The sequence below is a fragment of the Burkholderia sp. 8Y genome (assembly GCF_902506145.1).
Classification (GTDB): domain Bacteria; phylum Pseudomonadota; class Gammaproteobacteria; order Burkholderiales; family Burkholderiaceae; genus Caballeronia.
Genome location: NZ_LR733520.1, coordinates 2,691,044 through 2,747,031 on the forward strand (window position 1 = coordinate 2,691,044; position 55,988 = coordinate 2,747,031).

Here is a 55,988-nt window from a genome sequence, read left to right on the forward strand (position 1 = left end):
GCACCAAAAACCCCCTCTGTTCGACCCATCACTCAGACGCTCGATAGCGAACAATTCAACCTATCGAAAGAGGCACGCATTCATGGCTACCACTACCGCAAACCAGCAATCCATCGTTCCCGCGAAGAGCGGCAAGCTCAAGCGCATTCTGATCATCGCCATCGGGGCGATCGTGCTGCTCGGCGCAGGCGCCGGCGGAGGCTATTTCGTGCTCGGCAAAACCGCGCACAGCCCCGCGAAGCCCGCGCCGCTGCCGCCGCCCGTGTTCTTCCCGCTCGACTCGCTGACGGTCAACCTTCAGGCCGACGACGGCATCATGCATTACCTGCGCGTCGGCCTCACGCTCAAGCTCAAGGACGAGAAAGCGCAAGCCGCGCTCACCGAACGCATGCCGGAAATCCGCAGCCGCGTGCTGCTGCTGCTCTCGGCCAAGCATCCGGAAGATCTCGCCGGCATCGACGGCAAACGCAAGCTCGCAGACGAACTGCGCGCCGCGGTCGAAGCCGCCGGCAGCACGCCCGACCAACCGGCGCACGTGCAAGAAGTGCTCTTCACTGAATTCGTCGTTCAGTAAGCGCCCGCATCCATCCAAGGAACGAGAGAGTCATGGGCCACGAAGAGTTCATGTCGCAAGAGGAGGTCGATGCCCTCCTCAAGGGCGTCACCGGCGAGATCGATCAGGTCTCCGACGAAAACAAGCCCGCCGGCGTGCGTCCGTACAACATCGCGACGCAGGAACGCATCGTCCGCGGCCGGATGCCCGGCCTCGAAATCATCAACGACCGCTTCGCGCGACTCATGCGCGTGGGCATCTTCAACTTCATGCGGCGCTCGGCGGAAATCTCCGTCGGCCCGGTGAAGGTGCAGAAGTACAGCGAATTCACGCGCAATCTGCCGATCCCGACCAACCTGAACCTGGTCCATGTGAAGCCTCTGCGCGGCACGTCGCTGTTCGTGTTCGACCCGAACCTCGTGTTCTTCGTCGTCGATAACCTCTTCGGCGGCGACGGGCGGTTTCATACGCGCGTCGAAGGCCGCGAGTTCACGCAGACGGAACAGCGCATCATCCACAAGCTGCTGAACCTCGTGTTTGAACACTACGCGGCGTCGTGGCGCAGCGTGCGCCCGCTGCAATTCGAGTACATGCGCTCGGAGATGCACACGCAGTTCGCCAACGTCGCGACGCCGAACGAAATCGTCATCGTGACGCAGTTCACGATCGAGTTCGGCTCGACCGGCGGCACGCTGCACATCTGCTTCCCGTACTCGATGATCGAGCCGATCCGCGACGTGCTCTCCTCGCCGATTCAGGGCGAGGCGCTCGAAGTGGACCGCCGCTGGGTGCGCGTGCTGTCGCAGCAAGTGCAGTCGGCGGAGGTGGAACTGACAGTCGATCTCGCGGAGATTCGCTCGTCGTTCGAGAAGCTGCTCAACATGCGCGTTGGCGATGTCTTGCCGATCGACATTCCCGAGCACGTCGTCGCGAAGGTGGATGGCGTGCCGGTGATGGAATGCGGTTACGGAATTTTCAATGGTCAATACGCGCTGCGCGTCCAGAACATGATCAGCGCAAGCGATTCGACGAAGGAAGGTAGTTATGAGTGATCTGATGCAGGAAGGCACCCAGCCCAGCGCGACCGATATGAAAGACGAAGAACTCTCGATGGACGACTGGGCGAGCGCGCTCGCCGAGCAGAACGGCAACGAAGCGCCGGTGGCATCGGCGGGCGTGTTTCAGCCGCTGTCGAAGGCGGCGACGCCCTCGACGCGCAACGACATCGACATGATTCTCGATATCCCCGTGCAGATGACGGTGGAACTCGGGCGCACGAAGATCGCGATCCGCAACCTGCTGCAACTGGCGCAGGGTTCGGTCGTGGAACTGGACGGCCTCGCGGGCGAGCCGATGGACGTGCTCGTGAACGGCTGTCTGATCGCGCAAGGCGAAGTCGTCGTGGTGAACGACAAGTTCGGCATTCGCCTGACGGACATCATCACGCCGTCCGAACGTATCCGGAAGCTGAATCGATGAAACGCATTGCCGCCGCCGTCCTGTTCGCCGCGTCGGGTCTCTCGCCCGTTCTTGCGCGTGCCGCCGACATGAACGCCGTGAATCACGCCGCGCAGATCGCCTCGGGCGTCGGCGCGGGCAGCGCGGTGCCGTCGCTCGGCTTCGGCGCGGTGCTGCAAACGCTGTTGGGACTGGCCGTCGTCATCGGCTTCGTGTTCGGCTGCGCGTGGCTCGCCCGCAAGTTCGGCTATCAAGGCGGCAAGCGCAGCGGCATCGTCAAGGTGGTCGGCGGCGCATCGCTCGGCCACAAGGAGCGCGTCGCGGTCGTCGAGATTGGCGATACGTGGCTCGTGCTCGGCGCAGGCCCCGGCAACGTGCGGCTGCTTCACACGATGCCCGCCGGTTCTGCCGAAGCGGAAGCGCACACCGCTCAAACGGGCTCGCCCGCGCAAACGTTGCCCGGCTCGTTCGGTCAGCGGTTTCGCGATGCGCTCGCTGGCGAAGCGAACAAGCGGCTTCAGAAGTTCGTCGGTTCGGGCAAGTAGAGCCGATCGTTCCAGCCGATTCATCGGGCGTGCTCCGCGAGGGCCACGCCCGATTTTCTTTGGGCGACGCGCGCTTTTGCAATAGAACGAGTTAGCGCCGAATCTCCCTTCTGTTCGCGCCATCGTTTGCGAGCGGGATAGTCAACAATTCATGCTATCGAAAGAGGCAGAAACTCATGGCTATTACATTCGTCATTTTTCAGAGTCAGCGGCTTGGCGACGCGCTCAAGCGTCTGTTGCGGTTCGTCGGCGGGAGCAAGTAATGCAGGTCGGTCGTCACATCGCGCGCGGCGTGAAGCTCGCGCTTCCGGTTGTCATCGCGCTGTCGCCGCTCGCGGCACTCGCGCAAAGCACGGCGGGTTTGCCCGCCTTCAATACCAGCCCCGGCCCCAACGGCGGCACGACGTACTCGCTCAGCGTGCAGACGATGCTGCTGCTGACGATGCTCTCGTTCCTCCCCGCGATGGTCCTGATGATGACGAGCTTCACGCGCATCATCATCGTGTTGTCGCTGTTGCGTCAGGCGCTCGGCACGTCGAGCACGCCGCCGAATCAGGTGCTTGTCGGCCTCGCGCTCTTCCTCTCGTTCTTCGTGATGTCGCCGGTGCTCGACAAAGCCTACAGCGACGCATACAAGCCCTTCTCCGAAGGCCAGATCGCGATGGATCAGGCCGTGACGCGCGGCGTCGCGCCGTTCAAGCAGTTCATGCTGAAGCAGACGCGCGAATCGGATCTCGCGCTTTTCGCCCGCATTTCGAAGGCCCCGCCGATGAACGGCCCGGAAGACGTGCCGCTTTCGCTGCTGGTGCCGTCGTTCATCACGAGCGAGCTGAAGACGGGGTTTCAGATCGGCTTCACGATCTTCATTCCGTTTCTCATCATCGACATGGTGGTGGCGAGCGTGCTGATGTCGATGGGCATGATGATGGTCTCGCCCACGACGATCGCGCTGCCGTTCAAGCTGATGCTGTTCGTGCTCGTCGATGGCTGGCAGTTGCTGATCGGCTCGCTGGCTCAAAGTTTCGTATCGTAAGGAGACGCGCATGACACCCGAATCCGTCATGACGATGGCGCACCAGGCGATGGTCGTCGCACTGATGCTCGCCGCGCCGTTGTTGCTGGTCGCGCTTGTCGTCGGTCTGGTCGTGAGCCTGTTTCAGGCCGCCACGCAGATCAACGAATCGACGCTGTCGTTCATTCCGAAGCTGATCGCGGTTGCCGTGACGCTCGTGATCGCCGGGCCGTGGATGCTGGCGACGCTGCTCGACTACATGCGCCAGGTCTTCACGATCACGCCTGCGATCACCGGCTGAGCGTCCGATGTTCTCCGTCACTTACGCGCAACTGAACGGCTGGCTCACCGCGTTCCTGTGGCCGTTCGTGCGCGTCCTCGCGCTCATCGCCACCGCGCCCGTGCTGAGCCACATGGCCATTCCGACGCGCGTGAAGATTGCGCTCGCTGCGTTCATCACGCTGATCGTCGCGCCGACCTTGCCCGCGATGCCGCAAGCGACGGTGTTTTCGGCGGCGGGCATCTGGATCATCGTCAATCAGTTTCTGATTGGCGCGGCCATCGGCATGACGATGCAGATTGCGTTCGCCGCCGTCGATGCTGCGGGCGAGTTCATCGGCCAGCAAATGGGCCTCGGTTTCGCGATGCTCTACGATCCGCGCGAGGGCGGCAACGCGGTGGTCATCTCTCGCTATCTCAACACGCTGGCGATGCTCGCGTTTCTTGTCTTCGACGGCCACTTGCAACTAATCAGCGCGCTCGTCACGACGTTTCAGAACGTGCCCATCGAGGCGAACGTCGTGGCGGCGGCATCGCATGCGCAGGGCTGGCGCGCGTTGGTGGGCTACGGCGCGAGTATCTTCGGCACGGGCTTGCTGCTTTCGCTGCCGATCGTGGCGGCGCTGCTCATCGCGAATCTGGCGCTCGGCATTCTGAACCGGGCCGCGCCGCAGATCGGCATTTTTCAGGTGGGTTTTCCGGTCACGATGCTCATCGGCTTGCTGCTCTTGCAGCTCATGCTGCCGAATCTGATGCCGTTCTTTTTGCGCATATTCGATGCGGGGATTGCGCAAGTGGGGCGGGTGGCGGGGGCGCTGCATTGAGGGTTGTGGGCGGTGCCATGAGCCGTATGTTTTCGGCGATGGATGGGTAGTCTCGGCACGACGCTGCCTCTCTCGAATCAGGCGCCCACTATTCAGACATAGTCACTCGCCCATATCGGGTCGTTCGTCTACTATCGCGACATCGTTCGTTTGGGTAGTTAATGACCGGACATGAAAGCAGTGGCAGCCGAAAACTTCTTTTACCTCGGCACGATCGTCACGGATAGCATCGAAGGCTCGACGCACGAGTTCTTCATCGACCTGGATCGAATCTGCGAGAACATGACTAATGCGGAGTTCCGCAACGTTCTCAACGATGCGCGAGGCGAAGCGATAAGGCTCGTCGACGCACGCGTTGCTGCATTGATAACGTGGGACGATGCGGAAAAAGCGCGTGTCTTTCAATGGTTCGGCTGCAGTGACGATGCGATTCGCGAGAAGCTCCGGGAAGGCTTGGCCAGAGTCGCATCGATCCTGCGCAATCTGAGCCCAGCGAATGTTGTACGGACGGGAAGCGGCGCCGATAGAGCGACCGGCTGCACGCCCAACCCGCTTGGTCAATCGCAAGAGGCCGCGCACGTGTGCGCGCCCGACACCGCAACGCATACGATCAGCATTAGTCCACGGTTTTGTACGATGCGACAATCAAGCGGCTCGGGTGATTCTCGGGTATCGACCCTGATCCACGAAGCGAGTCACTTTCTGGACACGATGGCGACGACCGACGAAAAGTACACGGTCACGCGGTTCTTACGCGACTGGGGGCAACAGAACCCGGCTTTGGCAGTGAGAAATGCGGACAGCATCGCGGGGTATTGCGTGTATGGCGACTAAATTTATCGGATTGCTACTCAGCGCCTTTTGTAGTTCGGCACTGGCGGCGTGCCAAGGCCCGCAAAATCTGCCGGGTCAATATATTGACGTCACCTTCGAGAAAAACTCGAGCGCGATTAGCAACAGCCAACTCGTCGCACTTGCAAGCTGGTCGTTGGACATTCGTGCCAGGTTTCCTATCTCCGATAGCCTCTCGGTCATCGGCTTGGCGGAACGCTTCGAACACAATCCCCAACAGTTGGGGAAAGCGCGGGCGGATCAGGTCCATGCGACACTGCATCGGCTGGGCATTAAGAGTGAGAAAGAGGACGTCGTTGGCCGCATCTACATTCCTCGTGATCCGCCTAGCTTATACGACGAGCACGGGCAGCGCGTGGAGGTGACTTTCAGCCCCGGATGCCCGAGCGATTGCTGTAAGGACAGTCGTTGATTGCAGCTGAGATGTGGCGGCGTGCGACAACGTCCACCAACCGGTCACGCACAGCAGCAACAAGCGGCTGCTTCAAGCAAAAAACAAACGGGGCACCACTCTCCCGAGCAATGCCCCGCTTAACCAACCGCCACGTCCCGCAAAACCGCCCTTAGCTGCCCAGATAGTCGAACAACGACATCTTCTGAATCTGCGTGAACGCCATCTGTGCCGCCTGAAGCGAGTTCTGCGTCAGTTCATACGAACTGATCGACGATACCAGATCGATCTGCGTCAGATTAGCCAGATCAGATGCGGTCTGCGTCTGCGTCGTCTGCATCGCAGTCTGCGTCGATTGCACCTGCTGCTCGCGTCCACCGACCACCGTCTGCGCCGCCAGCACGTTGTTGAACGTGTTGCCGATCTTCGTGCCCGCCGTCGTCAGCGCGTTGGTCAACGCAGCCTGCGCGCCGGGCGATCCCGTCGGCTGTTTGAGCGCGCTCACGAGGTTGTCGAGCGTCGCAAAGATGTCGTTGTTGCCCGCCGTCGCCGGCTGCACGGAGAAGCTGTCGCCATCGCCGGGTGCGCCGCTGATCGTCACCTTCTGCCCGCCCAGCGTGATGTCCGCGCTGCCGCTGTACGCGGTCGGCGTCGTCGGCAGCGATGAATCCGCCGGCACGGCCGTGACCGTGTAGCTCGTCGCGCCCGAAGTGGCATCGACTGCGAACTGGACCTTGTAGGTGCTCGCGTTGTTCGGGTTGCTGGAATCGGACACGCTTACCTTGCTGATCGTGCCCGTGCCCTGGTTCGTCGCGGACGCGCTCGAAACAGGCGTGCTTTCCGTCGGCGATACGCTGCCGAAAATCGACTGGCCCGGGTCGCCCACGGGAATCGAGCGGCCCGCGTTGATCTGCACGGAGCGCTGTCCGGCATCGCCCGAGTACGTCACGCCGACGCCCGACGCGTTGTTCGAGTACGGCTGCGTGCCGCCCTTGAGTCCGGAGAAGATGTAGTTGCCGTCGCTGTCCGTGGTGTTCGCGATGTTCAGGAGCTGATCGCGATAACCCTGAATCGCGTTCGCAACGGACGTGCGGTCCGCATCCGACAGCGAGCCGTCGCCGGCCTGCACGAGCTTCGTCTGAATGCTTTGCAGCACGCCGCTCGCGTTGCTCAGCGTGGAATCTTCTTGTTGCAGCGAGGAAAGCGCCGTCGTCTGATTCGTGCCGTATTGCGTGAGCGCGTTGCTCTGCATCGTGAGCTGCACGGCCTGCGCCGCGCCGAGCGGGTCGTCGGAGGCGGTCATGATGCGCTTGCCCGACGATATCTGCTGATACATGGACGCCAGCGTGCTTTGCTGGTTGCTCATGGAAGCAACGTTCAGGTTGAAGTACTGGGAACTGGAAATACGCATCGCGAGTTGCCTCAGTTGAAGATGCCGAGCAGCGTCTGGAACAGCGTCGATGCGGTCTGGATCACCTTGCTGTTCGCCTGATAAAGCTGCTGATACTGGATGAGGTTGGCCGCTTCCTCGTTCAGGTTCACGCCTTGCACGGATTGCTGTGCCGATGTCGCCTGATTGAGCAGCGCGGTCTGCGACGAACTCGTCGCCTTGAGCTGGTTGGTCTGGTTGCCGATGTCGTCCACGTAGCCCGCGTACGCGCTCGTGAGCGTCTCGGTGCCGCCATTGAGCGATTTCGCCGACACGAGGTTCGCCATCGCGAGCGCGTTGCTGCCGTCGCTCGTGCCGCCCTTGTTGGCGGCGATGTTGAACACGTCCTTGTCGGCGGGCGCGCCGCTCACCGTCGCGCTCACGCCGTTCGACGTGATCGTGAGGCCCTTGGACGCATCGTAGGGAATCGTCGCGTTCGCGGCATACGCGGTGCCGTTCACCGTGACACCGACATTGGATGTAAAGCCGCCCGCGGCCTTGTCATACGTGAGCGAGATGTTCGACGGCATGCTGTAGCCCGCCGCCACCGTCGCCGACGAGATCGACCCCGTGCCCGTGTTCGAAGTGGGCGCCGATGTCACGGCCGGCGACGCCGCCGCGATCGCGGTGGGGCTCGTCGTCGTGAGCGAGAAGTTGTCGAGGGCGCCGCGCGTCGGCTGAATGGTGAAGGAATCACCCTTCTGCATCGTGCCGGACACCGTGACGTTGAGGCCGTCGAACGTGCCGCTGTTGGCGGGCGGCGAAATGCTGCCGAGCGATTTACCCGACGCGCGGTCCGTTACTTCGTAGTCCGTACCGTTGTATGTCAGGGCGTAATCGCCCGTTGAAGGCTGTGATCCGTCGGCGAATGAAACGCCGACGCTGCCCGTGCCCTTGTTGCGCGCGTCGGAATAGACGGTAGGCTGGCCGCTCGAAAAGAGCGCGCCGCCCGCATTGCCGCTGAGATCGAGGCCGAGCGCGTTCTGGCTATTCAGTTGCGAGGCGAAGCTCGTCGCGATGGCGCCGAGTTGCGCCTGCGCGGGATCGAGCGTCTGATTGCGAAAGTCGATGAGGCCGCCGACGACGCCGCCCGTGAGCGCGGAATTGTCGATGTACTGCGTATTCGCGGCGGTCTGCGTGGCGCCGTTGGTCGGCTTGAACGCGACGGTCATCTCGCTCGGATCGGACGGCGACGTCACCGCCTGCAACCCGTACTGCGTATTGCCGACGACGAGCGGCTGCCCGTTGCCGATGAACACGTTGTAGTTGCCGTCCTGCTGCACCACTTGTACGCCGATCATCGAACTGAGGTTCGTCACGGCCTGATCGCGTTGATCGAGCAACTGGTTCGGCTGCTGACCTGAGCCGCTGGCGGCGTTGATCTGCTTGTTGAGATCGGCGATCTGCTGCGCGTACGTGTTGATCGACGACACGGCGCTCGTCAATTGCGTGTTGACATTCTGGCGAAGCTGATCGTATTGCTGGCCGGCGGACGTGATCTGATCGGCGAGCGTCTGCGCGCTGCTGACGAGCGACTGGCGCGAGGCGGTACTGCTCGGCGAGTTCGCCACCGACTGCAGGCCGGAGAAGTAATTGCTGATGCCTGTCGCGATGCCCGACGTCGGATCGCCGACGAGGTTGTTGAGCTGCGAGAGCATCGTGTAATACGTGTTGGCCGCGCTGCTCGACGACTGCGTGTTGTTGACTTGCGTCGTCAGATACTGGCTGTACTGTCGCGTGACGGTGACGGTCTGCACGCCATTGCCGAGATAGCCCGAGCCGGTGAATTGCCCGGACGCTTCCTGGTAGCCCACTTTTTCAAGCGTATAGCCGGGCGTGGCGGCATTGCTGATGTTCTGACCGGTCGTCGTCAGGCCCCATTGGGCCGCATTCAGGCCCGACAGGCCGATGTTGATGATGTTGTTGGACATGCACGAATCCTTTTTGGCGCTGCCGCCTGACAGCACGTTATATCGGCTGTTCGCCGGGGAAATTTAGTGGTTTCCTTTTCTGCTGCTTTGGGTGGGTTTGCCGTGCGGTGGGCGTTGGTTGGGTTCTTGCATTCTGCTTTGATGCCCGGTCGCGCTATTTGCGGATGTGCGGGGCGTTCTTGGGCTAATTCGTCGGTTTGTTTTTCGGCTTTTGTCGTGCGGGGCGCACTTGGGGCTGCTTTCTTCGTTGAACTTGTTCTCGCGTCGGTGGATTAGCATTGCCGCCGCCCGGGGCAGGGAGGCTCTTTCCAGTACGCTGTGTTCTTTGTGGAACTCGTATTCGTGTCGGTCTATTGCGTTGCCCCTGCCCGGGGCGGGGGCTCTTTCCAGTACGCTGCGTTCTTCGTGAAACTGTTATTGGTGTCGGTCTATTAGTGTTGCCCCGCCCCGGGGAAGCGCAACGCCAATAGACCGACACCAATACAAGTTCAACGAAGAAAGCTGCACACCGGACGGTGAGAGAGAAATCACGCCCCGCCACGCCGCCAGCACCAGCGATACCAAGAGCCCTACTCCGCCCCGCGCAAAACCCGCCCAACCGCCTCAACCCGCGCCTCATGCACCGCATCCTTGATGCGCGAAGGCTCATGCGCGAACCGCTGCGCCACCGCACCCGCATCGACCGATCTCGCCGCAACCAGCGTCTCCCGCAGCCGCTCCGCCTGCGGATAATCCTTCTGCTCGAGCCCGAGCCGCCCGCGGGCATCCGCGAGACAAGCCTGTAGCGCCTCGGCAAAGCGCGCCGGCTTGCGCAACGCATCCGCGCGTTCGAAAAGCCGCACGAGCGCCGCCGCGCCCATGTCCATCACGCGATGAATATTGCCGTGCTCCCGCGCAACCAGCATCGCCAGATCGCGGCATTCGTTCGGCACGCGCAAGCGTTCGCACAAAGGCTTCAGCAAATCGACGCTGCGCCCCTCATGCCCCAAGTGCCGCGGCAAGATATTGTCGGGCGTCGTGGCCTTGCCAAGATCGTGCGTGAGCGCGGCAAATCGCACCGGCAGCGCATAGCCCTGCGAGGCCGCATAGTCAACGACCATCATCACATGCACGCCCGTGTCCACTTCCGGGTGATAGTCGGCGCGCTGCGGCACGCCCCACAGCGCATCCACTTCCGGCAAGATCCGCGCAAGCGCGCCGCAGCCGCGCAGCACCTCGAACATGCGCGATGGCCGCTTTTCCATCAGCCCGCGCGAGATTTCCTGCCACACGCGCTCTGGCACGAGCGCATCGACTTCGCCGGCTTCGACCATCTTCTTCATCAACGCTTCTGTTTCCGGCGCGACGGTGAAGTCCGCGAAGCGCGCCGCAAAACGCGCGAGCCGAAGAATCCGCACGGGATCTTCGATGAACGCATCGCCCACATGCCGGAATCGCTTCGCGCTCAGATCACGCTGTCCATCGAACGGGTCGATCACCGGGCCGGTCAGTTCGCCCGCCGCGTTCACCTCGCGCGCCATCGCGTTGATGGTGAGATCGCGTCGCGCCAAATCCTCTTCGAGCGTCACGTCCGGCGAATAGTAAAACTGGAAGCCGTGATAGCCCGCCGCCGTCTTGCGCTCGGTCCGGGCGAGCGCGTATTCCTCGTGCGTCACCGGATGCAGGAAGACCGGAAAGTCCTTGCCGACGGGCTTGTATCCTTGCGCGACCATCTGCTCCGGCGTCGCGCCGACGACCACGTAATCGCGATCCATCACCGGCACGCCCAGCAACGCGTCGCGGATCGCGCCGCCTACCGCGTAAATGTTCATCGCGCGCTGTCCTTCCTTGCGTCGCCGATCCAGTCCGCCACGGCCGGAAATTCGGTCACGCGAGCCGCGTACTCGCGCGCGCATTCGCTGATGGCGGGCGCATACGAGTTGAAGCGCATGACGACGGGCGCGAACATCGCGTCCGCAATGCAGAAGTCGCCGAACAGGAACGGCCCGCCCGACTGCGCGATACAGCCGCTCCAGATCCCGTCGATGCGCGCGATGTCCGCGAGCGTCGCGGGCGTCGCGCCGATGCCGGGCTCGTGCGCAGTGATCTGCATCGGCATGTTCTGGCGCAGATCGACGAAGCCCGCATGCATCTCCGCGCTGATGCTGCGGGCGTGCGCGCGCGCGGCGGCATCGCGCGGCCAGAGCGGATGTTGCGGAACCCGCTCCGCGAGCGTTTCCATGATGGCGAGCGATTCCCACACGGTCTCGCCCGTATCCGTGATAAGGCACGGCACCTTCCCGGACGGCGTCACATCGAGAATCTTCGCCTTGGTGCCGGGCTGGCCGAGGCGAATCAGCACTTCATCGAACGGAATGCCGAAGTGCCTGAGCAAGACCCAGGGACGCATCGACCAGGAAGACAGATTCTTGTCGCCGATAACGAGTTTCATGCGGTCGAAAGGTCAACGGTGCGCCGTGGCGCGGAAAGTATTGAAGCGCGAGCGCGGCGACATGCCGGTGAGATACAGCGGCGCTATCGCCTCGATGCTCGCCGGTTCGCCGATGCCGAGTTCCGGCGCAAGCGGCCCGCTCGCGACGCTCGGCGTCTTCATGGAATCGAGATTGTCGCGCGACATCAGCGGTTCGCCGGGCGCCATTTCGAGCGTCATCGCCTGAAGGCGGCCGAGGCTCTCGGGCAGCTTGACGATGCGCGCATGCTTGCCGATGGTCGCGCCCGCGAAGCGCACGAGTTCCGCAAGCGTGTAGACGGCCGGGCCCGCGAGTTCGTAGACCATGCGGTTCGCGGCATCGAGGTCGAGCACGTTGACGATGGCCTTCGCGACATCGCCGACGAAAACCGGCTGGAATTCGGCGTCCGCGCACGCGAGCGGAATCACCGGAAAGAGCCGCTCGAGAAACGCAAACTGGTTGAGCAGATTGTCCTCGGGACCGAAGACGACCGAACTGCGGAAAATGGTCCAGTCGAGGCCCGACTCGCGGACCTGCTTTTCGCCGTCGCCTTTCGAGCGCAGATACATGCTCGGGCCTTCGGCGTCAGCGCCGATCGCGCTCATATGGATCAGCCTGCGCACGCCCTTCGCCGCGCACGCCGCGACGATCTTGCGCGGCAGTTCGACATGCGCGCGGGCGAACTCCGGCCCGTACGGATCGCCGCGCCGGCCCTGCAACACGCCGACGAGGTTGATGACCGCATCGGCCTCCGCGACGAACGCGGCGAGCTTGATGGGATCGTGGACATCGGTTTCGATGACGTCCACCGGCAGCAGCGTCAGATGCGCGGCGTTCGCGCGCCGCCGTGTCGCGATGCGGACGTTCTTGCCGAGATCGACCAGCGCGTTGACGAGATGGCTGCCGATGAAACCGGAGCCGCCGATGATCGCCACGTTCTGATGTTGCATGTTCGCCTCTTGGGTCGCGGCTGTCCGGTTGCGCTGACGAATGCGGGGCTACGACTGAGAACGAGCCGCCGCGCGTGTTTCCGTGATACGGATGCCCGAACGCGCGGCGTGGCGTGAAGTGCGCTTACGGCGCGATATAACCCAGCCGCGCCTTCAGCGATTGCGGACGGCCTTCGAACAGCGCCGCATAGTACACGGTGTTCGACAGCACGTTCTTCACGTAATCGCGCGTCTCCGAAAACGGAATGGTTTCAGCAAAAACCGCGCCCTCGACCGGCGCGCGCAAATCCTGCCGCCATTGGCGCGGCCTGCCCGGACCGGCGTTGTAGCCGGCGGTGGCGAGCACCGGCGAGTTGTCGAACTGATTGTAGATCATCGACAGGTAATTCGTGCCGAGCAGAATGTTCGTGTCGATGTCGTTCATCTGCGCGCGCGACAGCGCGCCGAGACCGATTTTCTTCGCCACAAGCTGCGCCGTGCCGGGCATCAACTGCATGAGGCCGCCCGCGCCCACGTCCGAGCGCGCGTTGATGATGAAGCGCGACTCCTGACGAATCAGCCCGTACGCCCATTCGGTGTCGAGGCCGGTGCTTTGCGCATCGCGCTCGACGATGTCGCGGAACGGCGAAAGATACCGCAGCGTGAAGTCGTGCTCGGTCTTGGTCTTGTCGGCGGTATTCACGGTGCGGTCGTACAGCTCGATGCGCTTCGCATATTGCGCGGCGGCGAGCAGCTGGCGGTCCGTCATGGTGCGCAGCGGCCAGTTCCATTCGCGATTGCCTTCCAGCCGCATGTTGAGCGCATAAAAACGCTGCGACAGCGCGAAGCCCGGCACCGACTGCATCTGCGCAATTTCGGCGTCGGAGACGGGCGTGCGCGGCGGCACCGTGATCTTCTGGCCGAGTTCTTCGAGCGCAAGCTGGCCGTAGAAGTTGTACTGATCCGCGATGCTCTGGAATTCCTGATTCGCCGTGGCCGCGTCGCCCGCCTGCTTGACGGCGCGCCCGTGCCAGTAGACCCACGCGGGCTGGCTGCGCAGCGTCGGCGGCATCTGCTCGATGGACCAGCGCACCATGTTCCAGTCGCCCGCGAGGAGCGCGCTGCGCGTGCGCCATTCGTATGCCGGGTTCGACAGTTGCGCATTCGCCGACAGCCGATACCAGTCCGCCGCCGAGGGCATGCGCTTCAACGCCGCCTGATAGCCGATGGTGCCCCAGCCGGTCGCGCGCTCCGCAGGCGTGAGGCTCGGCGCGACCGAACTGAACGTGGCCGCGGCCATCGCCGGATCGTTGCGGGCCATGCGCGTGATCGCGAGCAGCGTCAGTTGATGCGCCGGCGTGTTCGGCATGACGCCGCGCGCCAGATAAAGCGGCGGCTTGTTGACGGCGTTGTCGAGCAGTTCGGGCTTCGGCCTTTCCTGACCGAGCGCATCGACGATATTCGCGCCGGTCGTTGTGTAGTTCTGCTCGTAAGCGAGGCGGATTTGCTGCCAGATGTCGTCGCTCGTGAACTGGCCCGACTCCGCGAGCGCCGCGATCAGATCAACGCAGCCGTCGCCGTACCACTTCGGATCGACGAGCAGCGCGCGCGCCGCCTCCACGATGTTCTCCCCGCGCGACTGGCGCGCTTCGAGCGCATAGCACTTGACCTGCGTGTCGTCGTTGAGCACGAAGCGGAAATATTGCTGCTCGAAGTTGCGCCAGTCATGACGGCCGCCGAGCACCACGAGGTAGTCGTTGCGCATACGGTCGGCAATGGCCTGGCCGTCGTAGCGTTGCAGGAACGAGAGCACGGGCGCATCCGGCGCGTCCGGGCGCGCGTGGCCCTGCGAATCGAACAACTGCGGCTTGATGGTGAAATATTCGACGTAACTCGGCGCCGGGTAGTTCGGAATCTGCGTGGCGAGCGCGGCGGCGCGGCCGGCGTCGTTCGCGCGGGACGCCTCGCGCAACTGCATGAAGATGCGGTCGTCGGAGGACGGCGAAAAGTCGGCGTCCGGGCGCACGGCCGAAGCCGTTCCGCAGGCGACGAGCGTCGCGGCGGCAAGGACGTAACCGACCGCAAGATATACTCGGTTGAAGCGTTTTGACATCGTTATTGAATGGAGCGCGAGGTGGTCCAAAGATCGGTTGAAAGCATAGCACGCAACGTTTGCGCCGAGCCTGTCCGCGCGGAGCCGAAGAGCGCCCTGCGCGCCACATTGCTCGCGCGCCGCGAAGCGCAGGCCGACGATCCGGCGCAAGAGGCGCGAAACGCGGCGCTGGCCGAACGGCTGCGCGCGGTGCTCGATGCGCACGCGGTCCGGTGCATCGGCTTCTATTGGCCGGTGGCGGGCGAGTTCGACGCGCGCGCCGTCATCGCGCAATGGCTCGCATCCGGCGACGGTCGCGAAGCCGCGTTGCCGGTCGTCGTGCAACCCCATGCGCCGATGGCCTTTCACGCATGGCACGCGCAATCGCCGATGAAGCCAGGCCGTTATCGCATTCCGGTGCCGGAGGAGGAGAGAGTCGTGGTGCCGGAACTGCTGCTCGTGCCGTGCGTCGGTTTCGATGCGGAACGGTATCGTCTGGGCTACGGCGGCGGTTACTACGACCGCACGCTCGCCGCGTGGCCGGTCGCGAGGAAGCCCGGGACGATCGGCATCGCGTATGAAATGGGCAAGGCGGGCGCCCTGCCGCGCGAATCGCACGACATGCCGCTCGATGCGATCGTCACCGAAGCGGCGCGCTACTGAGCCGCGTTTACAGCGAGGCCGCCGCGCGCGCGGCGGTGTCGTAGAGGCCGGACGCGTTGCGCATCAACTGGGCGGCCTCGCCAATCTGCTCGTTGGTCAGCCGGCTTTCCCGCAGCGCGGAGATGAGACAGCTTTCGCGCACTTCTCGGTACTTGCCGCACAACTCGCGCCCCGCCGGCGTCGCGGTGAAAAACACTTCCTTGCCGCTTTTCTCGCTCGTCACATAGCCGCGCGCCACGAGTTTTTTGAGCGCGTAGGTCGCCACGTGCGTGTCCTCGATATTCAGCACGAAGCAGATGTCCGCGAGCTTCTTCTTGCGATCGCGATGGTTCACGTGATGCAGCAGCGACACTTCCACCGCCGTCATGTCCTTCGCGCCCGCCGCCGACATGCAGCGCACCATCCATCGGTTGAACGCGTTGCTCGCCATGATGAGCGCGTACTCGAACTCGGACAGTTCCGCGCTGGTTTCAGACACGAGATGCTCGGACGACACGATCTTGGTAGGGTGACGCGACATGGCGATGACCGTAGAGAAGTGCGTCGCAGTGTAGCGGAAGGATTTCCAGCCACACTCCAGACAAACGCGCATTGATAATTTCTTGATAATTTATTGACAATGTAACATTCTGAGACGGCGCGGCGAATCGGTCATCCGCGAAAAACGCCAGCCGTGCTCGAAGGACACACACGAACGCATGACCACACCACGAATCTATCCGCTTGGCGAAAGCGCGCTCGTCTGCGATATCGCGCCGCCCGCCACGCTCGACTGTCAGCGCCGCGTCTGGGCGCTGGCGGATCACGCGCGCCTGTTGCCGCACGTCGTGGAAGTCGTGCCGGGCATGAACAATCTGACGATCGTCTTCGATCCGCTGCAGGCCGATTCCGAAGCCCTCGCCGCGCAACTGCAAGCGGGATGGAACGCCGCCGACCACGCCGACGCTGAAGGTGCGCAGATCGAGATTCCCGTGCGCTACGGCGGCGACGACGGCCCCGATCTCGCGGCGCTCGCCGAGCACGTCGGCTTGTCGGTCGATGAAGTCGTGAAGCGCCACACCGAAGCCGAGTACATCGTGTTCTTTCTCGGGTTTCAGCCGGGTTTCGCGTATCTCGGCGGGCTCGATCCCGCGCTGCACATGCCGCGCCGCCGCGAGCCGCGCCTCGAAGTGCCGGCGGGATCGGTCGGCATCGGCGGGGCGCAGACGGGCATTTATCCGGCGACATCGCCGGGCGGATGGCAACTGCTTGGCCGCACCGACGTGAAGCTCTTCGACCCGGCGCGCAATCCGCCGACGCTCATGCAGCCCGGCGACCGCGTGCGCTTCACGGCGCTGGAGGTGCGCGCATGATCGACGTGATTCGCGCGGGCGTGCTCTCCACGGTGCAGGATCTGGGCCGCCACGGTTATCGGCATCTCGGCGTCAGTTCGGGCGGTGCGCTCGATGCGCTGTCGCTCGAAATCGGCAATCGCATCGTCGGCAACCGGCCGGATGCGGCGGGCATCGAAGTGACGTTCGGGCCGACCGTGCTGCGCTTCAAGCGCGCGACGCGCATCGCCATCACGGGCACGGATTTCGGCGCGACGCTCGACGACGTGCCGGTCTACTCGTGGTGGAGCCTGCCCGTGCAGGCGGGGCAGGAACTGACGCTGCGCGCGGCCAAGCGCGGCATGCGCGGCTACGTGTGCATCGCGGGCGGCATCGACGTCCTGCCGATGCTCGGCTCGCGCAGCACGGACCTGGGCGCATGCTTCGGCGGACTCGGCGGGCGCGCCCTGCGCGACGGCGACCGTCTGCCAGTGGGCGTGCCGCAGCCGCACAAGGGCATCGCGTTTTCGTCGGAAGAACCCGCGTTCGGCGTGAAAGCGCCCGCGTGGTGCAAGTTCATTCTCGTCGATGAACCCGTGCGGCGCGGCCGTCACGCGCCCGGGCTCGCGTGGGCCGCGCCGATCCGCGTGCTGCGCGGTCCCGAGTACGCGAGCTTCACCGACGAGGCCCAGCGCGACTTCTGGAACGACGAATGGACGATCACGCCGAACAGCAACCGCATGGGCTTCCGGCTCGCGGGCACGCCGCTCGAACGGCGCGCGAAGACCGAACTGCTCTCGCACGCGGTGCTGCCCGGCACGATTCAGGTTCCGCCGAACGGCCAGCCGATCGTCCTGATGGGCGACGCGCAGACCACGGGCGGCTATCCGAAGATCGGGACGGTCATCAAGGCCGACTTATGGAAGCTCGCGCAAGTGCGGCTTAACGGCGGCGTGCGCTTCATCGAGACATCGGTGGAGGACGCGCGCCACGCGCTCGCGGAAGAACGCCAGTACGTGAGCCAGGTGGAAACGGCCATCGCGATGCACGAAGAGCGCATCGGGCGATGACGGACAACTCAACGCAACGACTACTTCGAACGACATCATCATGCAGATCGATCTGAACGCCGACCTCGGCGAAGGCTGCGGCTCCGACGAAGCCCTGCTCGACCTCGTCAGCTCCGCGAACATCGCGTGCGGCTGGCATGCGGGCGGCGCAACCGCCATGCGCGACTGCGTGCGCTGGGCGGTGCAAAAAGGCGTCGCCATCGGCGCGCATCCGAGCTTCAACGATCCGGAGAACTTCGGCCGCAAGGAGATGGACCTGCCGCCCGACGACATCTACGCGGGCGTGCTGTATCAACTCGGCGCGCTCGCGGCCATCGCGAAGGCGGAGGGCGGGCGCATCGCGCACGTGAAGCCGCACGGCGCGCTCTACAACCAGGCGGCGAAAACGCCGCAAATCGCGGATGCGATCGCCGCCGCCGTGCGTGACTTCGACCCGTCGCTGCTCGTTTTCGGTCTCGCGAATAGCGGGCTCATCGATGCCGCGCGGCGCGCGGGGCTCGTCGCCATCGAAGAAGTGTTCGCGGATCGCGGGTATCGCGCGGACGGTTCGCTCGTGCCGCGCAAGGAGCCGGGCGCGCTGCTCGACGACGAAGACGCCGTGCTCGAACGCACGCTCTCGATGGTTCGCGACCAGCGCGTGCAGGCCGTCTCGGGCGACTGGGTGCCGCTCAACGCGCAGACCATCTGCCTGCACGGCGACGGCGAGCACGCGCTGGCGTTCGCGCGGCGCATTCGCGGCGCGCTCGCGGATGCGGGCATCGGCGTTCGCGCCGCTCAAGCCGCCTGAGCCGTTACCGAAGCATTGAACGCCCCGCCAGCCGGGGCGTTTTAGCAAGCGGCCGCAAGAGCCGTCCGTCGTTCGCGTGACAAGTTCGCGCTGCAACGCGCCCGCATCGAGGCGCGATGTTCAATCGACATTCGTTTGGAGATCTCATGGCAACCGCAGTCAATCTATGGCCGCTCATCGGCGTGGCCGTCATCATCGTGGGCTTCGTGCTGCGCTTCAATCCGATGCTGATCGTCGCCGCCGCCGCGATCGTCACCGGCCTGGCGGCGCACTTTCCGCCGGAACGCATTCTCACGGCCATCGGCAGCGGCTTTCTGAAGACGCGCAACATTCCACTCATCATCCTGCTGCCGCTCGCGGTGATCGGCCTGCTCGAACGCCACGGGCTGCGCGAGCGCGCGCAGATCTGGATCGCGGGCATTCGCGCGGCGACGGCGGGGCGTCTCCTGATCGTCTATCTGCTCGTGCGTGAACTGACGGCAGCGGTCGGGCTGACGGGCCTGGGCGGGCATCCGCAGATGGTGCGGCCGCTCCTCGCGCCGATGGCCGAAGGCGCGACCGAAGCGCGTCACGGCAAGCTCTCGGACGCCGTGCGCTTCAAGCTGCGCGCGTACGCGGCGGCGACCGACAACGTGGGCCTCTTCTTCGGCGAAGACATCTTCGTGGCGTTCGGCGCGATCGTGCTGATGGTCACCTTCCTGAAGGAACTGGGCATCGTCGTCGAGCCGATGCACGTCGCCGTCTGGGGTATTCCGACCGCGATCTGCGCGTTTCTCATCCACGGCTTTCGCCTCTGGCTGCTCGACCGTCAACTGACGCGCGACCTCGACGCATTGACGCGAAACGTCGCGGGAGAAAAGGCATGACGCTCACGATCAACTATCTGTTCTATCTCGTCGGCATCGTGCTCGTGGTCGTCGCGGGGATGATCTTCACCGACAAGTCGCATCCACGGCGGCTGTCGGCGGGCACCTTCTGGCTCGTCTATGCGCTGATCTTCCTCATCGGCGACTGGCTGCCCGTGCCGGTCGTCGGCGTGCTGGTGGTGGCGATGGCGCTGATCGCGGGCTTCGGCGGCGTCACCGGCGCAAAGCCGAAAATGCTGTCCGGGGAAACCCGCCGCCAGAGCGCCGTGCGCCTCGGCAACAAGCTGTTCGTGCCTGCGCTCACCATTCCCGTCGTCACCGTGATCGTGACGCTCGGCGCGGGCCATCTCGTCTTCGGCGGCAAGCCGCTGATCGAACTGAAGAACGTGACGCTGATCGGCTTCGGCATCGGCTGCGTGATCGCGCTGGCGGTGGCCTGCGTGATGACGCGCGATACCGTCGGCCAGTCGATGCGCGAAACGCGCCGCCTGATCGACGCGCTGTCGTGGGCCGCCGTGCTGCCGCAAATGCTCGGCATGCTCGGGCTCGTGTTCTCGGATGCGGGCGTCGGCAAGGCCGTCGCGCACGTGACGACGGCTTACGTGAACATGGATTACCGGCTCGTCGCGGTGGCGGTGTACTGCATCGGCATGGCGCTGTTCACGATGGTGATGGGCAACGGCTTCGCCGCATTTCCGGTGATGACGGGCGGCGTCGGCGTGCCGGTTCTCGTGGGCGTGTTCCACGGCAATCCCGCGACGATGGTCGCCATCGGCATGTTCTCGGGCTACTGCGGCACGCTGATGACGCCGATGGCCGCGAACTTCAACATCGTGCCCGCCGCGCTCCTGGAGTTGCCCGACAAGAACGCGGTCATCAAGGTGCAGGTGCCGACGGCGCTGACGTTGCTGATCGTGAATATCTTCCTGCTGAACTGGCTGATGTTCATTTGATGTGCGCGGGCCGCGCGCCTGGATCACGCAGGCTCGACCACGAACCCGCGTTTTCGTAGCAACTCCAGCACGCCGCGCGGCCCGCCCAGATGCAGCGCGCCGATGGCCACGAACACCGGCTTGTCGGGCGCGGCGAGCTGCACCATCCGCGCGACGAAGCGCCGGTTGCGCTCGTAGACCACGCGGTTGTCCACTTGCGCGGCGAGCGCCTTCGACCGCGCGAGCTTGCTGCTTTTTGCGTCGTCCCAGGCTTTGAGCGCGTCGGCATCGCCGATCCGCCATAGCCGATGCAGCTCCTTCACGTCGGCGATGTTCTCGGCGGGCGTCTGCACCAGATCTTCCGCCAGCATCTCGCGCTGCTGCGCGGACGTGAGCCGCGTGAACGTCGAAATCTGCTCGTTGAGCGTCTCCAGTCCGACGATCTTCCCGCGCACGCGCAGATAGACGTTCTGCAACTGCGCCTCGGTGCCGTACTCGCTCTGGAAGCCGGCCTTCAGCGTGTCGTAGGTTTCGATCAGCATCGACGCGAGCCACGGACGCGTATGCCGGAGTTCCTTCAGCGCAGCCGGATTGTTGCGCATGCGTGTTTCGACTTTCTTCCACATCGAATCCGGCAAATAGTCGATCAGACATTCGCTGTGGCACATGCCGTAGCGGTTCACGTCGTCTTGCGAGAGCAGCAGTTCGTCCGGGGAAATTTCGAGCGCGAGCGTCGGCGAAGCGTAGAGCGCCGCGAGAATCGGCTGGCGGAATGGCTGCTCGGGCGGATAGTCGCTAGGGAAGCCGACGTGAAGCGTGCCGAGCACGTAGAGGGTCGTCGCGCCCTTGGTCGCGACGTAGAACGGCATGCGCGGCGGCTGCGCGCGCACGGGGCCGCTTGCCGTGGTGCCGTTGCTGCGGTCGACGCGCGGCGGCTGCGCGGGCGGATCGGGGACGTCGGTCGCGCTGGCGTCGCCGGCGGGCTGCGGCGTGCCGCCCGGCGGCGCACGCGATCCCGTGACGGCGAAACTCGCGGGCGAAACGGCGGCGCAGACAGCAACCGCCATCGTCCACGCCATGAGCGTGCGTCGCGAGCGAGCGAACAACGCCGCAACCCACAACGCCGCGCAGACCGCGAGCGCCGCCGCACTCGATGCAACGCGGCGCGCCCGGTCAGCCACCGGCCGCGCCGCCTGCGATTCAGGCGTCGCCTTCACCGACCTCCTCGGCGCGATGGCACGAGACCTGGCGGCCATCGACCACCCGTAGCGCCGGCTCCTCGACGCGGCATCGCTCGATCGCGTACGGGCAACGCTGATGGAACGTGCAGCCCGACGGCGGATTGAGCGGCGACGGCATCTCGCCTTGCAGCTTGATCTTGATGCGCCGGTCTTCCTCGAAGAGCGCGGGCGTCGCGGACATCAGCGAGCGCGTGTACGGATGCCGCGGATTCGCGAAGATCGTCTTCTTGTCGCCCAGTTCGGCGACGCCGCCGAAGTACATCACCATCACGTCGTCGGCAATGTGCTCGACCACCGACAGATTGTGCGAAATGAACACGTAGCTCGTGCCGAACTGCTGTTGCAGATCCATGAACAGATTGAGAATCTGCGCCTGAATCGACACGTCCAGCGCCGACACCGGTTCGTCCGCAACGACGATTTGCGGATCCAGAATCATCGCCCGCGCGATCGCCACGCGCTGACGCTGCCCGCCCGAGAACATATGCGGATAGCGCGTCGCGTGTTCGGGCCGCAAGCCGACTGTGCGCATCATCTGCGCGATGCGCGCGGCGCGCTCCGCCGACGAGAGCTTCGTGTTGATTTCGAGCGGCTCGCCGAGCGTCTGCTCGACGGTCTTGCGCGGATTCAGCGAGGCGAACGGGTTCTGAAACACCATCTGCACGCGCTGCCGCAGTTCCGCGATCTTCGCCTTGCCCGCTCCCGCGACGTCCTCGCCTTCGATCAGCAGGCGACCGGACGTGGGCGCTTCGATCATCGTCAACTGGCGCGCGAGCGTGGACTTCCCGCAGCCCGATTCGCCGACGACCGCGAGCGTGCGCCCGCGCTGCAATTCGAACGACACGCCGTTGAGCGCCTTCACCGTGCCTTGCGTGAACATGCTGCGTTTCACGGTGTAGTGCTTCGTGAGCCGGTCAGCGGCCAGCACGATGTCCTTCGTCTTTTCCTTCGGTACGGCGTTCATCGCGCGCCCTCCTCGACAATCTGCGCCTCGCGCTCGGCGCGCACCGCTTGCGCGACTTCCTGCGCCACATTCAGCGGCTTGATGCAGCGTGCCCGCACGGACGCATCGCTCGCGTCGAGCCGATACAGATTCGGCCTGCCCTTCCAGCAGTCATCGACCGCGTACTTGCAGCGCGGCGCGAAGAGACAGCCGCTCGGCCGGTCGTCGCGGCCGGGCACCATGCCCGGCAGCGCGGCAAGGCGCGCCGCGCCGCGGCTGTGCTCGGGAATCGCGGCGAGCAGCGCCTCCGTGTACGGATGATGCGGCTCGCCGAAAATGGCCGGCACGTGATTCGTTTCGATGATCTCGCCCGCGTACATCACCGCGACGCGCTGCGCGACCTCCGACACGACCGCGAGATCGTGCGAAATCAGCACGAGCGCCATGCCGCGCTCCTTCTGCAAGCGCACGAGCAGTTCCATGATCTGCGCCTGAATCGTCACGTCGAGCGCGGTGGTCGGTTCGTCGGCAATGAGGAGCTTCGGATTGCACGCGACCGCCATCGCAATCATCACGCGCTGGTTCATGCCGCCCGACATCTGATGCGGGAACGTGTGGATGCGGTTCTTCGCGTCCGGAATGCCGACCTGATCGAGCAGTTCGAGCGCGCGCTTAGTCGAAGCATCGCCGCGCAAGCCTTCGTGCAGCCGCAGCACTTCCTTGATCTGATAGCCGACGGTGTAGCTCGGGTTCAGGCTCGTCAGCGCGTCCTGAAACACCATCGCGATGTCCTTACCGATGATCTTCCGGCGAGCGCGCGCCGATGCCTTCAGCAAGTCGTGGCCGTCGAAGGTGATCTGATCGGCGGTGACTTTGCCGGGATGATCGATGAGGCCCATCAGCGCCATCATCGTGACGCTTTTCCCCGAGCCGGATTCGCCGACGACGCCGACGACTTCGCCCGGTTTAACCGAAAGGTCGATGCGGTCGACCGCTTGCGTGCCGCCGAACGTCACTTGCAGGTTACGGATAGTCAGTAGATCGGTCATGTCATGCCATCCGTTTCAGTTTCGGATCGAGCGCGTCGCGCAGCCCGTCGCCGAGCAGATTGATGACGAGCACCGAGACGAGAATCGAAAGACCCGGCATCGTCACGATCCACCATGCGCTTTCGATGTAATCACGCGCCGAAGCGAGCATCGCGCCCCACTCCGCCGCCGGCGGCTGCACGCCGAGGCCGAGAAAGCCGAGCGCGGCGGCATCCAGAATGGCGGATGAAAAGCCGAGCGTCGCCTGCACGATGAGCGGCGCGGCGCAGTTGGGCAGCACTTGAGAGAACATGAGCCGCGCGGTGCTCGCGCCCGCCACGCGCGATGCCGTCACGTATTCCTTCTGCAATTCGCCGAGCGCGGACGCACGCGTGAGCCGCACGTAACCCGGCAGCGCGACGATGGCGATGGCGAGCATCGTGTTGACGAGTCCCGGCCCGATGATCGCGACGACGGCCACCGCGAGCAGCAGCGACGGCAGCGCGAGCAGCACGTCCATCACGCGCATGATCGGCGTATCGAGCCAGTGGAAGAACGCGGCCATGAGCCCGAGCACGACGCCCGGAATCAGCGCGAGCACGACCGATACGAAGCCGATCCAGAACGACAGCCGCGCGCCGTACATCAGGCGCGAGAGAATGTCGCGGCCCGCTTCGTCGGTGCCGAGCAGAAACAGCCGATTGCCGCCGTCGAGCCACGCGGGCGGAATCTTGACGTGATCGCGATATTGTTCGATCGGGCTATGCGGCGCGATCAACGGCGCGAATATCGCGATGAACAGCAGCACGAGCACGATGATGCCCGCCGCCACCGCGCCGCGATTGCGCGAGAAGTTTGCCCAGAACTCGCGCGCCGCGACCATGCGGCCGGACGGCGGCGTCAATGCGCCGGGCGGGAGATTGTTTTGAACGTCAGCCATTAGTTATGCCTCGCGCCGAGCCGCCTTGAGCGAGGCATGCGCCCCCTTGGGGGCAGCGAACAAGTGTGAGCGTGGGGGACCATATTTTCCTCAGCGAGTATGGCGAATGCGCGGATTCAACACGCCATAAAGCAGATCGACGACGAGATTCACGACGATCACAAGCGTCGCGATCATCAGAATGCCGCCTTGCACGACCGGATAATCGCGTCGCGAAATGGCGTCGATGAGCCACTTGCCGACGCCCGGCCACGAGAAGAGCGTTTCGGTCAGCACCGCGCCCGCGAGCAGCGTGCCGACCTGCAAGCCGATCACGGTGACGACCGGAATCAGCGCGTTGCGCAGCGCATGCACGACGACCACGCGCAGCGGCGAAAGCCCCTTCGCGCGCGCGGTGCGGATGTAGTCCTCGCGCAGCACTTCGAGCATCGAGGAGCGCGTCATGCGCGCGACCACCGCGAGCGGAATCGTGCCGAGCACGATGGTCGGCAGAATCAGATGCGAGAGCGCCGACGTGAACGCGCCTTCATCGCTCGAAAAGAGCGAGTCGATCAGCATGAAGCCCGTGACGTGCGGAATGTCGTATTCCACCGCGATGCGGCCCGACACCGGCGTCCAGCCGAGCTTCGCCGAAAAGAACATGATGAGGATCAAGCCCCACCAGAAGATCGGCATGGAGTAGCCCGTGAGCGCCGTGCCCATGACGCCGTGATCGACCGCCGTGCCGCGCTTGAGCGCCGCCGCCACGCCCGCCGGCAAGCCTACGACGAGTGCGAAGATCATCGCGCAGATGGACAGCTCGACCGTGGCGGGAAAGCGCGCCACAAATTCGCCCATCACGCTCGTATTCGTGATGATCGACATGCCGAGGTCGCCCTTGAGCGCATGGCCGACGTAGTGGAGATACTGAAGCGGCAGCGGCTGGTCCAGCCCGAGGCGCTTCATGGCTTCCGCGTGGGCCGCGGGGTCCACGCCCCGTTCGCCCATCATGACTTCGATGGGATCGCCCGGGATCAGGTGGATGAGTGCGAACGCGAGAATCGTAATGCCGATGAACGTCGGTATCACCATTCCTATGCGTCGCAAAACGAATCGGAACATGATCGCCCTTTGGTTCGTTCTTGGGGATAAATACGTTACCGGCGGCCGGATCGTTTCGATCCGCGCCGCCGGACGTGTTTCGACTAGTTATGGTTTAGTGCAAAAAGCATTCCGCCAGCAAGACTTACTGCAGGCCGACGCCATCGAAACGCACGTAGCCGAGCGGCTCGATCTTCATGTTCGTCACCTTCTTGCTGACCGGCTGATAGACGGTCGAATGCGCGATCGGCGAGAACGGCAGTTGTTGCGCGAAGATCTCCTGCGCTTGCGTGTAGTCCTTCGTGCGCGCGGCGACATCCGTGGTGGAGCGGCCCTTCACGACGAGATCGTCGAACGGCTTGTAGCACCACTTCGAGAAGTTGCTGCCCTTCACCGCGTCGCAGCCGAGCAGCGTGCCGAGCCAGTTGTCGGGGTCGCCGTTGTCGCCCGTCCAGCCGATCAGCAGTGCGTCATGTTCGCCCGCGTGCGCGCGTTTCAGATACTCGCCCCACTCGTACGACACGATGTTCGCCTTCACGCCGATCTTCGCCCAGTCCGCCTGGATCATTTCGGCCATCAGGCGCGCGTTCGGGTTATAGGCGCGCTGCACGGGCATGGCCCACAGCGTCAGCTCGAAGCCGTTCGGGAAACCGGCTTTGGCCAGCAGTTGCTTGGCCTTCGCGGTGTCATACGGATTCTGCTTCAGGTTCTTGTCGTAGGACCACTGCGTCGGCGGCATCGGTGCGGTGGCCGCCTGGCCCGCGCCCTGATACACGGATTCGATGATCGCCTTCTTGTTGATCGCCATGTCGAGCGCGCGGCGCACGTCCGCGTTGCCGAGATTGCTCTTCGTCACGTTATACGCAACGTAGCCTTCGTTGAAGCCGGCCTGCGACGGCGTATCCACATTCGACGCCGATTTCAGCGCGGAGATATCGCCCGGACGCGGATAGCTCATCACCTGGCATTCGTTGCTCTTGAGCTTCTGCACGCGCACGGCGGCGTCCGGCGTGATCGAGAAAATCAGCTTGGAAATCTGCACCGCGTTCGGCTTCCAGTAGTCCGGATTGCCGTCGAAGCGAATGGTCGCGTCCTTCGTATAGCTGCGGAAGATAAACGGCCCGGTGCCGAGCGGATACTGGTTGATGTCGGCGGCCTTGCCGTCCTTCAGCAGCTTGTCGGCGTATTCGGCGGACAGGACGGACGCATATTCCATCGCCATGTTCTGAATGAACGGCGCGCTCACTTCCTTCAGCGTGAACTTGACGGTGTACGGGTCGACTTTTTCGATCTTCGAGATCAGCTTGTCGAGGCCGAGATCCGTGAAGTACGGGAACTGCACGTTGTACGCCTTGCGGAACGGCTGGTTCGGGTCGAGCATGCGGTTGAACGTAAACAGCACGTCGTCCGCGTTGAATTCACGCGTCGGCTTGAAATAGGACGTCGTCTGGAACTTCACGCCGTGACGCAGATGGAACGTGTAAGTCAGGCCGTCCGGCGAGACTTCCCACTTTTCCGCGAGGCCCGGTTCCACCTTCGTGCCGCCGCGCTCGAATTCGACGAGGCGGTTGTACACAGTGAACGTGTTCGCGGTGAAATCGGTGCCGGTGGTGTATTGCGCCGGATCGAAGCCGGCGGGGCTGCCTTCCGAGCAATAGACGAGCGTCTTGTTCGGGATTGCCGCATTCGCGGCGGTCGCGGCGAAGAGCGTTGCCGTGGCGACGGCGCCCATGAGCGCCGAGATGCGGGCGACTCGCAACAGGCCATTTTTTTTCATGTTTCCTCCAAGTCAGTGCCGACCTCGCGGCCGGCGTAGCGCGATCTTACTTGATCGCATCGCCCACTTTGGTAGCGGATGCGAAAGCCGGGCGCAACACTAGCACGAACAAATGTTACGCGCGTGGTGGGTTTTCTCCACTTCTGGCGGATTTGATTGCGTCGGAGCGCGAAACGTCGGAGGGGCGGGAGGAGAGAAAAAACCGCGCGGCGAGCGCCGCGCGGGTCATGCTAGAACGTGCGACTCAGGCGCTCTGGAAACCGAGCCGTTCGCAGATCGTCTTGGTCGCCGCAGCGCCGTTGAGCGTATAGAAATGCAGGCCGGGCGCGCCCTCGTCGATGAGACGGCGGCACAAGCCCGTCACCACGTCGAGGCCGAACTCGCGGATCGACTCGCGATCGTCGCCGTAGCTTTCCAGACGCCGCGCGATCCATCTGGGGACTTCCGCGCCGCACATGTCGGAGAAGCGCATGAGTTGCGAGAAGTTCGTGATCGGCATGATGCCCGGCGTGATGGGCACATCCACGCCCAGCTTCCGCGCTTCGCCGACGAACTTGAAGTACGCGTCCGCGTTGAAGAAGTATTGCGTGATCGCGGCGTTCGCGCCCGCCTTCACCTTGCGCGCGAAGTTTTCCATATCGGCGCGCGGCGAACGCGCTTGCGGATGAAACTCCGGGTACGCGGCCACCTCGATATGGAACCAGTCGCCGTGTTCCTGACGAATGAATGCCACCAGTTCCGACGCATAACGCAGCTCGCCGAATTCGCCCATGCCCGAAGGCAGATCGCCGCGCAACGCGACGATATGGCGGATGCCGTGTTCGCGGTACGCGCCGAGAATCGCGCGCAGGCTTTCCCGCGACGAGCCGATGCACGACAGATGCGGCGCCGCCTGCAAGCCTTCCGCCGCCATTTCGAGCACGGTATCGAGCGTGCCTTGCTGCGTGGAGCCGCCCGCGCCGAACGTCACGGAGACGAACTTCGGCGCGAGTTGCGCGAGTTGCGCGCGGGAAGCGCGCAGCTTCTCCACGCCTTCCTGCGTCTTCGGCGGGAAAAACTCAAATGAGAGTTCGATGGGTTTCATGATGATGTGCGCGCAGAAAGCGCGGCGGCTAGCCGAAGTTGCGCTGCCCGAACACGAGCGCCGACAGGAGCCACGACACGATGCTGTAGAGAATCGAGCCGAAGAACGCCGACCAGAAACCCGAGACCTCGAAGCCCTTCAGCAGCGACGAGCACAGCCAGAAGCACAGCGCATTCACCACGAGGATGAAGACGCCGAGCGTGAGGATGGTCACCGGCAACGTCAGGATAATGAGGACCGGGCGCAGCACGGCGTTGATCAGTCCGAGCACCACCGCGATGATCAGCGCCGTGCCGAAACTGCGAATGTGAATGGACGGCACGAGATAGGTGATGATCAGCAGCGCGAGCGCGTTGATCAGCCATGTCAGCAGCACGGTCATCGAAGGTTCTCCGGTTGTTCGCCGTTCGGTCAGAGCGCGGCGCGGATGCTCGCGCATCCGTGCCGGGCCTGCCGCCGCGTGCGATTAATAGCGGTAGTGGTTCGGCTTGAACGGGCCGCTTTTGTCGACGCCGATGTAGCCTGCCTGCTCGTCCGACAGCACGGTCAGTTCCGCGCCGATGCGGCCCAGATGCAGACGCGCGACCTTTTCGTCGAGATGCTTCGGCAGCACGTACACCTTGTTCTCGTACTTGTCGCCTTGCGTGAACAGTTCGATCTGCGCGAGCGTCTGGTTCGTGAACGAGTTCGACATCACGAACGACGGATGGCCCGTCGCGCAGCCGAGGTTCACGAGGCGGCCTTCGGCCAGCAGGATGATGCGCTTGCCGTCCGGGAAGATGATGTGATCGACCTGCGGCTTAATGTTGTCCCACGTGTACTGGCGCGTGGAGGCAACGTCGATTTCCGAATCGAAGTGACCGATGTTGCAGACGATCGCGTTGTTGCGCATCGCCTTCATGTGGTCATGGTTGATGACGTGATAGTTGCCGGTCGCCGTCACGAAGATGTCGGCCTTGTCGGCGGCGTATTCCATCGTCACGACGCGGTAGCCTTCCATCGCCGCTTGCAGCGCGCAGATCGGATCGATTTCCGTGACCCAGACGGTCGCGCCCAGTCCGCGCAGCGATTGCGCGCAGCCCTTGCCCACGTCGCCGTAACCGGCCACGATCGCGATCTTGCCCGCGATCATCACGTCGGTCGCGCGCTTGATGCCGTCCACGAGCGACTCGCGGCAGCCGTACAGGTTGTCGAACTTCGACTTCGTGACCGAATCGTTCACGTTGATGGCCGGGAACGGCAGGCGGCCGTCCTTTTCCATCTGATACAGGCGATGCACGCCCGTGGTCGTCTCTTCCGTCACGCCCTGAATGTGCGCGAGGCGCGTGGAGTACCACGTCGGATCGGCGTCGAGGTGCTTCGCGATCGACTTGTACAGCGCGACTTCTTCTTCGTTCGTCGGCTTGGCGATGACCGAGCGGTCCTTCTCCGCCTTCGAGCCGAGAATCAGGAGGAGCGTGGCGTCGCCGCCGTCATCGAGAATCATGTTGGCGAACTCACCGTTCGGCCATTCGAAGATGCGGTGCGAGAATTCCCAGTACTCGTCGAGCGATTCGCCCTTGAACGCGAACACCGGCGTGCCGCCATTGGCGATTGCGGCGGCGGCGTGATCCTGCGTCGAGAAGATGTTGCACGACGCCCAGCGCACGTCCGCGCCCAGCGCCTTCAGCGTTTCGATCAGCACGCCGGTCTGGATGGTCATGTGCAGCGAACCCGCGACGCGCGCGCCCTTGAGCGGCTGCTGCGCCTTGTATTCTTCGCGGATTTGCACGAGACCGGGCATTTCCGTCTCGGCGATGTCGAGTTCCTTGCGGCCCCATGCGGCGAGCGACATGTCGGCGACAACGAAATCCTGGGTGTTGCTGGAATCGAGAACTGCGGCGTTCATCACGCCCTCCTTTCTAAAAAAGACTAGAAATGTTGACGTGAGCGCCGTTCGATGCGGTGGCTCTGCGGGCGCTTGATAAGGCGCATTCGAGCCGTCCGGATTGAAGGCCACCGAGCCTGGCGGATGGGCTTTTTCGAGCCGCTCAACCGTCGCAACGCTCCTCGGGGGCGAACGACGATTGTAGCAAAGTCTTATTGGATCGTTTGCGTTTCAGCAGACGCTGATTCAAATCTTCGGCGCTGCGTGAACCGCATTTTTACCGATGCGCGCGCCTAGAACGGCAGCGCGGACAGCGCGGGCGCGAGCAGCACCATCACGACGCCCGCGATCATCATGGTCAGGCTCGCGACCACGCCCTCTTCGCTGCCGAGTTCGCGCGCCTTCGCGGTGCCGACGCCGTGCGCCGCCGCGCCGAACAGCGCGCCGCGTGCGAGCCGCGTGCGCAGCGGCACGAGCGCGAGCACGATTTCGCCGAAGAGCATGCCGCAAACGCCTGTCGCGATCACGAAGAGCGCGGTGAGGTCTCTCGGCGCGTGAATCTTGTCGGAGACGGCGAGCGCAAACGGCGTGGACACCGAGCGCGTCGCGAGGCTGCGCTGCAATTCCGGCGACAGATGCAGCAGCTTCGCCAAAGCCAGCGATCCGCCCACGGCCACCAGAATGCCGACCGTGACGCCGACCGTCAGCGAAATCCAGTGGCGTTTTAAAAGCGCGCGGTACTCGTAGATCGGCACGGCGAACGCGACGGTCGCCGGTCCGAGCAGCCACATGAGCCAGCGCGTGTCGGCGAAGTAGACCGAGTACGGAATGCGCGCGGTCACGACGATCAACGCGAGCACGGCGGGCGCGGCGAGCATCGGCGTGAGCCACGGGCTGCGGAATCGCGCGTACAGCCGCTTCGACGCGAAGTACAGCGCAACGGTCAGCACGAAGCAGCCCGCCGCGATCAGGCGCGCGGCGTCGTCGGCGAGAAGCGAGGCATAGAAGTGATGCATGACCGCGTGCTCAGGCGCGGGCCGCGTGGCGGGCGACGAGCGCGCGGCGCAGCGCGAGACGGCGCTCGAGGCGCGCGGCGCGATCGACCGCAAACGCGACGGCGACCATCACCATTAGCGTGCCTGCGACGACGACGAGCGCGAGCCGCCAGCCGTCTTCCATGAACAGGCCGCCGTACTGGACGGCCGCGACGGCCGCCGGGATGAAGAACAACAGCATGTCGCCGAGCAGCCAGTCGGCGCCTGCCTTGACCCAGCGCGGCGCGACGCCGCCGCAGAACAGCAGTGCGAGCAACGCGACGAGACCGACCACGCCGCCCGGCACCGGCAACGCGAGCTTGCGCGCGACGAAATCGGCGACGAACCAGATCGCCGCGATCCCGCCCGACTGAACGGCGACGCGGGCAAAGCGGCTGATAGCGGCGCGAGCGGTGGAAGGCGTCTGATTCAGGAGGGCGGCGGACATGGCGTAATGACTAGGGTTAACCTGTACGCGAGTATAGGGTCGTCGTCTCCATAATTAAAATGACTTAACCTTATCCACTTCATTCCAATCCGGAATCCTGAGCCGATCATGGAACTGCGCGCGTTGCGGTATTTCGTCGAAGTGGTCAAACAGAAAAGCTTTACCGCTGCCGCCGAGCACATGTTCGTCACGCAGCCGACCATCAGCAAGATGGTGAAGGCGCTCGAAGACGAAGTCGGCTCGCCGCTGCTGTTGCGCGAGGGCAGGCAAATGGTGCTGACCGATGCCGGGCAGATCGTCTATCAACGCGGTGTGGACGTGCTCGCGGCGCACGCGCGGCTGGAGGCGGAACTGAACGATCTGGGCACCTTCGGGCGCGGGACGCTGACCATCGGCATTCCGCCGATGGGCGGCTCGCTTTTCACGCCGGCGATCGCGGCGTTCAGGCGGCGGTATCCGAAAGTCGAGCTGAAGCTATTCGAGCGCGGGTCGAAGGCGATCGAAGCCGCGCTGATGGACGGCGAACTGGAGTTGGGCGGCGTCCTGCAACCGGTCGATACCGACATGTTCGACGTATTGCCCGTCAGCCGTCAGTTGCTATGGCTCGTCGCGCCGAAGGGCTCGCGCTGGGAAGACGTGCGCGAGGTGCCGCTGGCGGATCTCGCCGCAGAGCCGTTCGTCTTCTATGGCGAGAGCCTCGCGCTCAACGATATCGTGATGAACGCGTGCCGCGCGGCGGGGTTCGCGCCGACCATCGTGGGGCGCAGCGGACATTGGGACTTCATGGCGGCGCTGGTGCAGGCGGGTATCGGCATCGCGCTGCTGCCCGCGCCGTATTGCCGCCGGCTGGATACCGACGCCTTCACATGCCGGCCGGTCGTCGCGCCGGAGATTCACTGGGACATGGCGCTGGGGTGGCGGCGCAACGGCTATCTCTCTCATGCGGCGCGCGCGTGGATCGAGGTCGCGCGGGAAGTGCTGCCCGCCAACCTCGATCAGGACTTCCTGGCCGATGGCTTCGCGCGTACGCGTCGCTAGAACGCGGACGGGGGCGGGTGAGTCTCGCCGAACGACGACGCACCCGCGTTGCTTGCGACGGTCAGTTCACTTCCTTGAACTCGATGCGGCGGTTCGCCAGGCGGCCCGCAGGCGTCGAGTTGTCGGCGATCGGATTGACCTCGCCGAAACCTTCCGCCTTCAAAGAATTCGCCGGGATGCCGTGCTTCACGAGATACGCGCGCACAGCTTCCGCGCGCTTCTTCGACAGCTCGACGTTGAGCGCCGGGCTGCCCGTGTTGTCCGAGTACCCGGCGATTTGCAGCATGATGGGCGCGCCATGTTCATCGCAGGCTTTCAGGGCTTGCGCGGACTTCGCGAGCGCAGCCATCGCGCTTGCAGGCGGCGTGTTCGAACCGGTGCGGAAGTTGATCGGCTTCAGATTGAGCATTCGCGCGATAGCCGGCGCGGAGCAGGCCTCCCCGTTTGCCGATGCCGATGCCGATGTCGCAGCCGATGCGGGCACTGCCGCCGACGCCGCCGATGAAGCCACCGCCGACGCCGCGTCTGATGCCGCCGCGTCCGCGTGCGGCGAAGCGAGGCCGATGTTCCACCCCGAGCCGAACAGCGCCTTCAGCTTGTCGAGCCAGCCGAGTTTTGTGTCAGCGGCCTTTCCGCCAAGTTCGATCTTGTCGCCGGTGATCTGCACGCGTGCGCCCGGCAGCGCCATCACGGGCGCGAGGGTGTCCAGCTTGTCGAGCCACGTCGACGGCTTCGTGTCCGGATCCACGGCGACGTTCGCGTGGAACTTGTCCGCGCCGAACCTGGCCGACAGGAGATCGATGAGCCGCTGGCGCTCCTCGTCGCTGCCGACTGTCGCCTTGACGGTCGGCACGCCCGAGGCGTCGACGGTGATGGATGCCAGCGCGTTCTTGCCCGGCAGCAGCGTCGGCATGGACGCCTGGCTCGCGACCGGGACGCCGCTCGCCGCTGCGTCCGACGACGATGCGCCAGCCGAATCCGACGCCGCACTGCCCGATGCGCCAGCCGAATCCGACGCCGCACTGCCCGATGCGGAAGCCGATCCGTCGGCCTGCGCGTCCTGCGCCGCTTCCTTCGGCTTGTCTTCCGTCGAGCAACCGCGCGCGACGAGCGCTGCGAACAGCGCGAGCGCGGCGGCGTTCGCCACCCACAGCCACTTGCGCTTGCTGGACTTTTCCTGGGCTTCCTCGCTCTTGGGCGCGGGGTACAGGTCGCTGTGGATCGGGAACGCAGCGGCTTCCTGCGTGGACGGATGTTCCAGATGCGACGACACCGCCTTCAGCCGCGACGCCACGCCGGCCAGAAACCCGCCGACAGAGCCGAGACCGAGCGCCTGCGCGAAGGCGTCCGTCATGTTCGCCCGAACGACGGGCAGTTGGTGTCCGAGCAGCGTCGGCAACTGGCCGACCTGACCGTTGTGCTGCGTGAAGTGGCGCTTGAGCAGCCCGAGAATGGTCGCGCCGACCACGCCGGCCAGCACGCGCGTGACGTGCGCCGGCACGCCGGAGTATTCGGCGATGCGCGCGCTCAGCGCGTTCACGTTGTCATGCGATGCGACCGCGCCATCCACCGATGCGCTCGTGGCCAGCAGCGTTTGCATGCCGTCGTCATTGAGCACGAAATGCGGCAGTTCGTCGGCGATATGCGTGTTGACGCCCGGCGACATGACCGCGTTGAACAGATTGCGCGCGCCGTCGAGCGAGGACGCCTTGTTCATCATCGAGCCGATGAGCGCCGGCCCGCACAGCGAAATGACGCGCTTGGCGGATTCGGGCGCGCAGCCGACGCGTGCGGCGAGATGCTGCAACACGCTTTCGTTCAAATCGGCCTGCGCCATCTGATTGAGGTTGATGCTCATTGGGAAGACTTCCGGAAAAAGCGTTGTTGCACCGGGCACGATCGCCCGCTTCAGGCCGAACGATTATAGGTTCGGGCTCCTGCAAGTCAGCATGGCGGACTGAACAATCGGATTTGTCTCAGCTCTCATTTCTTTAGGACTGCGCCTCAGAAAAGTTGTCGATGCTGTGACAACCGGGCGCTCGGGTCCGCCCGCCAATGAAGAGAGCGATGCGTCTACCCGTCCGCCGAAACGCCGGCCTATGATTCAGAAATTCGAGATGGCGCCGACGCGACACAACGCGCCGCGCCGCGCAGCGCGAGACAGGAGACCGCCGTATGAACGTTCCATCAGCCGATGCACCCGCAAGCCGGTTCGGACAAACGCACGAGGTCACGAATCAGGCGCCGCCGCTTGGCGATTACGACGCGTTCGCGACCGACTGCGCGCTTGCCGCCGCGCTCGAACGTGAAGGCGCGGGCTGGCATGCCGATGCGCTCAGCCGCGACGGCCGCGCGCTCACGCAGCCGGACGTCCTCGCACTCGCCGATCTCGCCAACCGCCACACGCCGGAACTTGCGACGCACGATGCCCGCGGCGAACGCATCGACGCGATCGAGTTTCATCCGGCGTGGCAGGAACTGCTGCGCCGGCTGCGGCACGCGGGCCTGCACGCGCTGCCGTTCGAACCGCAGGCGCGCGCCGGTTCCATGCCCGCGCGCTGCGCCGGCTACTTCCTGCACGGCCAGCTCGAATCCGGTTCGCTGTGTCCGGTCACGATGACCTTCGCCAGCATTCCGGTGCTGCGCAACGAGCCGGCGCTCTACGCGCGGCTCGCGGGGCCGCTGCTGTCGCGCGAGCACGACCCGCGCGATATCCCGCTCGACGCCGGCAAGCGGTCGATGATGATCGGCATGGGCATGACCGAGAAACAGGGCGGCTCGGACGTGCGCAGCAATCGCACGCGCGCCGAGCCGATCGGCGCGGGCGGGCGCGGCGGCGAATATCGGCTCGTCGGCCACAAGTGGTTCTTTTCGGCGCCGCAATGCGACGCGCATCTCGTTCTCGCGCGCACTGCCAGCGAGGGCGCGCTGTCGTGCTTCTACGTGCCGCGTTTCGCGCCGGATGGCCGCAAGAACGCGGCTCACGTGCAGCGTCTGAAGGACAAGCTCGGCAATCGCTCGAACGCGAGCAGCGAAGTCGAATTCCTCGATGCCTACGGCGTCATGGTCGGCGATGAAGGGCGCGGCGTGCCGACGATCATCGAAATGGCGAACTTCACGCGGCTCGACTGCGTGATCGGCAGCGCGGCGCTGATGCGCGCGGCGCTCGTGCAGGCGATCCATCACGCGCGGCACCGGAGCGCGTTCGGCGCGCGGCTCGTCGATCAACCCTTGATGCGCAACGTGCTCGCCGATCTTGCGCTGGAATCCGAGGCCGCGACGCTGCTGTTCATGCGGCTCGCGGGCGCGTTCGAGCGAAGCGCGGCGGCGGCAAGCGCGCCGGCGGAGCGCGCGTGGCGGCGCATCGTGACGCCCGCCGCGAAGTTTTGGGTCTGCAAGCGCGCGCTCGAATTCACGGGCGAAGCCATGGAAGTCTGGGGCGGCAACGGCTATGTCGAATCTGGCCCGATGGCGCGTTTCTACCGCGAAGCGCCGGTCAATTCGATCTGGGAAGGCTCGGGCAACGTGATGTGTCTCGACGTGCTGCGCGCATTCGAGCGCGAACAGGAAGCGGCGCACGCGCTTTTCGACGACTGGCGCGACGCGGCGTCCGCCCATCCGGCGCTAGGCCTGGCGCTCGGCGCGCTGGTCCACATGCTGACGGGCGATGCATCGGAACGAGAAGCGTCGGCGCGGCGCATCGCGCAGCAACTGGCGCTGTGCGCGCAGGGGGTGTTGCTCGCGCGTCATGCGCCGGAGCAGGTGGCGCAGGCGTTCATCGAGACGCGGCTTGGCGATGCGCGCGGCGAAACGGGGCGCGTCTACGGCACGCTGCCGGCGCGGTTCGATCATGCGGGGATTGTGGCGCGGGCGTTTGAGGGGTAGCGCGGACGTAAGGCGCGCGACGAGGCTTTGGTGTCGCGGGAAAGCGGCGGCGATTGCCGAGGCCAGAGGTTGCGCGGTCAAGTCGCGGCGATGGCTGCGTGCCAAACCGCGGCCCGCGCCACCGATGCGTGCGCCGCGATGTCTCGAGGAAGCAGAAGCGGGCGCCAGCAACGCCCATCGCGAAAAGCCGCGCGACGAGGCCGGGCGCGACGGCAACCGCCGCTGTCAGAGCGCGAACGCCCAGACTCGGTAGCAATGAGTCAAAAAAGGGAAAGCGACGAACTGCAACGCCCACCGCGAAAGGCCACGCGACGGCAACCGCCGCTGTCAGAAAGCGAGCGCCCAAATTTCGCGGCAATGCGCTTCAAAAGGAAAAGCGACCAGGCGCAACGCCCACCGCGAAAGGCTGCCCAATAAGATCTCGCAGCGATGCCTGCCCGCCGAGAAATAACCCCGCACGACGGCAACCGCCGCTGTCAGACCACGAACGCTCAGACTGCGTAGCAATGCGTTAAGAACGGGGAAAGCGCCCAACTGCAACGCCCACCGCGAAAGGCCACGCGGCCGCAACCGCCGCTGCCAGACCGCGAACGCCCAGACTCGGTAGCAATGCGCTTCAAAAAGGTAAAGCGCCCAGCCGCAACACCCACGACGAAAGGCCGCGCGAAGCAACGACTCCGCGATACCCGCGTGCCAAAACCAACGCCGCCGACGCCCAACCAAGCGCCTCACCGCACCGCCCGCCCCGCCTCCCTTATCGGTTCCTCGTTCTCCAGCCGATACACCCACGAAAGCAGTTCCGCCACCGCCTGATACAGCGCAGGCGGAATATGCGCGTCGAGGTCGACCTGCATCAGCAGCGAAACCATGTCCGGCGAATCGTGCACGTAGACGCCCGCCTCCTTCGCGCGCTGCACGATCATCTCCGCGACGAGCCCATAGCCCTTCGCGACGACGCGCGGCGTCGCTTCCCGCTTGCCGGCTTCATAGACGAGCGCCGTCGCCTGCTTGCGGCTGTACGGCGTGCTCATGCCGCGCCTCCCTCGCCGCGCGGCGATGCGCCAAACAGATGCGCAAGCGGCGAACGAACCGGCTTCGGCGTCGCGTGGGCGGCGTCGCCGGTCGTGTCGATGTCCGCCGCGCCGTCGATGGAGCGCACCGAGAATGACGCCAGCGCGATGCCCGCCGCGTCCAGTTGACGCGCGAACGCCGCGCCATCCGCCGCGAGCCGGGCCGCGCCCTTGTCGCTCGCGTTGATGCGCGCGACGAGCTTCTCTCCGCTCAGAACCAGTTCCGCGTCCACCGTGCCGAGCGCCGGCAGCGACAGCGTGATGCGCGTGCGCCACCCGCGCTCGTCCGCCACCGCGTCCGGCGTGCGCGCATCGCGCGGCTCACGGGCAATGTCCCACTCGAAACGCGTGCCCGGCCACGCCTCGCCCTGCCAGCGGAACTGCCCGTTGGCAAGGAGATCGAGCTGCTGGCGCACGATATCCAGCGTCGCCGGATGCACGCCCGCCGCCACCGATGCCTGCATCGCCGATTCCGACGGCGTGGGCGGCGGGCTTGCGCTCCCCGCGCTCGCGCTTCCGCTCTGCGAATGCGAAAGCGCCGACGCGGGCGCGTCGCGCACCGATGCCGCCAGCGCCGCCGCCTGCTGCGGCGTTTGCGGCATTTCGACGACGCGCGCGGGCGTCGGCGCGGCGGCGTCGTGTAGATCGGAAAAAGCGGGGGAAGCGGAAAGCGCGGGCGCAGTGTGCGCGGCGTCGGATGCGCCTTCGCTCGCAAATTCGAACGGCAGCGAAAGCGCGCGCGGATCGACGCGGGCCTGCGGCTCGTTGCCGAGCGTGGCGGCGCTGCGCTGTCCGGCAAGCCACTGCGCGAGATGCGATTCGTAGAAGAGCCCGCTTTCGCCGACGGTCTTCGCCAGCTCGCCCGCCAGCACCGACGCCGGCAGCGGCGGCAGGCTCTGGCTCGCGGCGCGCGCCGCCGCGACGGCGGCTGCGTTCGAGGAAAAAGCGGTGTCGAAAAGGCCGGTGGTGAGCGCGGCGAACGCGCTCGCGGGGCGCGGCGGCGTCGGCCACAACGGCGCGTCGCCGATCACGGCTGACGCCGTGCCGGAAAGACGCGAGATCACGTCGAGCGTTCGCGCGACGCTGGACAGCTCGGTCTGCGCCGATGCCGCCGGTCCCGACGCCGCGCCCGATTGCGGCGCGTCGGGCGTATCGACAGTCGCGGACGTGCCCGCCTGCGTCGTCGTGCGTGCGGCGGCGGCGCCCGCCGCGCCGTTCACCGCGTCGGCGGGCCGGATCGCGGAAAGGACGAGGTCCGTGCGGCCGGCCAGGAGCGTTGCGATCGCGGAGTCGAATCCTGTCATGCCGAGATTCCTCAAGTACGTCCGCGAACCCTCGCGGCGTGTCTGTCTAGCGCAGTCCGATCATCTTTTTCAGGACGCGCGTCGGGCTGTTCACCGCGAAGAGCGCGGACAGACGCGCGAGGCTCGGCGATGTCAGATCGCGGATGGCGGCGTCGTCGGCGAGAATCTTCTTCACGAGGTCCAGCTTGCGCGCCCGCGCGGTCTCGTCGAGCGCGGAGCCGTGATCGGCGTCCTTCAACTGCTCGACGAGGTCGCGATACGTGCCCTGCATCGCCTTCAGATCGCCCCAGTCGCCTTCTCGCGCCGCCATCAGCATCTGGGCGGACAGCGCGGCAATGGCTTCGTAGTGAGCGAAGTATTCTTCTGTCGTTTTCATTCTTCTCCGGCGGTCGCCCGCCGATTTCCATTCAGACGGCCGCAGCGGTCATTTGCGCCACTTCCGGTCCGATACCGACCCACGCTTCCTCGAGCGTCGCCAGCAGATTGTCGACTTCAACGAGCATCGTCTCGCTCTGCTCCAGGTTCGCCTGCAGCAGACGGCGCGTCATGTACGAGTAGAGCGCGTCGAGCCGCTGGGCGATTTCGCCGCCCGCGTCCTTGTTCAGCGCCTGCTGAAGCCCGCTTTCGATGATGCTGATCGCCTTGCCGATCGCCATGCCGCGCGCGCTCACGTTGTTCTGCTGCGTATGCATCCGCGCCTGCGCGATCGCCTGCCGCGCGCCCTGATAGAGCATCACGATGAGCCGGTGCGGGCTGGCTCCCATGACGCCGGTCTGAACGCCGACGCGCGCATATGCGTTGGCTCCCGCCTGTCCCTGCGAAAACATCGATGGCTCCTGTCTCGACGAGTGTCTCGGCTTCTCGCCCCGGTCAACCGGCGTGCGCTTTCGCGCGCGTTCCGGCTCCGTCTCGTCCCGTGCAAATCACTGCAGCCGGCGCGCGTGGCCTCTCGCCTTCACCCGCGCCGCCTGCAACCTGTTTTCCGTGCAACACGAAGGACGCGGCGCTTGGCACCCCGTTCCCCGCGTTGACGCCGGTTTTTTCCGGCCTGCAAACATCCGCACCGGCGCGATACACAAGGGCGCGGCTCGCTTTCGCGAGCGAACCATCGTTCGCCGGGCTGCTAACGGGGTTATCGGAGAAACGCGGAAAAGCTTTAGGGCGCAAGGGTTTGAGGGCCGAAGCAGGCTAAAGGGGCGGTATCGCGACGGCCGGCGGCGCTCGCCCGCGTCAGACGGAAATCTGCATGATGTCGTTGTAGGCGGTCACGAGCTTGTTGCGCACCTGCAAGCCGAACTGAAGGCCGACGTTCGCCTTCTGCATGTCCACCATCACGTCGTTGAGCGATACGTTCGGCGCGCCGATTTCAAATGCGTGCGCCTCGTTGAGCGCGGTCGTCTGGTTGTCGCTGATCTTGTCGATGGACGACTTCAGCGCGTCCGCGAAGCTGCCCGCGCTCGCCGCGCCCGAACCCGCGCTTTGTCCGGTCACCGCGCCGGAAGCCACCGTGGCCGCGCTGCCCGCGCCGCCCGCGGCTTGCGCCGACAGCGACTGAATGGCGCTCAATGCGGCGGAAAGCGGATTGATCGGAAAGTTCATATTGACTCCGTGTGACAGCAAGTTGATGCAGGACCGTGGAAATGCCGGCGTCTGGCCGGCTCGGACGGACAGATAAAAAGGCTCGTCCGGGTATGAAAAAGATTAACAGCGGGCCTCGTTTCAAACCGCGCGAAGAACGGGGAAAACCCCGCTCTATTCACCGAATCGACTTGCAAGCGAGTGCGGATAATCCATCTCGTGAAAAGACTTCCTTAACCGCTGACGACAACGCGGCGCGGGAAGAAGCCAAGATTCGGAGCTTCGACGCTAAATGGAAACGCCCAACAACTCATTGATCACGCCCGACGCCAGAATGGGCCTGGCGGGTGCGCAGCCGGGCGCGGCAGGTTCGCCCGCCGCGGGCGCGGGCCTTTCCGCCGGCGGTTTCGCCGAGCGGGTGCCAATGCTCTCGCAGTTTCGCTCGAACCCGCGCGTGCCGCTGATCGTCGCCGTCGCGATTCTGGCGATGGTCGTCGCGGGCCTCGTCATGTGGTCGCGCCAGCCGGACTATCGCGTGCTGTTCAGCAATCTGTCGGACCGGGACGGCGGCGCAATCGTTACCGCGCTCCAGCAAGGCAACATTCCGTACAAGCTGTCCGACGGCGGCGGCGCCATTCTCGTGCCGGCCGAGCAGGTCCATGAAACGCGTCTGCGTCTCGCGAGCCAGGGCTTGCCGAAAAACGGCTCGGTCGGCTTCGAATTGATGGACAACCAGAAGTTCGGCATCAGCCAGTTCGCGGAGCAGATCAACTATCAGCGCGCGCTCGAAGGCGAGCTCGAGCGCACCATCGGCTCGATTTCGTCGGTGAAGTCGGCGCGCGTGCATCTGGCCATTCCGAAGCCGAGCGTGTTCGTGCGCGACAAGGAATTGCCGACCGCCTCCGTGATGGTGAACCTGTACCCCGGCCGCGTGCTCGACGAGGGCCAGGTGCTCGCCATCGCGCACATGGTGGCCTCGGGCGTTCCGGACATGCCGGTCAAGAACGTGAACATCGTCGATCAGGACGGCAACCTGCTCACGAGCCAGAGCGCCGTCAACGGCCTCGACGCGTCGCAGCTCAAGTACGTGCAGCAGATCGAGCACAACACGCAAAAGCGCATCGACGCGATTCTCTCGCCGCTTTTCGGCGCGGGCAATGCGCGGTCGCAGGTGAGCGCCGACATCGACTTCTCGAAGCTCGAGCAGACCGCCGAAAGCTACGGCCCGAACGCCAACCCGCAGAACACGGCGATCCGCAGCCAGCAGTCGAGCGAATCGAGCGAAACGTCGGGCAGCGGCGCCTCGGGCGTGCCGGGCGCGCTCTCGAACCAGCCGCCGCAGCCAGCGTCCGCGCCGGTCGACGCCGCCGCTTCGGGCACGACCGCGACAAAGTCCACGCCGACCAATCTGCGCAAGGACACGACGACGAACTACGAAGTGGATCGCACCGTGCGCCACTACGAGCAGGCAACGGGCGGCATCAAGCGTCTGTCGGTCGCGGTGGTCGTGAACTACGAGCGCCAGGTCGATGCCAAGGGCAACGTCACGATGAAGCCGCTCACCGCCGACAAGCTCGCGCAGGTGCAGCAGCTCGTGAAGGACGCGATGGGTTTCGACGACAAGCGCGGCGATTCGGTCAACGTGGTGAACAGCGCGTTCTCGTCGGACGTGGACCTGACGCCGGCGGTGCCGTGGTGGCGCACGCCCGACATGATTGCGCGCGGCCTCTCGCTCGCGAAGTACGTGGGTATCGGCATCGTCGCGCTGTTCCTCTACTTCAGCATGGTGAAGCCCGCGATGCGCCGCGCGTTCCCGCCGCCGCCGGAAGAAGCGCCGACGCTCGCAGCGCCTGACGATCTCTCGCTGCTCGACGGCCCCACGCTCGGCGGCGAGATCAAGCAGGAAGAAGACAAGGATGCCGAGGTGAGCCTCCTCGGTCATGAAAGCAACAAGGCCAAATTCGATCGAAATCTCGACTACGCGCGCATGGTCGCGCGGCAGGATCCGAGAATCGTTGCGACGGTCGTGAAGAACTGGGTGTCCGATGAACGCTGAAGGTCTCAATAAAGCCGCGCTCCTCCTGATGTCGATCGGAGAGGAAGAAGCCGCCGAAGTTTTCAAGTATCTCGCCCCGCGCGAGGTGCAGAAGATCGGCGCAACCATGGCGGCGCTCAAGAACGTGACGCGCGAGCAGCTCGACAACGTGCTGACGGAATTCGTGGGCGAAGCCGAGAAGCACACGGCGCTTTCGCTGGATTCGAGCGAATACATCCGCTCGGTGCTGACGAAGGCGCTCGGCGAGACGAAGGCCGGCGCGCTGATCGACCGCATTCTGCAAGGCAGCGATACGAGCGGTATCGAAGGTCTCAAGTGGATGGACTCGGGCGCGGTCGCGGAACTCATCAAGAACGAGCATCCGCAGATCATCGCGACGATTCTCGTGCACCTGGACCGCGATCAGGCTTCGGAAATCGTGTCGCTACTCAACGACCGGCTGCGCAACGACGTGCTGCTGCGCATTGCGACGCTCGACGGCATTCAGCCCGCCGCGCTGCGCGAACTCGACGACGTGCTGACGACGCTGCTTTCCGGCAGCGACAACCTGAAGCGCGCGCCGATGGGCGGCATTCGCACGGCGGCGGAAATTCTCAACTTCATGTCGAGCAATCACGAAGAAGGCGTGCTCGCGAACGTGCGCGAGTACGACGGCGAACTGGCGCAGAAGATCATCGACCAGATGTTCGTGTTCGAAAACCTGCTCGATCTGGAAGACCGCGCGATCCAGTTGCTGCTGAAGGAAGTCGAGTCGGAGACGCTGATCGTGTCGCTGAAGGGCGCGCAGCCCGCGCTGCGTCAGAAGTTCCTCTCGAACATGTCGCAGCGCGCGGCCGAACTGCTCGCCGAAGACCTCGATTCGCGCGGTCCGGTGCGCGTGTCGGAAGTCGAGCAGCAGCAGCGCAAGATTCTGCAGATCGTGCGCAATCTGGCGGAAAACGGGCAGATTCAGCTAGGCGGCAAGGCGGAGGACGCATATGTCTGACGCGGCCACCACGCACAAGGGCAAGGCGCCTGTCTCGGCGTATCAACGCTGGGAGATGGCGTCGTTCGATCCCGTCACCGTCGACAACAGCGCGGCGGAACAGGCGGCGCTCGAAGCGCATCTGCGCCGCGTCGAGGAAGACGCGCACGCGCACGGGCTCGCGAAGGGACACGTCGCCGGTCAGGCGCTGGGCTATCAGGCGGGTTTCGAGCAAGGCCACGCGAAGGGTTTCGAGGACGGCCGCAAGGAGGCGCTCGCGCAGGCGGCGCAACTCGCGCAGATCGCCGATACGTTCAGGACCGCGCTTCACGCCGCCGACGCCGCCATCGCGGAAACGCTGGCCGCGCTCGCCGTCGATATCGCGCAGCAGGTCGTGCGTCAGCATCTGGCGCTGGACCCGACCGCGCTCGTCGCCGTCGCGCGTGAAGTGATCGCCGCCGAGCCGGAGCTGTCGGGCGCGCCGACCTTGATCGTGAGCGCGGCGGACTTGCCGATCGTCGATGCGTATCTGAAAGACGAACTGGAATCGGCGGGCTGGACGGTGCGTCCGGACCCGGCCATCGAACGCGGCGGCTGCAAGGCGCACGCCGCGACCGGCGAAATCGACGCGACCAACGCGTCGCGCTGGGAACGCGTCGCCGCCGCGCTCGGGAGGAACAAGCCGTGGTGAACCATCGCATCACGCAGGACGGACTGTCCGCGCTGGAACAGGAAATCGCGCGGGCGTCGTTCGGGCCGCTCGCCAGCGACGAAGCGGCAAGCGACGCCACGCCCGACGCGCACGCCGCGCGCACCATCGCCGAACTGGCGAAGCTCGCCGGCAATCCGCACATCGACACGTGGCGCGACAAGCTCGACGCGATGAAGTCGCGCAATGCCATCGCCAAGCCGCTGCGTCCGTGCGGCCGGCTCACGCGCGCCGCCGGGCTCGTGCTCGAAGCGGTCGGGCTGAAGATGGGCGTCGGCTCCGAATGCATGATCGAACTGCCGCCCGGCAGCGCGATTCCGACTGCGGAAGCCGAAGTCGTCGGCTTCGCGGGCGACAAGCTGTTTCTGATGCCGACCACCGAAATGGGCGGCCTGTTGCCCGGCGCGCGCGTCTATCCGCTCGAAAGCGCGCCGATCAACGATCCGATGGCGGGCGCGAAGCGCCTTCCCGTCGGCTGGGAGATGCTCGGCCGCGTGGTCGATGCGTCCGGCCGTCCGCTCGACGGGCTCGGCCCGCTCGGCGCGAAGGTCGATGCGCCGCTGTCTGCGCCGGTCATCAACCCGCTGAACCGCGAGCCGATTCACAAGGTGCTCGACGTGGGCGTGCGCGCGATCAACTCGCTGCTCACGGTCGGACGCGGACAACGCATGGGTCTTTTCGCGGGTTCCGGCGTCGGCAAGTCGGTGCTGCTCGGCACGATGGCGCGCTACACGAGCGCGGAAGTGATCGTGATCGGGCTGATCGGCGAACGCGGCCGCGAAGTGAAGGAGTTCATCGAGCAGATTCTGGGCGAGGACGGTCTTGCGCGGTCGGTCGTCGTGGCGGCGCCCGCGGACGTGTCGCCGGTGCTGCGGATGCAGGCCGCCGCGTACACGACGTCGCTCGCCGAATATTTCCGCGATCAGGGCAAGCATGTGCTGATGCTCATGGATTCGCTCACGCGCTACGCGATGGCGCAGCGCGAGATTGCGCTCGCGATCGGCGAGCCGCCCGCGACCAAGGGCTATCCGCCTTCGGTGTTCGCCAAGCTGCCGGCGCTCGTCGAGCGTACCGGCAACGGGCCGGAAGGCGGCGGTTCCATCACCGCGTTCTATACGGTGCTGACCGAAGGCGACGACCAGCAAGACCCGATCGCCGACTCGGCGCGGGCGATTCTGGACGGCCATATCGTGCTGAACCGCTCGCTGGCGGAGGCGGGGCATTACCCGGCCATCGATATCGAGCAGTCGATCAGCCGCGCGATGACCTCGCTCATCGACGAGAAGCATCTGGAACGCGTGCGCCTTTTCAAGCAGATGCTGTCGCGCTATCAGCGCAACCGCGATCTCATCAACGTGGGCGCGTATTCCAGCGGCCGCGACGCGCTGCTCGACCGCGCCATTGCGCTGTATCCGCGGATGGAGTCGTTTTTACAGCAAGGTTTTCGTGAGCAGGCAAATTTTGAACCAAGCCTTGATTTGTTGCACCAGCTTTTCGACTAGTATTCGAGCCATTCGTCATAAGAACGCGTAAAGCCCTGAAGACCACAGGAATTGCCACGTCATGTCCAAAAATCTGCCGATCAACACGCTCATCGAACTCGCGCAAGAAGAGCTCGACGCCGCCACCAGGAAACTCGGGAAGTTGCAGCAGGAACGCAACGAGATCGAGAAACAGCTTGACTCGCTGATCACGTACCGCGACGAGTATCACGCGCGCTTCACCGCATCGGCGCAGCAGGGCACGACGGCGCAGACGCTGCGCAATTTCCAGGCATTCGTCGATACGCTGGATTCGGCCATCGCGCAGCAACGCGCGTTGCTCGTGACGGCGGATCATCGCATCGAGGCGGCGAAGCCCGACTGGCGGCTCAAGAAGCAGAAGGTCGGCAGCTATGAAGTGCTGGCGGCACGCGGCGAGGCGGTTCTCGCGCGCAAAGCGGCGCGCGTCGAACAGCGCGAAGCGGACGAGCACGCGGCGAAGGCGCTGCGCATGCGCGCTGAGCGCGCCTGACGGATTTTTAGCGGCGCTGCTGTCATGGCAGCGAGCGCCGCATCGTTTTCATTGACAGGATGTCAGAGGTCGAACATGTCCTCCGTTTCAAATATCGGCGTGCTTGCAGGCGCGAACTCATCAGGCGCATCGGCGGCCAGGCGCGCGGCGAGCGCGAGCGTATCGTTCGGGCAGACGCTGCAAGGCATGACCGACCGCGCGAACGCGGACGCCTTCGCGGCGAAGGCGCTCACGTCCGCCAACCCGTCGAGCGTGCACGACGCCCCGAAACCCGACGACACCGCGAACGCCGGCAAGAGCGATGACGCGCAGGCTTCGACATCGGCGGACGCGAGCGGCAAGACCGACGCGGCGCACGGCACACCGAAGCACGCGGACAGGAACGACAGCGCGGAGGCGTCGAAATCGAGCGCGAATGCCAAGCCGGCGAATGCAGCCGATGCCGCCGCGAAAGCGGCCGCAGAAGCCAAGGCGCGCGCCGAGGACGCCGATCCCGCGAATGCGGATGCCGACGACACCACGCTCACCGATGCGGCCACGGCGGCATCGACGGACGGCGACGCATCGGCAACGGGCGACGCGAAGAAGACCACCGACGCGAAATCGGCTCAGGACGCGCTTCAAGCGGCGCTCGCGTCGATGAACGGCACGCCGGCGAATGCGGCGGCGATGGCTGCTGCGGCGCACGCGGGCGGCAATGGCGCGAACGCCGCCGCTGGTTCCAGTGCTGCGAACGCAGAGACGCCGGGCACGTCGCTCGGCGCGGGCGCGAAGGGCGGACGCGGCATCACGTTGACGAACGCGGCATCGGGCGATGCAAAGAACGCCGCCGCCGCGACCGCGACGCAGGCGGGCGCCGCCGCGCTGACGACGGCGCAAGACGCGCTGACCCCAGCCGGCGATGGCGCGAGCGCCGCGTACAAGCAGTCCGCCGATGCGGCGGCGCATGCGGTGGCGATGCAGGCGGCATCGGCGAATTCGGGGGTATCGAGCCCGCAAGGCGCGATGACAGCGGCGACGAGCGCGGCGATTGCGCCGCACGTGGGCGCATCCGGCTGGGACGATGCGTTCAGCCAGAAGGTCGTGTTCGTGTCAAAGTCGGATCAGCAGAGTGCCGAACTGACGCTCAACCCGAAGGATCTCGGTCCGTTACAGGTGACGCTTCAGGTCGCGGACAACCATGCCCACGCGCTGTTCGTATCGCAGCATGCGCAGGTGCGGGAGGCGGTGGAAGCGGCCATGCCGAAGCTTCGCGAGGCGATGGAAGCCAATGGCATCAGCCTCGGCAGCACCAGTGTGTCGGATGGGTCGGCGTTTGCGCGCCAGTCGCAGCAGGATAGTGGTCGACAGGGTTCTGCCGCCTCCGGCGGCGGGAATGGTCGGGGGGCTGGCGGTGGGGTTGAGGCGCTTGGTCTTGTGGCCGTTGCCGCTCGCGAACGGGGGCTCTTTCCAGTACGCTGGGTTCTTCTTCGTGGAACTTGTTTTCGCGTCGGTCTATTAGCGTTGCCCCTCCCCGGGGCGGGGGTCACTTTCTTGGCTGTCGACCAGAGTAGGCGCTTTAGCGCCGTACTCTGGTCCCATGCAAAGAAAGTAACCAAAGAAAGCAGCTTTTTTCTGAACCGCACGAAGCACAAACTGCGTAATCACTTCGCAGACATGCGATGGCACTCGAATTAATAAACGGCCTTGAATCACCTTCCGCGCCCGCTGAGCGCCACGTCCTCCGAGCCCCTTGGCTCGATAACACCAACAGGACTCAACGGCTGTGCCGGGAGATAAACCGTCGCAAGGCAAGCCGAACCAACGAAACGAAAGAGGATGCACGGAAAGCATCTTCGTTAGCGACAAGCATCAGGACGCACGCACGCGCCGCCTTGTCCCGTCCCGCCTCGCCTTGCCTCGCCTTGCCTCGGTACGGCTAGGGCTAGGGCTAGGGCTAGGGCTACGGCTACGGCTACGGCTACGGCATTGATTTTTGCTTGAACTTGTTTCCCAGTGGTGGAAAGTGCCCCACTGGTTTTGTCGAGCCAAGGGGCTCGGAGGACGTGGCGTTCAGCGGGCGTGGAGGGTGATTCAGGGTTGATTGAAGCTGAGTGCCACCGCATTTCTGCGAAGTGATTACGCAGTTTGTGCTTCGAGCGGTTCAGAAAAAAGCTGCTTTCTTTGGTTACTTTCTTTGCATGGGACCAGAGTACGGCGCTAAAGCGCCTACTCTGGTCGACAGCCAAGAAAGTGACCCCCGCCCCGGGGAGGGGCAACGCCAATAGACCGACACGAATACAAGTTCCACAAAAAAACACGGCACAACAAGCGACGCTGCGAAATGCGCTAGCCCCCCGCCCAGAGAAGGAGGGCAACGCGAAGACATGCCAAGCAACCCGCAAACAAACCCTACTTCGCCAAAGCCCGCCGCTTCATCTCGAGCTGAGTAATCAACCGCTGCAAGGTATTCTCCGCCGACCCCGGCATCGAAATGAACTTGAACCCGAGCGTAAACCGCCGATCGCCCTTGAGCGTAGTCGACTCCCGATGCGAAACCAGCTTGAGATCGAGCGTCACCTTGCCGGTCGCGGTGAAGTGCAGTTCGGCGTCTTCAATCACCACGCCCATTTCCATGTCCGCGACGCGCTCGTCGGTCGTGCGCAACGCCACGCCGCCCAGCGACAGATCGTGCACCTCGAACCTGAAGCGGTCGCCATCCGGCAGAGAGCCGCTGCAAATATAAGGATCGAGCACCGGCGCTTCCACGCGGAAATACTCGCGGCGCTGCATGTAGTACAGCACGGGCGGAAATTCCGCCTCGAAAGCCGGACGGCCGTCAAAGCGCGTCTCGCGCGGCGTCGCGGTCGTGAACTCCACGCGCACGCCCTCAGGCGATGCGTGGAAGATCAATTTCGGCGCCCGAAGCACGTCGCGATTCTGCTCGGCGACGCCGCCCCAGTCGAATGTGAAGCGATGCGCCGTCACATCGACATCCAGCAGTCGTGTGACGATTTGCGCGTCGCCATATTGTGCGGTCAGGAAATCGCCGCGATTGGCCAGATTACGTAGCGCCACGCCAATTTCCAGCGGATTCCGGCGTCCGAAATCCACCTCGTGGTCGCTGTCGTCCTCGGCAACATCGTGCTTCTGATAGGTATTCATCGTGCTAGCCGTGTCCATTTTTGCCCGCGCATCGCCTGGAGCCCACGCCGCGCGGCTCGCCGGACCGCTCTCGATCCGGCACTGTCGTCTTCGGGTTAGCGGCATGCCTCTTGAAAAGTTTAGGGGCGCTCGCCGTTTTCTTATGTGGTACGCCGTCCCTTTCGACGTTAAACGTTTGCTCGACACGCCACCTCGCGATTCACCGCGCCGTCAGGCGATCTGCCGCATGATCGAAATCAGCTTCTTCGCGTAGTGCGGATCGGTTGCGTAACCCGCCTTCTGCATGCCGTGCGCGAAGCCCGCGACATCGCGCGACGCCTCGATCACCGGCGCATAGCGCGGATTGTTCTTGATGACGTTCGCGTAGTCGTTGAGCGCATCTTCGTACGAATCGTAGGCGCGGAAACGCTCGACGACCTTCTTCGGCTGGCCGTTGACGTACTCGGTCGTGACCGAATCGACCGTCTTGCCGGTCCAGCCCGGCGTCGCCTTGACGCCGAAGATGTTGTGGCTCGTCGCCCCGTTCGCGTGCTTGATTTCGCGCTTGCCCCAGCCGGACTCCAGCGCCGCCTGGCCGATGATGAAGCGCGCCGGAATGCCCGTCGCCGCGCTCGCCGCCTGCGCGGGCGCGGCGAGCCGCTCCACGAACGCGTTGACCTTGTCGGAGCCGACGCCATGCGCTGGCGGTTCCAGCGAACTCGCCGCCGTATAGCCCTTGCCGTCCGCGAGCGATGCGCCGCTTTTGTTCGCCTGCGCGGCCGCGTAGGCTTTCGCCATCGCGTTCATCGCCGCGATGTTTCCCGCGTTCGATTCGATATCGCCGCCGCCGCCCGAGAACCCGCCCATCGCGTTCATCGCGCTCATCCCGCTGCCGCCGCCCATGCCGCCCGCGTCGGTCTTGCCGCCCGCGTTGCGCATCAGTTGCTTGAGCATCATGTCCGCGACGCCAATGCCCTTCGACGACATCTGCTGCGACAACTGCTGGTCGAGCATCGCCGTGAACGACTTCGAATCGTTGGAATCGAACGGGCTGTCCGACGGCGTCGCGTCGCGCATGCTCTTCAACATCATCTGCGTGAAGACCGCGTCGAACTGCTTGGCGGCCGCCTTCAAACCCTGCTGCGGATTCGCCTGCGCCTGCGCGCGCAACGCGTCGAAGCCCTGCGTATCGAGCGCGAAGCGATTCGAGAGGTTCGCGAGCCCGCTGCTCGTATCGGTCGATGCCAGCGCGGAGTTGGCGATGCCGCTCGTCGTGTTCGAGTTCATGAGCCGGGCTCCTTAGATGATTTCGAGGTCGGCGCGCAGCGCGCCTGCCGCCTTCATCGACTGGAGAATCGAAATGAGGTCCGCGGGCGTCGCGCCGAGCGCGTTGAGCGCCTTCACGACATCGGCGAGATTCGCGCCGGCCGAGAGCATCTTGAGCGCGCCGCTGTCCTGCTTCAACTGAATCTGCGACTGCTTCGCCGCCACCGTCTGCCCGTTCGAGAGCGCGTTGGGCTGGCTCACCGCCGTCTGCGTGTTGATGACGACCGAGAGATTGCCGTGCGCCACCGCGCAGTTCTGGAGCGTGACCATCTGATTCATCACGATGGAGCCGGTGCGCGCATTCAGGATCACCTTGGCGGCGGCCTGCGCCGGACGCACGTCGATATTCTGCAATTGCGCCATGAACTGCACCTGCTCGCTCGGCTCCTGCGGCGCGCGCAACTGAATGGTGCGGCCGTCGAGCGCGAGCGCCGTGCCCATGCCGAACTGGTTGTTCACCGCCGCGACGATGCGCTGCGTGGTGTCGAAGTCCATCTCGCGCAGTTCCATCTGCATGACGCCGCCTTGCTGCTGCAAGTTCGTCGGCACCGCGCGCTCGACGATCGCGCCGGCCGAAATGCGGCCCACCGCGAGCTGGTTCACCTGCACTTTGCTGCCGTTCGCGCTCGCGCCTGCGCCGCCGACGACGAGATTGCCCTGCGCCATCGCGTAGACCTGGCCGTCCGCGCCTTTCAGCGGCGACATCAAAAGCGTGCCGCCGCGCAGGCTCTTGGCGTTGCCGAGCGATGACACGGTGACGTCGATCGCTTCGCCGGGACGCGCGAACGGCGGCAGCGTCGCGGTCACCATCACGGCGGCGACGTTCTTCAGCTGCATGTTCTGCGTCGTGGCCGAGTTCACCGTGATGCCGAGGTTGCCGAGCATGTTCGTCAAGCTCTGCGTGGTGAACGGCGTCTGCATGGTCTGGTCGCCCGTGCCGTCGAGACCCACGACGAGGCCGTAGCCGATCAGCGGGTTGTCGCGCACGCCTTGAAACGACACGAGGTCTTTCAGGCGCTCGGCGTGCGCGTGCTGCGCCGAACTGAGGGCCACGAGCGCGGCCGCGAGCGAGAAGGAAACGAAGCGAAGAAGCGGAGTCATGATCAGAACGGCGCCACGTTGAGGAAGAAGCGCTGCAGCCAGCCCATGTTCTCGGCTTCGTCGATATAGCCTTTCGCGGAATATTCGATCTTCGCGTCGGCGATCTGCGTGGAGTACACGGTGTTGCTGCCCGAGATGGTCGTCGGATTGACGACGCCCGAGAAGCGCACGAATTCGTTGCCCTGGTTGATGAGCATCTGTTTCTCGCCGCTCACCATGAGGTTGCCGTTGGGCAGCACTTCGGTGACGGTGACGGTGAGCGTGCCGCTGAACGTGTTGGCGGCGCTCGCGCCGCCCGCCGCCGTGAACTTGTTCGCGCCGGTCGCGGACAGGTTCGTGTTGTTGAAGAGCCCGCCGAAGATGCCGGGCGTCGTCGGCACGGAGAAGGAGCCGGAGCCGCCGCGGTTGGTGTTCGCCGCCGACGACTTCGTCGCGTTCACGTTTTCCGAAATCACGATGGTCAGGATGTCGCCGACGTTGCGCGGCCGCTGGTCTTCGAACAGCGGCCGGCCCGCGTAGCCCGCGTTGTAGATTGCGCCGGGCGAGCGCGTGCCGCCAGGCGGCTGCGGCGGACGCGCAGTCATCGGCTGCTGGACGATCGGCTCCTTCGGCACCAGACCGCAGGCGGCGAGCGTTGCGACGAGCGCGGCAATCGTGGCTCGCGTGAAGATTTGAGTGGGCGACATCGTGTGACTCGTATGAAGCGAAATGAAGCGTTAGTGTGACGCGGTCCTTTCCGTTTCTATCGGTTGAAAAGAGGGTTAAACCTGCATCTGAGAAAGCGTTTGCAGCATCTGGTCGGACGTGGTCACGGCCTTGCTGTTGATTTCGTACGCGCGCTGCGTCTGGATCATGTTGACCAGTTCCTGCACCACGTTCACGTTCGACGCTTCCACATAGCCCTGCTGCAACGTGCCCGCGCCGTTCAGGCCCGGTTGCGAGACGTTCGGCGCGCCGGAGCTGCCCGTCTCCGAGAAAAGGTTCTCGCCACGCGCTTCGAGGCCGGCCGGGTTGATGAACGTCGCGACCTGGATGGAGCCGACGGTCGTCGCGGCCGTCGAGCTCGGCTGCGTGATGGACACGGTGCCGTCCGAGCCGATGGTGATCGACGTCGCGTTCGTCGGAATGGTGATCGCCGGGTTCAGCTGATAGCCGCTCGACGTGACGAGCTGGCCCTGCGCGTTGGTCTGGAACGAGCCGTCGCGCGTGTACGCCGTGGTGCCGTCGGGCATCGTCACCTGAAAGAAGCCCTGGCCGTTGATCGCCACGTCCTTCGAGTTGCCGGTCTGTTGCAGGTTGCCCTGCGTGTAGAGGCGTTCGGTTGCGACCTGCTGCACGCCGGTGCCGAGCTGGATGCCCGACGCGAGTTCGGTTTGCTGCGTCGAGTTCGCGCCCGGCTGGCGCGTGGTCTGATACAGCAGATCCTCGAACACCGCGCGCGAGCCCTTGAAGCCGTTGGTGCTCACGTTGGCGAGGTTGTTCGAGATGACGTCCATCTGCGACTGCTGGGCATTCATGCCGGTCGCGGCGATGTAGAGAGAGCGATTCATGTCTGTGTTGTCCTGAGTGTCTTGCTGGCCGCTTAGGAGAAGTTGAGCAGCTTGTTGGCCGACTGGTCGTTCTGGTCCGCCGATTCCATGAGCTTCGTCTGCATCTGGAACTGGCGCGCATTGGTGATCATCGAGACCATCGCGGAGACCGGGTTCACGTTGCTGCCCTCGAGCGCGCCGCCGGCCACGACGACGCTCGGGTCCGCATCGGCGGGGTCGCCGGACGCGGTGCGATAGAGACCGTCGTCGCCGCGCGTGAGCGTGGACGGGTCCGGATTGACGAGCTTCAACTGATCCACCGTCGCGATGGCGGTCGGCGGATCGCCCGGAATCAGCGCGGACACCGTGCCGTCCTTGCCGATGGTCACTTGCGCGCCCGGCGGCACCGAAAGCGGGCCGCCGTTGCCGAGCACCGGCAGGTTGTTCGCGGTGACGAGCTGGCCGTTCTGGTCGACGTGCAAGTTGCCGGCGCGCGTGTACGCCTCGCCGCCGTCCGCCGTCTGCACGGAGAGCCAGCCCGGTCCTTCCACCGCGACATCCAGCGGATTGCCGGTCTGCTGGATGGCGCCGGCCGAGTAATCCGCCGTCGGCGTGGACGAGAGCACGAAAGTGCGCGTCGTGCCGTCGGCGGACTGGTTTTCGAACGACATCGGCACCTGACGGAACGCCGCGAGCTGCGCCTTGAAACCCGTGGTCGATGCGTTCGCCAGGTTGTTCGCCACGACGGCTTGCTGTTCCAGCGACTGGCTCGCGCCGGTCATCGCGGTGTAGATCAGACGGTCCATGAATCGCTTCCCTCTTTCCTGATGCGTCTAGTGCGTGCGGACGGTGATTACAGATTGATCAGCGTCTGGTCGACGGTCTGCTGCGTCTTGATCGTCTGCGCGTTCGCCTGATAGTTGCGCTGCGCGGTGATCAGGTTCACGAGCTCGCTCGTCAGATCGACGTTGGAGTCTTCCACCGCGCCGCCTTGCAGCGTGCCGTGGTTCGTCGAGCCCGGCACGCCCACTTGCGGCGCGCCCGAGGCCGCCGTTTGCGCGTACACGTTGCCGCCCAGGTTCTGCAGGCCGTTCTGGTTGTTGAAGTTGGCGACCGCGATCTGCCCGAGCGCCTTCGTTTCGCCGTTCGAGTAGTTGCCGGTCAGCTTGCCGTCCGTGCCGACGGTGAAGCCCGTCAGTTCGCCCGTGCTGTTGCCGTCCTGATGCAGGTTCGTGAGGCCGCTCTTCGCGCCGTACTGCGTGGTGCCGGTGAGATCGAGCGTCAACGATTGCGTCGTCGTGCCGGAGGGGTCCGCGCCGTTCGGGATGGTGAACGTGAACTTGGAGCCGCTCGTCAGATTGCCGGACGAGTCGAACGTCACCGCGCCGAGGTCGGTCTTTTGCGAAACGGGGTCGCCGTAGCCCGCGAACGCTTCCCACGAACCCGTGCCGCTCTTCGTGAAGTACACGGACACCTTCTGCGTGCCGCCGAGCGTGTCGTACACATCCACCGAAGTCGACGCGTTGTACGTGTTGCCGTTGGTCGGATCGAAGCCGCTCGCCGCGTTATTGGTGTCCTGCGAATTCAGGTTGAACGCAGCGGTAATGGTCTTTGTCGCGATCGGCGCGATGTTCGCGGTCGGCACGGTGAGCGGCACCGTGCTCGCGCTGTTGACGACGCCGCTCGAATCCGCCGCGTAGCCCATCAGTTGCAGGCCCGCCGAGTTGACGATGTTGCCGCTGTTGTCGAGGTGGAACACGCCGTTGCGCGAGTAGACGGTCGAGCCGTTGTTCGACAACTGATAGAAACCGTTGCCGTTGATCGCGACATCGAGCGCCTGGTTGGTCGTCGTGATCGTGCCTTGCGAGAACTGCTGCTGCACTTCCGCGAGGCGCGTGCCGATGCCGATCTGGTTCGAAACGGCGGTCGCCATGGAACTGGCGTACATGTCGGCGAATTGCGCGGCGCCTTCCTTGAAGCCGACGGTGTTCGCGTTCGCGATGTTGTTGCCGATGACATCGAGGTCGCTCGACGCGGCGCCCAGACCGCTCAGTGCTTGTTGGTAGCTCATGGTTTATCTCTTGGCCGGGCGCATCCCGGCGTCACAGGAAAGTGGAATCAAAGAATCGAAGCGACGCTCGACAGCCCGACCGTCGAGCCGTTCGCGAGCTTCAGGCCCGGCGTGCCGCCCGTCATCTGCACGACGCTCTGCACCTGCGAGGCGGAAAGCGTCGTCGCGGTCGCCTGCTGTCCGTTGATCGTGCCTTGCGCGGTGATCGTGTAGGTGCCGTCGGCGAGCGTGGCGCCCTTCGAATCAACCGGCGTCCAGCCCGACACCGGCACGACGCCCGCGCCTTGCGCGCCGAGGTCAAGCGTGTTCACGATGTTGCCGGACTTGTCCTTGACGACGATCTGCAGGTCGCTCACGTCGTTGGCAAGCTGCACGCCGAACGTCGACGACGCACCGCTCGACACCG

General features: G+C 64.8%; 55 protein-coding genes and 1 riboswitch (1 of these 56 cut by a window edge). Of the genes, 23 read left to right on the top strand and 32 right to left on the bottom strand.

Features of this window, described 5'->3' with window-relative positions:
* The first annotated feature begins 82 nt into the window (after nt 1-82).
* The 9 genes from fliL (at nt 83) to GV035_RS23305 (ending at nt 5,935) form a co-directional block, all read left to right on the top strand.
* Nucleotides 83-574 carry a flagellar basal body-associated protein FliL gene (gene fliL, locus GV035_RS23265; RefSeq protein ID WP_159837256.1) on the top strand — a complete coding sequence of 164 codons (492 nt, stop codon included), beginning with the start codon at nt 83-85 and terminating at the stop codon, nt 572-574.
* Nucleotides 575-606: 32 nt separating this feature from the next.
* A complete protein-coding gene (gene fliM / locus GV035_RS23270; RefSeq protein WP_159837257.1) occupies nt 607-1,605 on the top strand; it encodes a flagellar motor switch protein FliM in 999 nt (332 codons plus the stop codon).
* Nucleotides 1,598-2,032 carry a flagellar motor switch protein FliN gene (fliN, locus tag GV035_RS23275; RefSeq protein ID WP_159837258.1) on the top strand — a complete coding sequence of 145 codons (435 nt, stop codon included), beginning with the start codon at nt 1,598-1,600 and terminating at the stop codon, nt 2,030-2,032. The genes fliM and fliN overlap by 8 nt, the downstream gene beginning before the upstream one ends.
* The gene (gene fliO, locus GV035_RS23280; RefSeq protein ID WP_159837259.1) at nt 2,029-2,556 is read left to right on the top strand and encodes a flagellar biosynthetic protein FliO; all 528 of its coding nucleotides are present in this window, start codon (nt 2,029-2,031) and stop codon (nt 2,554-2,556) included. The genes fliN and fliO overlap by 4 nt, the downstream gene beginning before the upstream one ends.
* Before the next feature lie 262 nt (nt 2,557-2,818).
* Nucleotides 2,819-3,589 (top strand): flagellar type III secretion system pore protein FliP, encoded by a 771-nt coding sequence (fliP, locus tag GV035_RS23285; protein ID WP_159837260.1) that lies wholly within the window; start codon nt 2,819-2,821, stop codon nt 3,587-3,589.
* Between the two features lie 10 nt (nt 3,590-3,599).
* Nucleotides 3,600-3,869 (top strand): flagellar biosynthesis protein FliQ, encoded by a 270-nt coding sequence (gene fliQ, locus GV035_RS23290; protein WP_159837261.1) that lies wholly within the window; start codon nt 3,600-3,602, stop codon nt 3,867-3,869.
* A 7-nt stretch (nt 3,870-3,876) separates the two neighbouring features.
* Entirely contained in the window at nt 3,877-4,671 is a 795-nt protein-coding gene (gene fliR, locus GV035_RS23295; RefSeq protein ID WP_159837262.1) for a flagellar biosynthetic protein FliR, read from the top strand.
* 171 nt (nt 4,672-4,842) lie between these two features.
* A complete protein-coding gene (locus GV035_RS23300) occupies nt 4,843-5,505 on the top strand; it encodes a M35 family metallo-endopeptidase (RefSeq protein WP_159837263.1) in 663 nt (220 codons plus the stop codon).
* Nucleotides 5,495-5,935 (top strand): hypothetical protein, encoded by a 441-nt coding sequence (locus GV035_RS23305; protein WP_159837264.1) that lies wholly within the window; start codon nt 5,495-5,497, stop codon nt 5,933-5,935. Before GV035_RS23300 ends, GV035_RS23305 begins: the two co-directional genes overlap by 11 nt.
* Before the next feature lie 151 nt (nt 5,936-6,086).
* On the opposite strand, the gene flgL is transcribed toward GV035_RS23305, so the two are convergent.
* From flgL to GV035_RS23335, 6 genes are all read right to left on the bottom strand, one after another.
* Nucleotides 6,087-7,325: a flagellar hook-associated protein FlgL gene (flgL, locus tag GV035_RS23310; RefSeq protein ID WP_159837265.1), complete on the bottom strand. Its 1,239-nt coding sequence runs from the start codon at nt 7,323-7,325 to the stop codon at nt 6,087-6,089.
* A gap of 11 nt (nt 7,326-7,336) precedes the next feature.
* Nucleotides 7,337-9,274 (bottom strand): flagellar hook-associated protein FlgK, encoded by a 1,938-nt coding sequence (flgK, locus tag GV035_RS23315; RefSeq protein ID WP_159837266.1) that lies wholly within the window; start codon nt 9,272-9,274, stop codon nt 7,337-7,339.
* Nucleotides 9,275-9,843: 569 nt separating this feature from the next.
* Nucleotides 9,844-11,085 carry a multifunctional CCA addition/repair protein gene (locus GV035_RS23320; protein WP_159837267.1) on the bottom strand — a complete coding sequence of 414 codons (1,242 nt, stop codon included), beginning with the start codon at nt 11,083-11,085 and terminating at the stop codon, nt 9,844-9,846.
* Complete coding sequence (locus tag GV035_RS23325; RefSeq protein ID WP_159837268.1) at nt 11,082-11,705, bottom strand: glutathione S-transferase family protein; 624 nt, start codon at nt 11,703-11,705, stop codon at nt 11,082-11,084. The genes GV035_RS23320 and GV035_RS23325 overlap by 4 nt, the downstream gene beginning before the upstream one ends.
* A 12-nt stretch (nt 11,706-11,717) precedes the next feature.
* Nucleotides 11,718-12,674 (bottom strand): complex I NDUFA9 subunit family protein, encoded by a 957-nt coding sequence (locus GV035_RS23330; RefSeq protein ID WP_159837269.1) that lies wholly within the window; start codon nt 12,672-12,674, stop codon nt 11,718-11,720.
* 124 nt (nt 12,675-12,798) lie between these two features.
* The gene (locus GV035_RS23335; RefSeq protein ID WP_159837270.1) at nt 12,799-14,766 is read right to left on the bottom strand and encodes a lytic transglycosylase domain-containing protein; all 1,968 of its coding nucleotides are present in this window, start codon (nt 14,764-14,766) and stop codon (nt 12,799-12,801) included.
* Between the two features lie 9 nt (nt 14,767-14,775).
* Between GV035_RS23335 and GV035_RS23340 the strand changes: the two genes are divergently transcribed.
* A complete protein-coding gene (locus GV035_RS23340) occupies nt 14,776-15,408 on the top strand; it encodes a 5-formyltetrahydrofolate cyclo-ligase (protein WP_159837271.1) in 633 nt (210 codons plus the stop codon).
* Nucleotides 15,409-15,415: 7 nt separating this feature from the next.
* Here GV035_RS23340 and GV035_RS23345 read toward each other — a convergent pair whose 3' ends face one another.
* Nucleotides 15,416-15,928 carry a winged helix DNA-binding protein gene (locus tag GV035_RS23345; protein WP_159837272.1) on the bottom strand — a complete coding sequence of 171 codons (513 nt, stop codon included), beginning with the start codon at nt 15,926-15,928 and terminating at the stop codon, nt 15,416-15,418.
* A 178-nt stretch (nt 15,929-16,106) separates the two neighbouring features.
* On the opposite strand from GV035_RS23345, the gene pxpB reads away from it, so the two are divergent.
* The 5 genes from pxpB to GV035_RS23370 all read left to right on the top strand — a co-directional run bounded on the left by pxpB (nt 16,107) and on the right by GV035_RS23370 (nt 20,394).
* Entirely contained in the window at nt 16,107-16,760 is a 654-nt protein-coding gene (pxpB, locus tag GV035_RS23350; RefSeq protein WP_159837273.1) for a 5-oxoprolinase subunit PxpB, read from the top strand.
* A complete protein-coding gene (locus GV035_RS23355) occupies nt 16,757-17,788 on the top strand; it encodes a biotin-dependent carboxyltransferase family protein (RefSeq protein WP_159837274.1) in 1,032 nt (343 codons plus the stop codon). The genes pxpB and GV035_RS23355 overlap by 4 nt, the downstream gene beginning before the upstream one ends.
* Before the next feature lie 40 nt (nt 17,789-17,828).
* Entirely contained in the window at nt 17,829-18,575 is a 747-nt protein-coding gene (gene pxpA, locus GV035_RS23360) for a 5-oxoprolinase subunit PxpA (RefSeq protein ID WP_159837275.1), read from the top strand.
* A gap of 146 nt (nt 18,576-18,721) precedes the next feature.
* Nucleotides 18,722-19,441, top strand: a complete 720-nt coding sequence (locus GV035_RS23365; protein ID WP_159837276.1) for a DUF969 domain-containing protein — start codon at nt 18,722-18,724, stop codon at nt 19,439-19,441.
* Complete coding sequence (locus GV035_RS23370; protein ID WP_159837277.1) at nt 19,438-20,394, top strand: DUF979 domain-containing protein; 957 nt, start codon at nt 19,438-19,440, stop codon at nt 20,392-20,394. Before GV035_RS23365 ends, GV035_RS23370 begins: the two co-directional genes overlap by 4 nt.
* Before the next feature lie 23 nt (nt 20,395-20,417).
* Here the strand turns inward: GV035_RS23370 and GV035_RS23375 are convergent, their stop codons facing one another.
* The 11 genes from GV035_RS23375 to GV035_RS23425 form a co-directional block, all read right to left on the bottom strand.
* Nucleotides 20,418-21,452, bottom strand: coding sequence for a TraB/GumN family protein (locus GV035_RS23375; RefSeq protein WP_236572768.1), 1,035 nt, complete (start codon nt 21,450-21,452; stop codon nt 20,418-20,420).
* 121 nt (nt 21,453-21,573) lie between these two features.
* On the bottom strand, nt 21,574-22,578 hold the full coding sequence (locus GV035_RS23380; protein WP_159837279.1) for a peptide ABC transporter ATP-binding protein: 1,005 nt from the start codon (nt 22,576-22,578) through the stop codon (nt 21,574-21,576).
* Entirely contained in the window at nt 22,575-23,606 is a 1,032-nt protein-coding gene (locus GV035_RS23385) for an ABC transporter ATP-binding protein (RefSeq protein ID WP_159837280.1), read from the bottom strand. The genes GV035_RS23380 and GV035_RS23385 overlap by 4 nt, the downstream gene beginning before the upstream one ends.
* A 1-nt stretch (nt 23,607) precedes the next feature.
* The gene (locus GV035_RS23390) at nt 23,608-24,525 is read right to left on the bottom strand and encodes an ABC transporter permease subunit (RefSeq protein ID WP_159837281.1); all 918 of its coding nucleotides are present in this window, start codon (nt 24,523-24,525) and stop codon (nt 23,608-23,610) included.
* 90 nt (nt 24,526-24,615) lie between these two features.
* Nucleotides 24,616-25,626 carry an ABC transporter permease subunit gene (locus GV035_RS23395; RefSeq protein WP_159837282.1) on the bottom strand — a complete coding sequence of 337 codons (1,011 nt, stop codon included), beginning with the start codon at nt 25,624-25,626 and terminating at the stop codon, nt 24,616-24,618.
* Between the two features lie 124 nt (nt 25,627-25,750).
* Nucleotides 25,751-27,382 carry an ABC transporter substrate-binding protein gene (locus GV035_RS23400; protein WP_159837283.1) on the bottom strand — a complete coding sequence of 544 codons (1,632 nt, stop codon included), beginning with the start codon at nt 27,380-27,382 and terminating at the stop codon, nt 25,751-25,753.
* 244 nt (nt 27,383-27,626) lie between these two features.
* Complete coding sequence (gene metF / locus GV035_RS23405) at nt 27,627-28,466, bottom strand: methylenetetrahydrofolate reductase [NAD(P)H] (protein ID WP_159837284.1); 840 nt, start codon at nt 28,464-28,466, stop codon at nt 27,627-27,629.
* Nucleotides 28,467-28,494: 28 nt separating this feature from the next.
* Nucleotides 28,495-28,848 (bottom strand): phage holin family protein, encoded by a 354-nt coding sequence (locus GV035_RS23410; protein ID WP_159837285.1) that lies wholly within the window; start codon nt 28,846-28,848, stop codon nt 28,495-28,497.
* 84 nt (nt 28,849-28,932) lie between these two features.
* Entirely contained in the window at nt 28,933-30,354 is a 1,422-nt protein-coding gene (ahcY, locus tag GV035_RS23415) for an adenosylhomocysteinase (protein ID WP_159837286.1), read from the bottom strand.
* Between the two features lie 32 nt (nt 30,355-30,386).
* A riboswitch (S-adenosyl-L-homocysteine riboswitch) is annotated at nt 30,387-30,523 on the bottom strand.
* A gap of 103 nt (nt 30,524-30,626) precedes the next feature.
* Entirely contained in the window at nt 30,627-31,349 is a 723-nt protein-coding gene (locus GV035_RS23420) for an LrgB family protein (RefSeq protein ID WP_159837287.1), read from the bottom strand.
* Nucleotides 31,350-31,359: 10 nt separating this feature from the next.
* Nucleotides 31,360-31,815: a CidA/LrgA family protein gene (locus tag GV035_RS23425; RefSeq protein WP_159837288.1), complete on the bottom strand. Its 456-nt coding sequence runs from the start codon at nt 31,813-31,815 to the stop codon at nt 31,360-31,362.
* 108 nt (nt 31,816-31,923) lie between these two features.
* Here GV035_RS23425 and GV035_RS23430 point away from each other — a divergent pair, with 108 nt between their 5' ends.
* Nucleotides 31,924-32,853, top strand: a complete 930-nt coding sequence (locus tag GV035_RS23430; protein ID WP_159837289.1) for a LysR family transcriptional regulator — start codon at nt 31,924-31,926, stop codon at nt 32,851-32,853.
* Between the two features lie 61 nt (nt 32,854-32,914).
* On the opposite strand, the gene GV035_RS23435 is transcribed toward GV035_RS23430, so the two are convergent.
* A complete protein-coding gene (locus tag GV035_RS23435; RefSeq protein WP_236572700.1) occupies nt 32,915-34,711 on the bottom strand; it encodes an OmpA family protein in 1,797 nt (598 codons plus the stop codon).
* 317 nt (nt 34,712-35,028) lie between these two features.
* Here GV035_RS23435 and GV035_RS23440 point away from each other — a divergent pair, with 317 nt between their 5' ends.
* On the top strand, nt 35,029-36,738 hold the full coding sequence (locus GV035_RS23440; RefSeq protein ID WP_159837290.1) for an isovaleryl-CoA dehydrogenase: 1,710 nt from the start codon (nt 35,029-35,031) through the stop codon (nt 36,736-36,738).
* Nucleotides 36,739-37,466: 728 nt separating this feature from the next.
* Here GV035_RS23440 and GV035_RS23445 read toward each other — a convergent pair.
* The 5 genes from GV035_RS23445 to fliE all read right to left on the bottom strand — a co-directional run bounded on the left by GV035_RS23445 (nt 37,467) and on the right by fliE (nt 40,711).
* Nucleotides 37,467-37,769 (bottom strand): EscU/YscU/HrcU family type III secretion system export apparatus switch protein, encoded by a 303-nt coding sequence (locus GV035_RS23445; protein ID WP_159837291.1) that lies wholly within the window; start codon nt 37,767-37,769, stop codon nt 37,467-37,469.
* Entirely contained in the window at nt 37,766-39,112 is a 1,347-nt protein-coding gene (gene fliK, locus GV035_RS23450) for a flagellar hook-length control protein FliK (RefSeq protein WP_159837292.1), read from the bottom strand. The genes GV035_RS23445 and fliK overlap by 4 nt, the downstream gene beginning before the upstream one ends.
* Nucleotides 39,113-39,158: 46 nt before the next feature.
* Nucleotides 39,159-39,488 (bottom strand): flagellar protein FliT, encoded by a 330-nt coding sequence (locus GV035_RS23455; RefSeq protein WP_159837293.1) that lies wholly within the window; start codon nt 39,486-39,488, stop codon nt 39,159-39,161.
* Between the two features lie 31 nt (nt 39,489-39,519).
* Nucleotides 39,520-39,939, bottom strand: a complete 420-nt coding sequence (fliS, locus tag GV035_RS23460) for a flagellar export chaperone FliS (RefSeq protein WP_159837294.1) — start codon at nt 39,937-39,939, stop codon at nt 39,520-39,522.
* 403 nt (nt 39,940-40,342) lie between these two features.
* Nucleotides 40,343-40,711 carry a flagellar hook-basal body complex protein FliE gene (gene fliE / locus GV035_RS23465; RefSeq protein WP_159837295.1) on the bottom strand — a complete coding sequence of 123 codons (369 nt, stop codon included), beginning with the start codon at nt 40,709-40,711 and terminating at the stop codon, nt 40,343-40,345.
* Nucleotides 40,712-40,982: 271 nt separating this feature from the next.
* On the opposite strand from fliE, the gene fliF reads away from it, so the two are divergent.
* The 6 genes from fliF to GV035_RS23495 all read left to right on the top strand — a co-directional run bounded on the left by fliF (nt 40,983) and on the right by GV035_RS23495 (nt 48,109).
* Entirely contained in the window at nt 40,983-42,746 is a 1,764-nt protein-coding gene (gene fliF, locus GV035_RS23470) for a flagellar basal-body MS-ring/collar protein FliF (RefSeq protein WP_159837296.1), read from the top strand.
* Nucleotides 42,736-43,731, top strand: a complete 996-nt coding sequence (gene fliG, locus GV035_RS23475; RefSeq protein WP_159837297.1) for a flagellar motor switch protein FliG — start codon at nt 42,736-42,738, stop codon at nt 43,729-43,731. Before fliF ends, fliG begins: the two co-directional genes overlap by 11 nt.
* Nucleotides 43,724-44,401: a flagellar assembly protein FliH gene (fliH, locus tag GV035_RS23480; RefSeq protein WP_159837298.1), complete on the top strand. Its 678-nt coding sequence runs from the start codon at nt 43,724-43,726 to the stop codon at nt 44,399-44,401. The genes fliG and fliH overlap by 8 nt, the downstream gene beginning before the upstream one ends.
* Nucleotides 44,395-45,921, top strand: a complete 1,527-nt coding sequence (gene fliI, locus GV035_RS23485; protein WP_159837299.1) for a flagellar protein export ATPase FliI — start codon at nt 44,395-44,397, stop codon at nt 45,919-45,921. Before fliH ends, fliI begins: the two co-directional genes overlap by 7 nt.
* Nucleotides 45,922-45,982: 61 nt before the next feature.
* Entirely contained in the window at nt 45,983-46,432 is a 450-nt protein-coding gene (gene fliJ / locus GV035_RS23490) for a flagellar export protein FliJ (protein ID WP_159837300.1), read from the top strand.
* A 75-nt stretch (nt 46,433-46,507) separates the two neighbouring features.
* Complete coding sequence (locus GV035_RS23495; RefSeq protein ID WP_159837301.1) at nt 46,508-48,109, top strand: flagellar hook-length control protein FliK; 1,602 nt, start codon at nt 46,508-46,510, stop codon at nt 48,107-48,109.
* 714 nt (nt 48,110-48,823) lie between these two features.
* On the opposite strand, the gene GV035_RS23500 is transcribed toward GV035_RS23495, so the two are convergent.
* The 8 genes from GV035_RS23500 to GV035_RS23535 form a co-directional block, all read right to left on the bottom strand.
* A complete protein-coding gene (locus GV035_RS23500) occupies nt 48,824-49,576 on the bottom strand; it encodes a flagellar brake protein (RefSeq protein ID WP_159838171.1) in 753 nt (250 codons plus the stop codon).
* 210 nt (nt 49,577-49,786) lie between these two features.
* Nucleotides 49,787-50,842, bottom strand: coding sequence for a flagellar assembly peptidoglycan hydrolase FlgJ (gene flgJ / locus GV035_RS23505; RefSeq protein ID WP_159837302.1), 1,056 nt, complete (start codon nt 50,840-50,842; stop codon nt 49,787-49,789).
* Between the two features lie 12 nt (nt 50,843-50,854).
* On the bottom strand, nt 50,855-51,982 hold the full coding sequence (locus tag GV035_RS23510) for a flagellar basal body P-ring protein FlgI (RefSeq protein ID WP_159837303.1): 1,128 nt from the start codon (nt 51,980-51,982) through the stop codon (nt 50,855-50,857).
* A gap of 2 nt (nt 51,983-51,984) precedes the next feature.
* On the bottom strand, nt 51,985-52,668 hold the full coding sequence (locus GV035_RS23515; RefSeq protein WP_159837304.1) for a flagellar basal body L-ring protein FlgH: 684 nt from the start codon (nt 52,666-52,668) through the stop codon (nt 51,985-51,987).
* Nucleotides 52,669-52,743: 75 nt separating this feature from the next.
* Nucleotides 52,744-53,532, bottom strand: a complete 789-nt coding sequence (gene flgG / locus GV035_RS23520) for a flagellar basal-body rod protein FlgG (RefSeq protein WP_159837305.1) — start codon at nt 53,530-53,532, stop codon at nt 52,744-52,746.
* Nucleotides 53,533-53,564: 32 nt separating this feature from the next.
* Nucleotides 53,565-54,317 carry a flagellar basal-body rod protein FlgF gene (gene flgF / locus GV035_RS23525; RefSeq protein ID WP_159837306.1) on the bottom strand — a complete coding sequence of 251 codons (753 nt, stop codon included), beginning with the start codon at nt 54,315-54,317 and terminating at the stop codon, nt 53,565-53,567.
* Nucleotides 54,318-54,364: 47 nt separating this feature from the next.
* Nucleotides 54,365-55,582: a flagellar hook protein FlgE gene (flgE, locus tag GV035_RS23530; protein WP_159837307.1), complete on the bottom strand. Its 1,218-nt coding sequence runs from the start codon at nt 55,580-55,582 to the stop codon at nt 54,365-54,367.
* A 47-nt stretch (nt 55,583-55,629) separates the two neighbouring features.
* On the bottom strand, nt 55,630-55,988 hold the 3' end of the coding sequence (locus GV035_RS23535; RefSeq protein ID WP_159837308.1) for a flagellar hook assembly protein FlgD. Its footprint extends 367 nt past the window's final position; 359 of the gene's 726 nt are visible here — the last part of the coding sequence; its start codon lies off the right edge, out of view; its stop codon occupies nt 55,630-55,632.

Bases quoted from the DNA above. Each gene is read 5' to 3' on its own strand.
- fliL (WP_159837256.1), top strand. From the start codon at position 83: ATGGCTACCACTACCGCAAACCAGCAATCCATCGTTCCCGCGAAGAGC.
- fliM (WP_159837257.1), top strand. From the start codon at position 607: ATGGGCCACGAAGAGTTCATGTCGCAAGAGGAGGTCGATGCCCTCCTC.
- fliN (WP_159837258.1), top strand. From the start codon at position 1,598: ATGAGTGATCTGATGCAGGAAGGCACCCAGCCCAGCGCGACCGATATG.
- fliO (WP_159837259.1), top strand. From the start codon at position 2,029: ATGAAACGCATTGCCGCCGCCGTCCTGTTCGCCGCGTCGGGTCTCTCG.
- fliP (WP_159837260.1), top strand. From the start codon at position 2,819: ATGCAGGTCGGTCGTCACATCGCGCGCGGCGTGAAGCTCGCGCTTCCG.
- fliQ (WP_159837261.1), top strand. From the start codon at position 3,600: ATGACACCCGAATCCGTCATGACGATGGCGCACCAGGCGATGGTCGTC.
- fliR (WP_159837262.1), top strand. From the start codon at position 3,877: ATGTTCTCCGTCACTTACGCGCAACTGAACGGCTGGCTCACCGCGTTC.
- GV035_RS23300 (WP_159837263.1), top strand. From the start codon at position 4,843: ATGAAAGCAGTGGCAGCCGAAAACTTCTTTTACCTCGGCACGATCGTC.
- GV035_RS23305 (WP_159837264.1), top strand. From the start codon at position 5,495: ATGGCGACTAAATTTATCGGATTGCTACTCAGCGCCTTTTGTAGTTCG.
- flgL (WP_159837265.1), bottom strand. From the start codon at position 7,325: ATGCGTATTTCCAGTTCCCAGTACTTCAACCTGAACGTTGCTTCCATG.
- flgK (WP_159837266.1), bottom strand. From the start codon at position 9,274: ATGTCCAACAACATCATCAACATCGGCCTGTCGGGCCTGAATGCGGCC.
- GV035_RS23320 (WP_159837267.1), bottom strand. From the start codon at position 11,085: ATGAACATTTACGCGGTAGGCGGCGCGATCCGCGACGCGTTGCTGGGC.
- GV035_RS23325 (WP_159837268.1), bottom strand. From the start codon at position 11,705: ATGAAACTCGTTATCGGCGACAAGAATCTGTCTTCCTGGTCGATGCGT.
- GV035_RS23330 (WP_159837269.1), bottom strand. From the start codon at position 12,674: ATGCAACATCAGAACGTGGCGATCATCGGCGGCTCCGGTTTCATCGGC.
- GV035_RS23335 (WP_159837270.1), bottom strand. From the start codon at position 14,766: ATGTCAAAACGCTTCAACCGAGTATATCTTGCGGTCGGTTACGTCCTT.
- GV035_RS23340 (WP_159837271.1), top strand. From the start codon at position 14,776: ATGGAGCGCGAGGTGGTCCAAAGATCGGTTGAAAGCATAGCACGCAAC.
- GV035_RS23345 (WP_159837272.1), bottom strand. From the start codon at position 15,928: ATGTCGCGTCACCCTACCAAGATCGTGTCGTCCGAGCATCTCGTGTCT.
- pxpB (WP_159837273.1), top strand. From the start codon at position 16,107: ATGACCACACCACGAATCTATCCGCTTGGCGAAAGCGCGCTCGTCTGC.
- GV035_RS23355 (WP_159837274.1), top strand. From the start codon at position 16,757: ATGATCGACGTGATTCGCGCGGGCGTGCTCTCCACGGTGCAGGATCTG.
- pxpA (WP_159837275.1), top strand. From the start codon at position 17,829: ATGCAGATCGATCTGAACGCCGACCTCGGCGAAGGCTGCGGCTCCGAC.
- GV035_RS23365 (WP_159837276.1), top strand. From the start codon at position 18,722: ATGGCAACCGCAGTCAATCTATGGCCGCTCATCGGCGTGGCCGTCATC.
- GV035_RS23370 (WP_159837277.1), top strand. From the start codon at position 19,438: ATGACGCTCACGATCAACTATCTGTTCTATCTCGTCGGCATCGTGCTC.
- GV035_RS23375 (WP_236572768.1), bottom strand. From the start codon at position 21,452: ATGGCGTGGACGATGGCGGTTGCTGTCTGCGCCGCCGTTTCGCCCGCG.
- GV035_RS23380 (WP_159837279.1), bottom strand. From the start codon at position 22,578: ATGAACGCCGTACCGAAGGAAAAGACGAAGGACATCGTGCTGGCCGCT.
- GV035_RS23385 (WP_159837280.1), bottom strand. From the start codon at position 23,606: ATGACCGATCTACTGACTATCCGTAACCTGCAAGTGACGTTCGGCGGC.
- GV035_RS23390 (WP_159837281.1), bottom strand. From the start codon at position 24,525: ATGGCTGACGTTCAAAACAATCTCCCGCCCGGCGCATTGACGCCGCCG.
- GV035_RS23395 (WP_159837282.1), bottom strand. From the start codon at position 25,626: ATGTTCCGATTCGTTTTGCGACGCATAGGAATGGTGATACCGACGTTC.
- GV035_RS23400 (WP_159837283.1), bottom strand. From the start codon at position 27,382: ATGAAAAAAAATGGCCTGTTGCGAGTCGCCCGCATCTCGGCGCTCATG.
- metF (WP_159837284.1), bottom strand. From the start codon at position 28,466: ATGAAACCCATCGAACTCTCATTTGAGTTTTTCCCGCCGAAGACGCAG.
- GV035_RS23410 (WP_159837285.1), bottom strand. From the start codon at position 28,848: ATGACCGTGCTGCTGACATGGCTGATCAACGCGCTCGCGCTGCTGATC.
- ahcY (WP_159837286.1), bottom strand. From the start codon at position 30,354: ATGAACGCCGCAGTTCTCGATTCCAGCAACACCCAGGATTTCGTTGTC.
- GV035_RS23420 (WP_159837287.1), bottom strand. From the start codon at position 31,349: ATGCATCACTTCTATGCCTCGCTTCTCGCCGACGACGCCGCGCGCCTG.
- GV035_RS23425 (WP_159837288.1), bottom strand. From the start codon at position 31,815: ATGTCCGCCGCCCTCCTGAATCAGACGCCTTCCACCGCTCGCGCCGCT.
- GV035_RS23430 (WP_159837289.1), top strand. From the start codon at position 31,924: ATGGAACTGCGCGCGTTGCGGTATTTCGTCGAAGTGGTCAAACAGAAA.
- GV035_RS23435 (WP_236572700.1), bottom strand. From the start codon at position 34,711: ATGAGCATCAACCTCAATCAGATGGCGCAGGCCGATTTGAACGAAAGC.
- GV035_RS23440 (WP_159837290.1), top strand. From the start codon at position 35,029: ATGAACGTTCCATCAGCCGATGCACCCGCAAGCCGGTTCGGACAAACG.
- GV035_RS23445 (WP_159837291.1), bottom strand. From the start codon at position 37,769: ATGAGCACGCCGTACAGCCGCAAGCAGGCGACGGCGCTCGTCTATGAA.
- fliK (WP_159837292.1), bottom strand. From the start codon at position 39,112: ATGACAGGATTCGACTCCGCGATCGCAACGCTCCTGGCCGGCCGCACG.
- GV035_RS23455 (WP_159837293.1), bottom strand. From the start codon at position 39,488: ATGAAAACGACAGAAGAATACTTCGCTCACTACGAAGCCATTGCCGCG.
- fliS (WP_159837294.1), bottom strand. From the start codon at position 39,939: ATGTTTTCGCAGGGACAGGCGGGAGCCAACGCATATGCGCGCGTCGGC.
- fliE (WP_159837295.1), bottom strand. From the start codon at position 40,711: ATGAACTTTCCGATCAATCCGCTTTCCGCCGCATTGAGCGCCATTCAG.
- fliF (WP_159837296.1), top strand. From the start codon at position 40,983: ATGGAAACGCCCAACAACTCATTGATCACGCCCGACGCCAGAATGGGC.
- fliG (WP_159837297.1), top strand. From the start codon at position 42,736: ATGAACGCTGAAGGTCTCAATAAAGCCGCGCTCCTCCTGATGTCGATC.
- fliH (WP_159837298.1), top strand. From the start codon at position 43,724: ATGTCTGACGCGGCCACCACGCACAAGGGCAAGGCGCCTGTCTCGGCG.
- fliJ (WP_159837300.1), top strand. From the start codon at position 45,983: ATGTCCAAAAATCTGCCGATCAACACGCTCATCGAACTCGCGCAAGAA.
- GV035_RS23495 (WP_159837301.1), top strand. From the start codon at position 46,508: ATGTCCTCCGTTTCAAATATCGGCGTGCTTGCAGGCGCGAACTCATCA.
- GV035_RS23500 (WP_159838171.1), bottom strand. From the start codon at position 49,576: ATGAATACCTATCAGAAGCACGATGTTGCCGAGGACGACAGCGACCAC.
- flgJ (WP_159837302.1), bottom strand. From the start codon at position 50,842: ATGAACTCGAACACGACGAGCGGCATCGCCAACTCCGCGCTGGCATCG.
- GV035_RS23510 (WP_159837303.1), bottom strand. From the start codon at position 51,982: ATGACTCCGCTTCTTCGCTTCGTTTCCTTCTCGCTCGCGGCCGCGCTC.
- GV035_RS23515 (WP_159837304.1), bottom strand. From the start codon at position 52,668: ATGTCGCCCACTCAAATCTTCACGCGAGCCACGATTGCCGCGCTCGTC.
- flgG (WP_159837305.1), bottom strand. From the start codon at position 53,532: ATGAATCGCTCTCTCTACATCGCCGCGACCGGCATGAATGCCCAGCAG.
- flgF (WP_159837306.1), bottom strand. From the start codon at position 54,317: ATGGACCGTCTGATCTACACCGCGATGACCGGCGCGAGCCAGTCGCTG.
- flgE (WP_159837307.1), bottom strand. From the start codon at position 55,582: ATGAGCTACCAACAAGCACTGAGCGGTCTGGGCGCCGCGTCGAGCGAC.